The following is a 54,802-nucleotide window of genomic DNA, read 5'->3' on the forward strand; positions in this document are numbered from 1 at the left end:
CAGCGCGACGGCCGCGATGCCCGATCCCCGGCGCACCAACTCGTGCACCACGTGCACGACGAGCCGGTTGCCGGATGCCCCGATCGGGTGCCCGATCGCGATGCCGCCGCCGTGGATGTTGACGATCTCCTCCGAGACGCCGAGACGAGCGGTGGATGCCGCCACCACCGCCCCGAACGCCTCGTTGATCTCGATGAGGTCGAGGTCGCCGACCGTGATGCCGTGCTTCTGCACGGCCACTTCGATGGCGTGGGCGGGCTGCGCGTGGAGCGAGTTGTCGGGGCCGGCCACCTGGCCGGAGGCACCGACCGCGGCGAGCACCGTCCAGCCCTGGTCGTCGGCGTGCGCCCGCGTCGTGAGCACGACCGCGGAGGCACCGTCGGAGATCGGCGACGAGTTGCCGGCGGTGATGGTGCCGCCCTCGGCGAAAGCCGGACGCAGCGCCGCGAGCGTCTCGATGGTGGTCTCCGGGCGCACCCCCTCGTCGGCGGTCAGCCGCAGCGGCTCGCCCTTGCGCTGGGGCACCTCGATCGGGACGATCTCGCCGTCGAAGACCCCCGCCGCCTGCGCGGCAGCCGCTCGCTGATGCGACAGGGCGGCGACGTGGTCCTGCTGCGTGCGGGTGAGCTGATAGGTCGGGTTCAACCGTTCGGTGGAGGCACCCATGCTGTCGTGCTCGTAGGCGTCGGTGAGTCCGTCGAGGGCCATGTGGTCGAGCACCTCGACCGAGCCGTACTTCCAGCCCGACCGGGAGTTCATCATCAGGTGCGGCGCACGGGTCATGGACTCCATGCCCGCGGCCACGACGACACGCGCATCGCCGAGCCGGATCATGCGCGCCGCGTCGATGACGGCCGTGAGGCCCGAGAGGCACACCTTGTTCACGCTGTGGGCCGGGACATCCCACCCGATCCCCGCGCCGATCGCGACCTGTCGCGCCGGGTTCTGACCCGACCCCGCCGGAAGGACCTGCCCGACGATCACCGCATCGACGGCGCCGGCGGGGATGCCCCCCTGGGTGAGCGCGCCGGTGACGGCGAAGGATCCGAGCTGCACCGCGGTGAAGGGCGCGAGCTGGCCGAGCAGCCGCCCCTGCGGGGTGCGCGCGGCGGCAACGATGACGACGTCGTCGGAGATCATGCGTCCACCTTAAGCGTGTCGGCGATGACGAGCGCGGGCTCGGTCGCGGCGACGACCTCGTCGATCGTGACACCCGGCGCGAGCTCGGTCAGCACGAGTCCGTCGGGAGTCACGTCGATCACGGCGAGGTCGGTGATGATCCGGTCGACGACCCCGCGGCCCGTGAGCGGCAGGCTGCACGCGTCGACGATCTTCGGGGTGCCGTCCTTCGCGACGTGCTCCATGAGGACGACGACCTTCGCCGCTCCGTGCACGAGGTCCATCGCGCCTCCCGGGCCCTTGACCATCTTCCCGGGGATCATCCAGTTCGCGAGGTCGCCCGTGGCCGAGACCTGCATGGCCCCGAGGATCGCGGCGTCGATCTTGCCGCCGCGGATCATGCCGAAGCTCGTCGCAGAGTCGAAGAACGCGGCACCCGGAAGCACGGTCACGGTCTCCTTGCCTGCGTTGACGAGATCGGGATCGACGTCCTCCTCGAACGGGTACGGGCCGACGCCGAGAATGCCGTTCTCGGACTGCAGCACCACCGTCACGCCCGCGGGCACGTAGTTCGGCACGAGGGTCGGCAGGCCGATCCCCAGGTTGACGTACGAGCCGTCGGCGAGCTCCTGGGCCGCGCGCGCGGCCATCTCGGTGCGTGTGAGCGCCATGGTCATGCCTCCCCGCGCGCCGTGACGGTGCGCTTCTCGATGCGCTTCTCGATGCCGGTGCCGACCTCGACGATGCGGTGCACGTAGACGCCGGGCAGGTGCACGGCGTCGGGGTCGAGCACTCCGGGCTCGACGAGCTCCTCGACCTGCACGATGCAGGTGCGCCCGGCCATCGCGGCGAGCGGGTTGAAGTTGCGCGCCGCCTTGTGGAACACGAGGTTGCCGTGGCGGTCCCCCCGCCAGGCGTGCACGAGCGCGAAGTCGGTGACGATCGCCTCCTCGAGCACGTAGTCGCGGGCCCGACCCGAGACGTCGAACGAGCGCACGTCCTTGGCGGGCGACGCGACGGCGACGCCGCCGGAGCCGTCGTAGCGGCGGGGAAGCCCGCCCTCTGAGACCTGGGTGCCGACGCCCGACTGCGTGTAGAACGCGGCGATGCCCGATCCGCCGGCGCGCAGCTTCTCGGCGAGGGTTCCCTGCGGGGTGAGCTCGAGCTCGAGCTCGCCCGAGAGGAACTGCCGCTCGAACTCCTTGTTCTCCCCCACGTACGACGAGGTCATCTTGCGGATGCGGCGCGCGTTCAGCAGCACGCCCAGACCCCAGTCGTCGACGCCGCAGTTGTTCGAGACGATCGAGAGGTCGGTCGTGCCCTGCGCGAGCAGGGCGTCGATGAGGGCCATCGGGTTGCCGGAGAGGCCGAAGCCTCCGACCGCCAGGCTGGCGCCGTCGGGGATGTCGGCGACGGCCTCGGCAGGCGTCGCGACTTCTTTGTCGATCACGGGTCACTCCTTCGTCGAGCGGATCGTGGGTGGTCGTCGGTGAGTCCTCCCCGAGTCTCGCCGGGGTGCGGCATCCTGCCCATCACGTGCTTGTGATGTGGGCGAATAGGCGCATAGTGTCCACATCATGGACAGCACGACGACGGTTCCGGGAGCGCAGGCCGTCGCCCGCGCCGCCGCCCTGCTGCGGGTCGTCACCCGCGCCGGCGCCGACGGCGTCAGCGTGACGGATGCCGCGCGGGCCACGGGACTCACCCGGCCCACCGCGCACCGCCTGCTCACGGCGCTGCGGCACGAGGGCCTGGTCGACCTCGACGAGTCCGTCGCCAGCTGGCGCCCAGGCCCCGAGCTGTATCTCATGGGCACGGTAGCCGCCGCTCGCTACGACGTGACCGGCGTCGCCCGCGACATCGTGCGCTCACTCGCGGTGCGCACCGAGGAGAGCGCGTTCCTGTCGGTGCGGCGTGGCGACGAGACGGTGTGCCTGCTCGAAGAGGAGGGGTCGTTCCCGATCCGCTCGCGGGTGCTGTCGGAGGGCGTGCGGTTCCCCCTCGGTGTCGCCTCGGCGGGGCTCGCCATCCTCTCGTTCCTCCCCGACCACGATGTGGACGCCTACTTCGAGCGGCATCCCGACCTCCCCCGCGCCTGGGGAGCGGCTCACCGACAGGACCGCCTGCGCGCCCGCATGGCCGAGACCGTCGAGCGCGGCTACGCCGTCAATCCCGGCCTCATCGTCGAGGGCAGCTACGGCATGGGCGCGGCCGTCTTCACCCGCGACGGTCACCCGCAGTGGGCGCTGAGCCTCACCGGCGTCGACTTCCGCTTCGCCCCCGAGCGCCGCGCCGAGCTCGGACGCATCCTGCTCGCGCACGCCCACCAGCTGACGACCCGCATCGCGGGGCACCGCGCCGGGGGGAACTGAGCCCGGGCGTCAGACCGAGTCGGATGCCGCGGCCACCTGCTCGCGGATCTCCGCGGCGACGATCGCCGCGCCGCCCCCGGACAGCACGATCGTGTAGTGATTGAAACCGGGGATGCGCGAATGCACGACACCGGGAACGGTCGGGAGCAGGCGTTCCAGGTAGTCGGGGGCGTAGAGCCCCGGCTCCTCGTTCTGCAGGCCGCGCGGCACCGTCAGGAACCGCGTCGGATGTGCGAGCGCGGCGAGAGCCGCCGGCAGCACATCACCGGTGTTCATGTCGAGCGTGTCCGCGGCGGTGATCTCGTAGCTCGTGGCGGGACGCAGCATCCCGGCGCCGTCATCGACGAGGTCGTAGGCGAGGTAGTCCTCGAGGGTCGCCGACCAGTCGTCCCGGAACGCGGGATGCACCCGCCAGAAGTCGAGATAGTCGTCGACGCTCGCGAAGCGGCGGGAGAGCCGTTCGGCCGTCGGCCCCAGGATCGCCGCGACGAGCGTGTCGGTGTCGAGCCCCGCGGGCACGTCGAGCGGCAGCCCGCCGTCGATGAGCAGCAGGCGACTCACGCGCTCCGGGTAGAGGTAGGCGAACGCGAGCGACACGAACGCGCCCATCGAGTGGCCGACCACCACGGAACTCGTCACGTTGGCGGCGTCGAGGAGCGCGGCCAGGTCGGCGGCATGGGCCGCCATCCCGGCGGGATGCGTGATGCCGTTGCTCGCCCCGCGTCCGCGCAGGTCGGGGGCGATCAGCCGGTAGCCGGGAAGCAGCGGCACGACATCGTCCCAGGCGTGCAGGGACGACGTGACGCCGTGCACGAGCACGACCTCGCCGAGAACCTCGTCCACCGGCTCCCAGACGATCGCGTGAAGGGTGCCGCCCTCGACGGCCACGTCGAGGGGATGAGCGACATGGGCGCTCATCGTGCGGACCATCCGCCGTCCATGGTGTACGACGCACCGGTGACCATCGCCGCGGCATCCGAGACCAACCAGCCCACGAGCGACGCGACATCATCGGCCTCGACGAGCTGCTTGATCGCGGCCTCGGTCAGCATGACCTTCTCGACCACCTCGTCCTCGGGGATGCCGTGCACCTTCGCCTGGTCGGCGATCTGCTTCTCGACCAGCGGCGTGCGCACGTATCCGGGATTGATGCAGTTGCTGGTGACGCCGTGCTCGGCCCCCTCGAGCGCCGTCACCTTCGAGAGACCCTCGAGGCCGTGCTTGGCGGCGACGTACGCCGACTTGAATGCGCTCGCACGAAGCCCATGCACGCTCGAGATGTTGACGATGCGGCCCCAGCCGCGCTCGTACATGCCGGGGAGCGCCGCGCGGATCAGGAGGAACGGCGCCTCGAGCATGATGCGCTGGATGAGGCGGAAGGCGTCAGGGTCGAAATCGACGATCGAGGCGACGCGCTGGATTCCCGCGTTGTTCACGAGGATGTCGGCGTCGAGGGTGAGCGCGTCGAGCGCCGCGGTGTCACCGAGGTCGACGACCCACGTCTCGCCCCCGATCGTCGCCGCCGCCTTCTCGGCGGCCTCGGCGTTGAGGTCCGCGATGACGACGGTGGCGCCGCGGGCCGCGAACTGCGAGGCGCAGGCGAACCCGATGCCGCTCGCCCCTCCCGTCACGACGGCGCGTCTGCCTGCCAGATCGGTGCTCACGATTCGATTCCTTCCTCGGTGGCGCGCACGACCGGCGCGCCGATGGTCGACGGGCGGGGCGCGAGAGCGTTGTCGATGAACCGCGTCATCGCCGCGAACACGTCCGACGGGATCTGCGCGGGCATCGCGCCCGTGGCATCCCTCTCCCACAGCAGGTACCTCATGCCGATCAGCTCTCCCGCGCCCATGAGCGCCCACGCAGCCACGGCCGGATCGAGCCCGGCATCGACATCTCCGTCCTGCTGGGCGGCGCGAAGCCCCGCCTCGTAGCCGTCGACGATGCGCGTGTAGTGCAGGCGCAGCAGCGCGGGTGAGACGAACTCGGCCTCGCGCACGACCCGGTAGAGCGCCGGGTGGTCGGCCGTGAAGCGGAAGAACCCCGCGAACCCGGCGTGTTCCGCCTCGAGCCGTGACCGCGCCCCGACCATCGCCTCCCCCATCGCGTGGCGCACCCGCTGGTTGAGGTCGAGCACGAGCGCCTCGAAGATCGACTGCTTCGAGTCGAAGTAGAGGTAGAAGGTACCGAGGCCCACTCCGGCGCGCTCGGTGATCTTCACGATGGATGCCTCGTGGTAGCCGAGGTCGGCGAACACCTGCTCGGCGGCCTCGAGGATGCGTCGCCGGGTCGCCTCACCGCGCTTGGTGAGAGGCCGGCCGGTCGCCTGGGAGACCGGGGAGGCCGCGGCATCCGTCACGGCGTCATCGGGAGTGTTCATCGATCCTCCGGGGCTCGAGGACGAGGGCGGCGGCGCGTTCGCGCAGCCGCCGACGGGCGATCTTGTCGACCGCGGACCGGGGCAGCTCGTCGACCACGACGAATCGCACCGGAACCTTGACGGAGGAGAGGATGCCGCGGGCGTGCGCGTCGAGCTCGTCCTCACCGACAACTGCCCGCTGAGCGAGCGTGACGAACGCGACACCGCGCTCTCCCCACACCCGGTCGGGCACGGGGACCACCGCCGCGTCGACGACGAGCGGATGCGTGCGCAGCGCCGCCTCGACCTCCGCGGGGGCGACGTTCTCGCCACCGGAGATGAAGATCTCCTTACGCCGGTCGACGATGCGGTAGACGCCGCGCGCGTCGCGCTCGGCGAGGTCGCCGGTGCGCAGCCAGCCACCCACGAAGGCCCGCGCCGTCGCGTCGGGGTCATCGAGGTAGCCGGGCGTCACGCTCGGCCCCTGCACGACCAGCTCGCCGGTGGCGGCGCCGTCGAGCAGGTCGCCGGTCTCGGGATCGATGAGAGCGACGTCGACGTGGCGATAGGGGCGTCCGACCGTGCCGACGAGGTCGTCTGTCTCCCCCGGCACGGTGAGCACGTTGGGGCCGGCCTCGGTGAGGCCGTAGCCCTGGGCGAGACGCACCCCCCGCGCGCGCCACGTGGCGTGGAGGTCGGCGGGCATCGTCGCGCCGCCGACCTGCGCGACGCGCAGGGACGACAGATCGGATGCCGCGAATCTCGGGTCGTCGGCGAGCAGTCGGTACTGCGTGGGCACGCCCATCATGACGGTCACACCCCGGTCGGCGATGAGCGGCAGCACACGCGAGGGCTGGAAGGACCGCTCGAGCACGACGGTCGCGCCCGCCCACCACGCGAGCAGCGGCTGCACGTTCCATGCCGCGATGTGGAACTGCGGGAGCATCGTGAGCACGACGTCGTGGGCGGCGATCTCGATCGCGCCGGCGAGGGCGAGGTTGTTCCAGAAGCAGTTGGCGTGGGTGAGCACGACCCCCTTCGGGCTCGCCTCGCTTCCGGAGGTGAAGATGACCAGTAGCGGATCGTCGTCGCGCACCCCGCGGGGGCGCGGTGCGGCGCCGTGGTCGGGATGCCGCGGCGGCAACACCCGCTCGGAGGTGTGACCGCCGAGCACGGCGACGGGCGGCACCGTGTCCAGGTGCGTGCGTGCCTCGGCGACGAGCCCCGCGTACTCATCGTCGACGAGGAGCAGCTGCGGCCGCGCGCGTGCGATCAGGGCGGCGAGTTCACCGGCGGCTGCCCGCCACGACAGCGGAACGAATGCCGCGCCGACCGACGCGCAGCCGAAGAAAGCCACGACGTGGTCGATCGAGTTGCCCGACACGGTGGCGACGCGGTCGCCCGCACCGTAGCCCGCCGCACGCAACGCCTCGACGAACCCCGCGACGCGCTCGGCGAGCGTCGCGTAGTCGATGCGAACCCCTCGGTCATCGATCGCGGTGGACGCCGGCGACAGCCGCGCCCGGTCGCGCACCCAGCGCGCGACGGTGTGCGGCTCGTCGACGAGCGGCGTCAGGTCGAGGGCGTTCATACCCGCGCCTCGACGCGGTCCTCCGCGGCATCCAGCTCGGTCAGGGGCGTCGCGCGACGCCCCGAACGTCGCCGCCGCGCGAGCTGGTCGACGGTGCCGGCGATCCCACCGGGCAGGAACATCACCACGATGATGAACAGTACGCCCAGCAGGAACAGCGGTTCGGAGAGCGGCACGCGCAGCACGTCGGGAAGGCCGGCGATCGCGTCGGTGCGGGCGAGCACTGTGAGGCGCTGGTCGAGGAGCGTGTAGACCACCCCGCCGATCACCGCTCCCCAGCGGAACCCGACACCGCCGAGCACGACCATCACGAGGATCGTGATCGTGAGGTCGGCCGACACCGCCCGCGGCTGAGTGCCCGACTGCAGGAGCATGTAGGCGACACCGGCGGCCGCGGCGCATCCGGCGGCGACGACGAACACCAGGAGTTTCGCGGTGTAGGGGCGCAGTCCGAGGATTTGCACCCTCTGATCGTTCTCGCGCGCCGCTCGCGCAAGGTGCCCGAGGCGCGAACTGTCGACCCAGAGCGCGACGAGGTAGACGAGCACGACCACCACGAGGGCGATCCAGTAGAGGTTTCGGGTGTTCGCGACCCCGAGCAGTGCATCCGGAACCGAGCCGGTCGGGAGGGCGAGTCCCTCTTCGCCTCCGGTGATCTCCTGGTTGCGCCGCACGAGCACGGAGCCTGCCTGGGCGAATGCCAGCGTCACCATCGCGAACGGGATGCCCGTCACCCGCATGCTGATCGCGCCGGTGAGCGCCGCGATCGCGAGGCCGCCGATCAGGGCGATCAGCACGCCCGGCCACAGCGGCACACCGGCGTACTGCAGCACGATGCCGAGGCCGTACGCCCCCGCCCCGAAGTAGAGGGCATGCCCGAAGGAGAGCAGTCCCGCGGTGCCGAGCAGCATGTTGTACGACAGCGCGAGAGCGGCGAAGACCATGCACAGGGCCATGAGCTGCAGACTGCCCGCCGTGTAGGTGGGCCCGGGGAGGATGCCGGGGATCGACAGGTCGAGCAGGGGCAGCACGGCGAGCACAGCGACGAGGATGACGCCGACGATCGCCGGCACGAGTGCGCGCCGCACCGGGCGGGGCTGCGAGATGGATGCCGCGGTCATGCCGCCCTCCCGAGGAGTCCGCGCGGGCGCACCAGCAGCACGACCGCGAGCAGCACGACCACGATGAAGTCGCCGGTGCCGCCGAGGAAGAAGTTCGCGAACTGCTGCAGCACAGCGACGATCACCGACGCGATCGCCGCGCCCGCGAGCGAGCCGAGGCCGCCGATGACCGTGACGATGAACGCGAAGATGAGCAGAGTCTGCCCGAGCTGAGCCGAGACATATCCGGTGTACTGCGCCGCGAGCACGCCGCCGATGCCGGCAGCCGCCCCGCCGATGGCGAAGACGAGGGTGAACGAGCGACGGACGTCGATGCCGAGCGCGGTCACCATCTGCCGGTTCTCGACGCCGGCGCGGATGATCATGCCGTACCGCGTGCGCCGCAGGAACACGACGAGTGCGGCGAGCACGAGCGCGGCGGCGAGCATCAGCACCCAGTAGGTGTTCGGGATGCGCGCTCCCAGCACGTCGGTCGTCTGCACGAGCCACTCGGGACCCTTGATGTAGATCGGATCGGTTCCCCAGATGCCCTCGAACAGGGCGACGGCGGCGAACGAGAGCCCGACGGTCACCAGCACCTGTTCGATGTGACGTTCGTAGAGGGGGCGGATCAGCGCCAATTCGGTGACCGCCGCGAACACGGCGCCGACGACAGCGCCCGCCAGGATCGAGAGCAGGAAGCCACCCCAGGACGAGGTGTCCATGCGGCGCGCGACCTCCCAGCCGACCAGCGCGCTGAGCGTCAGGAAGGCTCCGTGGGCGAAGTTCAGCACGTGCATGAGCCCGTAGATGAGGCTGAGGCCCGAGGCGATGAGGAAGTAGAGGGCGCCGAGGCCGACGCCCGTGATCAGGACGAGCACGAGGGAGCTCATGCGGTCACCTCCGCATGCACTCCGAGCAGCCGTCGCGTGAGGTCGGGGTCGTCGAGGATGCCGGCGGCGGTGCCGGTGTGCACCACGCGCCCGCCACTGATGACGATCGCGGGTCCGGCGAGCCGGCGCACCACCTCGAGGTTCTGCTCGACGAGGAGGATGGGCACCGTGCGCGCCGCCTCTGCGAGGGCATCCGCCACTTCTGTCACGATCTTCGGCGCGAGCCCCTTGGTCGGCTCGTCGACCAGCAGGATGCGGTTGTCGTTGAGCAGTGCCCGGGCGACCGAGACCATCTGCTGCTGTCCGCCCGAGAGCGTGCCGGCGGCCTGATTGCGGCGTGCGACGAGGTCGGGGAACAGCTCGGCGACGAACTCGCGGCGCGGGTTGCGCTGCCGCTCTGCAAGGGCGAGGTTCTCGGCCACCGTGAGGCCGGCGAAGACCTCTCGGTCCTCGGGCACGTACCCCACACCCCGCTGCACGATGCGATGGGTGGAGAGCCCGTCGATCCGCTCCCCCGCGAGCGTCACCTGCCCACGGCGGGAGATCAGCCCGAGGATCGCACGCAGCGTCGAGGTCTTGCCGACGCCGTTGCGGCCGAGTACCGCGGTGATGCCGGTCGCGGGCACCGAGAACGAGACATCCTCGACGACCTGCTGGCCGCCGATCGTCGCCCGCAGGTTCGCGACCTCGAGGATCGATTCGGATGCCGCGCTCATGCCGCCGTCCCCAGGTAGGCCTGCTGCACGACCGGGTTCGCCATGATCTCGGCGGGGTCGTCGAAGGCGATGATGCTGCCGAAGTACATGACGGCGACCTTGTCGACGAAGCCGAGGAGCACGTCGATGTGGTGCTCGACCATGAGCACCGTGCAGTTCTTCTCGCTCTGCATGCGGCGGATGGTGTCGACGAGGCCCGGCACGTCACCGGACCCGACGCCGGCCATGGGCTCGTCGAGGAGCACCACGTCGGCGTCGGTCGCGAGCAGCACGGCGATCTCGAGTTTGCGCTTGTCGCCGTGCGAGATGTCGCCGGCGAAGGCGTCGAGCTTGTGGTCGAGACCGACCTCCTCGAGCGCGGCGTGTGCGCGGCGGGTCGCGGCATCCGCTCGCCCGGGGAAGCGCAGCAGCGAGTAGCTGCCGCCGAGCTGAGCCTGGGCGGCCAGGCGCACGTTCTCGAGAACGCTCAGCCGCGGGAACAGACTCGAGGTCTGGAAGGTGCGCCCCAGCCCCGCCCGCGCTCGGCGCGGGACCGACGTGCGCGTGACGTCGGAGCCGTGGAGGCGGATGGAGCCGGACGTGGGCTTGACGAGTCCGGACACGGCGTTGAACAGGGTGGTCTTCCCTGCTCCGTTGGGGCCGATGACCCCGACGGAGGAGCCGGCCGGGACCGTGAGGTCCACGTCCTTCAGGATCGTCGCGCCACCGATCTGCAGGCCGAGGCCGGCGATCTCGAGGGCGGGCGGGGTGGAGCTGGACATGCGGCCTCCGGCTACTTCATCGTCACGGGTGCGGGGGCGACATCCGCGCCCTTGACCGTGTCGACCAGCTGGGGCGTGAACGACGAGCCGTTCGCGACGAGCTTCACCTGGTACATGTCCTGGATCAGGGCGTGGTCGGCGGCGCGCACGGTGTTGCTCCCCTTCGGACCGTCGAAGGTGTAGCCCTCGAGCGACGAGATCATCTGATCGACGTCCCCCTTGCCCTGCTGGATGGCGTGCACGATCATCAGCGCCGCGTTGAAGCCGTCGGGGCTGAACAGATCGGGCGTGCCGCCGGCCTGCGCGATGAGGTCGATCATCTTGGTGTTCACGTCGTTCGACGGGGCGCCCGGGAAGTAGTGGTTCAGGAACTTGATCTTCGTGGACGCATCGCCGTAGGCGTTGAACGTGGACGAATCGCCGAGCCCGGTGACGACCGGGATCTGGTCGAGCACGCCCTGCTGGCTGAGCGACTGCCACATCGCGCCGGTGGTGGCGCCGGCCCACGCGACGAAGACGAGGTCGGGCTTGGCACTGAGCACCTGTTGGGCGAACGGGGTGAACTCGGTCACGTCCTCGGCGACGAGCACGGGCGTCACGGTCGCGCCCTTGGCCCCGAGGATCGCCTTGACGGCGGCGACGTTGCCCTGCCCGAACGCGTTGTTCTGAGCGAAGACGACGACGTTCTTGCCGCTGATATCGGGCAGGAACGTGCCGGCGGTGGCGACGTCCTGCGCGCTCTCACGGCCGGAGCGGAACGTGTACTTGTTGGCGCCGGTGATGGCATCGGTGGCCGCGGGACCCGAGATGAACAGCACCTTGTTCTGTGCGGCTTGGTCGGCGAGCTTGAGCGCCACGCCCGACGAGGCCGAGCCCGCGAGGATGTTGACGCCTTGACCGATCAGATCCTTCGCCGCGGTGACGGCGGTGTCGGGGTTGCCCGCGTCATCCCGGTAGTCGACGGTGATCTTGGTGCCGTCGATCGTGTTCGTGCCGCCGGTCGCGTAGTTCAGGCCGGCCTTGAAGCCGTCCAGGTACTGCTTGCCGTAGCCCGCGAGGGCTCCGGTCTCGCTCGTGATCACGCCGACGGTGACCTCCGACGGACCCGAGGCGGTGCTGCCTGCCCCGGCGCCGGTTCCGGGGGCGCATGCGCTGAGGCCGATGGCGGCGCTCGCGATCACCGCCCCGAGGAGCAACTTCTTCGTAACTCGCATGTGATTGCCTTTCACCCTTGGAAGGACTTCCTGAAAGCTGATTCAGGTATTGCGAGACTAAGAAGTCGGATGCCGCGATGTCAAGGCGGTGCGCGTGAAGCTCCGCCGATCCCCTCGGGGGTCGACCGCATTACATACTCGGGATATATACTTCCGGCATGACTCGCACCAAGGATATCGAGAGGATCGTGACGGCCGCCCACGCGCTCACGCGCATCGCCGCCGTCCGCACCGGCAGCGAGGTGCCGGCCGCGTTGTGGCGCATGCTCAGTGCGCTGAACGGCGAGGGCGCGCTCCGCGTCGGCGCGCTCGCGCAGTTCGCGCGCACGCCGCAGCCCGTCGTCACACGCCTCGTCGGCCAGCTGGTCGACGAGGGCCTCGTGACCCGCGCCGGCGACCCGGAGGACTCGCGCGCGACCGTCGTCGACCTCACCGCCGACGGCCGTGCGGCGCTCGATCGCTGGCGTACCGACCTCGTCGCGGCGATCGAACCGCTGTTCACCGACCTCGCCGACGACGAGTGGGAGACCCTCCGTCGCGCCTCGCAGATCCTCGCCGAACGCACGGCCGTCTCGCTGGCGGTGGCCCGATGAGCGGCGGGCGCACCGGGGCATCCGTTCTGCGTCAGCCGCTGCAGGTGTGGGCGGTCGCCTTCGCCTGCGTGGTCGCATTCATGGGTATCGGCCTGGTCGACCCCATCCTCCCGGCGATCGCCGAGTCGCTGCAGGCGACACCGGTGCAGACCGAGCTGCTGTTCACGAGCTATCTGCTCGTGACCGCTCTCGCGATGCTCGTCACGAGCTGGATCTCGAGCCGCATCGGAGCGAAGGCGACCCTGCTGATCGGTCTCGCGCTCATCGTGGTGTTCGCCCTTTTCGCCGGTCTCAGCGGGTCGGTCGAGGCGGTCATCGGCTTCCGGGCGGGCTGGGGCCTCGGCAACGCGCTCTTCATCTCGACCGCCCTCGCCACGATCGTGGGCGCTGCGGCCGGCGGCTCGGGGGCGGCCATCATGCTCTACGAGGCGGCGCTCGGCATCGGCATCGCTGTCGGCCCGCTGCTCGGCGGCCTGCTCGGCGAGATGAGCTGGAAGTGGCCCTTCTTCGGCGTCTCGGTGCTGATGGCGGTGGCGTTCGTCGCGATCGCGATCCTGCTGCGCACCAAGGGTGAGAAGCGAACGCCAGTGGCGTTCTCGGCGCCATTCCGGGCGCTCGGCAACCCGTCGCTGGCGATCCTCGCGGTCGCGGCGCTCTTCTACAACATCGGGTTCTTCACGCTGCTCGCCTTCTCGCCCTTCCCCTTGGGGTTCGGCGCGATGGGCATCGGGTTCACCTTCTTCGGGTGGGGCATCGCCGTCGCGATCACGAGCGTCTGGGTCGCACCCCTGATGCTCAAGCGGATGACCCGCAGCACCGCCATGCTCATCACACTGCCGCTCCTGGCGATCGGCCTGGTCGTCGCGGGTGTGCTCGTGACCTCCCCCACCGCTCTGGTCGTGTGCATCATCGTGGGCGGTCTGATGCTGGGCATCATGAACACCGTGCTCACCGAGTCGGTGATGGAGGCGACCGACCTGCCGCGCGCGGTGGCGTCGTCGGCGTACTCCGCGGTGCGGTTCCTGGGCGGCGCCGCCGCTCCGCCGCTCGCCGCGTTCCTGTGGCACGCGGCGAACGCGTCGGTGCCCTACTGGGTCGCCGCGCTCGCGGTGCTGATCTCCGCCGGGGCGATCCTCGTCGGACGCCCGAAGCTCGCACGCATCGACGTGCGCGAGGCGGACGAGGCCGAAGAGGGCGCCGCGGTGCTCATCGGCGACGCCGCCTGATCCCCCCGATCACCACGCCAGGTCGGCCGCCAGCCCCGCACGGGCGGCGGCCGACCGCACGCGGTCGTGCAGTTCGAGCGACGCGGTCGCCGCGAGCGGGTGGGTGCTCACTCCGTCACGGGCGACGAGCCGCCCACCGACGTATACGTGGGTGAGGTTTCGCAGTCCGCACGCGAACGCGTAGTGGGCGAAGGGGTCCCAGACGGGTCCGGTGTCGGGATGCCGGGGGTCGACGATCACGAGGTCGGCGAACTTCCCCACCGCGAGCGATCCGATGCGGTCCCCCACACCCAGCGCCTCGGCACCGCCGAGCGTGTGCATGCGGATCATCTCGCGCGGCATGATGATGGCGGCATCCCGGTGCAGGGCACGCTGCGCATACATGCCGATGCGCATGTTCTGGAACGGGTCGGAGATGTCGGTGCACGACTGGTCGTCGAGGCCCACCCCGATCGGCATGCCCAGTTCGCGGTAGCGCGGGATGTCGGCGAAGCCCGAGGCGAGCCGGCCGTTGGAGGCGGGCTGCCACACCATGCCGGCGCCGCGCTCCGCGGCGGTGCGGGACATGTGCTCGTCGGGGTGCACGAAGTGGCCGAACAGGAAGCCGGGACGCAGCGCTCCCGAGCGCTCGTACCAGTCGAACTTCTCGCGCTGCTGGTCGAGCGCCTCGCTCGTCTCGAGGAAGTGCGCCTGGTTGCTCACCCCGTGGGCGTCCATCATCGCCGCCTCGTGCGCGGCCGTCTCGGGACTGTCACTCCATTGCTGCGCGCCGAACACCGAGCCGCCGAGGTCGAGCTCGCGCGGGATGGCGGTGCGCACGTAGTCCATCGCATCGGCGAACACCCCGTGCGCACGATCGGCGCTCTGCAGCTCGGAGTCGATGCGCACCGCGTTGACCATGCGCAGGTTCGCGTCGGCGCCGGCATCCACCTGCCGGTAGACGTACTCGGGGCCGAGCTCGGCGAGGATGACGCGGCTGTCGCTCGCCGCGTCGTAGCGGCTGTGAAATCGCGACGAGAGGAAGTTGTAGGCCGAGGTGACGCCGTTGACGAGGAAGTCGAGGCTACCGTGGAGCGTCATCCAGTACACGTCGTCGGCGTCGGTTCCCGACATGAACTGCGCCTGCACGCCGACCCAGCCGTAGAGCGGATCACCGGGGGTCATTCCCCGCATGCCGGACGTGAAGATGTGGCTGTGTGCCGACACGAAACCGGGAGCGACGAAGGCGCCGGCGGCATCCACCACCTCGGCGGCGGTGAGGGCGTCTGCCGGGGCGTCACCCACCCCGAGGCCGGAGATGCGCCCGTCGGCACCCACCGAGATCCAGCCGCGGAACCAGTCCTCGCCGTCGACCATCGAGAGGATGACGGCATCGGTGATCGTGAGCAGCGGGCGGGGAGCGGATGCAGCAGAGTCGGGCATGCCGCCAGCATTCCGCGCCCGGGAGACACGGCCGTTTCCCTCGTGTTTCCGGCAGATGTGCGCAGTGCCGACTCACTCCACAGGGGCAATGACGAAGGGCCTCGGCGACGCTGTCGCGTGCCGAGGCCCTTCTGCGGTGCACCCCCTGGGACTCGAACCCAGAACCCACTGATTAAGAGTCAGTTGCTCTGCCGATTGAGCTAGAGGTGCATGGTTCGCGCTGCGAAAGCTCGCGGTCGAACCGAGGGTCAACGTTATCATCCCGCGTGCCGCGCCGCGAATCGGGCCGAGAACCGCCGGATAGGCTGGAGCCATGACCGCCGCGCCCGTGACTCCCGACGCCGCCGACGCCCGGGATGCCGCGGCATCCGGTCTCTTCGCCGCCGATCTGGCGCTCGCGCTGCGCCTCGCGGACGCGGCCGACGCCGTCACGATGGCGCGCTTCGACGCCGCCGACCTCGAGATCGACGTGAAGCCCGATGCGACGCACGTGACGGAGGCCGACCTCGCGACCGAGCGGGCGATCCGGGCGATCCTCGGCAGTGAGCGCCCCGACGACGGCATCTTCGGCGAAGAGTACGGCGCCGAAGGATCGACCCACCGCCAATGGATCATCGACCCGATCGACGGCACCGCGAACTACCTCAAGGGCATCCCGATGTGGGCGACGCTCATCGCTCTGGCCGTCGACGGCGTGCCGCAGGTCGGCGTCGTCAGCCAACCCGCGCTCGGACGCCGCTGGTGGGGCGCGACCGGATCGGGTGCGTGGACGGCGACCGACGCCGGACCGCGTCGCCTCGGCGTCTCGTCGGTCGACACGCTCGCCGAGGCGAGCATCAGCTTCCAGAGCATTCAGCAGTGGGACGAGGTCGGGCGCCTCGACCAGCTCGTCGCCCTCACCCGCACCGTGTGGCGTGACCGAGGCTACGGCGACGCGTGGCCGTACATGCTGCTCGCCGAGGGCCGGCTCGAGTTCGTCGCCGAGTTCGGCGTGAAGGAGTACGACATCGCCCCGATGTTCCCGATCATCGCCGAGGCCGGCGGACGCGTCACCGCGATCGACGGCAGCGCGTCGCTCTCGGACCGATCGGTGCTGGCCACCAACGGTTCGCTGCACGACGCGTTCCTCGGCGCCGTCGCCCGAGCCGAAGGGACCGCCCCGTGACCCGACGCGCCACGATGCTGACCGCGCCGGCGCTCGCGCTCGTCGCCCTTACGGGATGCACCGCGACCGCGAGCCCCGCGCCGTCGAATCCTGTCGCCTCGACCCCTGCCGCGACCGGCACGGCCAGCGCAACCCCCGTGCCGACGGGTACCGCCACCGCCGCTGCGGCAACATGTGACGGCATCCTCGACCCGAGCGTCGTGAAGAGCCTGTCCGATCAGGGCTGGACCTTCCGCCAGGAGTCGTTCCGCGCAGGGTCCACAGTGCTCACCGGTGGCCTGCAGTGCGTCTGGGGCGACTACTCGATCGCCAGCGATCACGTGCAGATCTACGGTTGGGCGCCGATCTCCGCCGAGCAAGCGGCGAGCGTGCGCACCGACCTGCTCGCCCAGGGCTTCCGCGCCGTCGAGGACAGCCGCGGCTCGTACCTCACCGAGAACGCGAACACCGCCATCGCGACGGATGCGGACGGGTACGGCACCACCTACCAGTTCGGCGACGGCTGGATCACCCTCTCGGACACCAAACAGGGACTGCTCCTCATCGAGCGCCCCACCGCCTGACCGCGGGCCCGCACCGGCGCCCTCAGAGGCCGAGCACGATGCGCGGGCACGCGGCCCGCGACACGCACACGTACATCACGTCGCTTCGCTCGCGCTCGGACGGCGACAGGATCGAGTCGCGATGATCGATCTCGCCGGAGATCACCGGCGTCTCGCAGGTGCCGCACGTGCCCTCGCGGCAGCTCGAGAGCACGAACACGCCCGACTCCTCGAGAACGTCGAGGACGCTCCGATCGGGCGCGACCTCGACGGTCATCCCGCTGTACTCCAGCTCGACCTCGAACGGCCCGTCCCAGACCGGCGCCGTCAACGGCTCGGGTTCGAAGCGCTCGGCTGCGAACGCCACCCCGTGGGCGCCCGCGATCTGCTCTGCCGCATCCACGAGGCGCAGCGGTCCGCAGCACCACACCCCGGCGTCTGCCGGGAGAGCTCCGAAGAGCACCTCGAGATCCAGACGTCCGCCCCGCTCCGACACGTGCAGCACGAGCCGGTCGCCGTGCCGTTCCCGCAGCTCGTCGACGAGGATCATGCGGCCCTCGTGACCCGCGTAGTGCAGTTCGTAGTCGATGCCGGCGGATGCCGCGGCATCCGCCATCGCCGCGATCGGCGTGATGCCGATGCCGCCCGCCAAGAACACCGCACGCGGATGAGCGGCGGCATCGAAGCGGAAGTGGTTGCGAGGCCCCGCGAGGCGCAGCACCGTTCCCTCGGCGACCTGGTCGAGCATCCAGGTCGACCCGCCACGACTGTCGGGCTCACGCAGCACTCCCAGCCGCCACCGCTGCGCACCGGCCGGACCCACGAGGGAGTACTGCCGCACCAGGCCGCCCGGCTGCAGCACGTCGACGTGCGCTCCCGGCTCCCAGGCCGGAAGCGGCTCGTCACCCTGGGGGGCGAGTTCGAGCACGACGAGATCGTCGCTCACCGCGGTGCGGGAGACGACACGGACATCCACATCGGAAGCGATCGGGTTCATAGGCGTGCGGGATGCTCCTTGACGATGATGAGCCGGTAGGCACGGCCATCGGCCGACCGCCACCGGTGCCGGGTTCCGCCGGCGTAGAAGACCGAATCCCCCGGGGCGAGCACATCGGGCCGCCCCTCCCGGTCGAGGTCGATCTCGACCGTGCCGTCGAGAACGAACATCCATTCGTCCTCGTCGTGGTCGAAGAAGTCGCCGAACTCGACGTTCTCGGCACGGAACTCCATCGGGTGGAACGATCGCGGGTCCGAGACGAGCATGCGCGCGATGCCCTCGGCGTACGCGCCCGATGACCCCTCATCGGCCCGCACGACATCGACCTCGTCGCCCGTCGTCGCCGGCCGGTCGACCGACAGCAGCTCGACCTGGCTGGTGCCGAGCGCCCGCGCGATGCGCTCGAGCGAGCCCATGCTGGGCCTGGTGAGTCCGCGCTCGAGCTGCGAGAGGAACGGGTGAGAGAGCTCCGACGCCGAGGCGAGCTCGACGAGAGTGAGCCTCCGGGCATGCCGCATCGCGCGGATCCGCTCCCCCAAGGCCACGGTCACCTCGTCGACCGGCGACGAGGTGGGGGCCGCGACGTCCTTCGCCATGACTGACACCTCCGAACAGCAAGCGGCACCCGCGCGGGTGCCGCTCCGCCAGAAAGTACACCACACCCGGCGAGCGGGCCCGCGCCGGTTTCGCGAGCAGAAACGGACGCGTCACATGCGCGAAACGCGCCCTCCCTACAGTGCCGATTGTAAGTGGGACCAACATCCCGCCCTGCCCGATCGGCCTCTCCCGAGGGGAATCATGTCGTCACTCCCGCGTCCGCTGCGCGTGCTGCGCTCGGCCCGTCTCGCCGACGGATCGCTCGTCGACATCACCCTCGACGGCGAGCTCGTCGCCGCCGTCACCCCCGCCGATGCGACCGCCGAGATCGACGAGGCATCCGACCTCGACCTGCGGGGGTATCTCGTCGTCACGGCGCCCGCCGAACCGCACGCGCACCTCGACAAGGCCCGCAGCTGGGATGCCGCGCGGCCACCCGCCGGCGATCTCGTCCGCGCGATCGAGTCATGGCGCGCGTTCGCCGCCGGCCAGACCGAGGACGACATCGCCGCCCGCGCCCGCGCCCAGGCGCTCGAGAACCTCGCCGCGGGGACGACGGCCATCCGCACTCACGTCGACCTGTTCGCCGACCACGACCCGCTGCGCGGCGTGCGCGCACTCGTGCGCGTGCGCGAAGAGCTCGCCGAGCTCATCGACATCCAGCTCGTCGCCCTCGGCGGCGAGTGGGTGCCCGACGACGTGTACGAAGGCGCCCTCGACCTCGGCGTCGACATCGTCGGCGGAGCCCCCCACCTCGCCGCCGACCCGCATGCGGAGCTGCACCGCGCCCTCGACATCGCCGAGCGGCGCGGCGCCCCCGTCGATCTGCACACCGACGAGTCCCTCGACGGCCCGCTCACGATCGTCTCGTACGCCAACCGGGTGGCCGCATGGTCGCAGCCGCGATCCGCCGGGCACTGCGTACGACTGGGCACGCTCCCCGCGGACGAGCTCGCCGAGGTGATCGCCGCGGTCGCCGCCGCGGACCTGCGCATCATCACGCTGCCGATCACGAACCTCTACCTGCAGGGCTGGGAGCACCCGGTATCGACCCCGCGCGGGCTCACCGCCGCACGGGCCCTCCTCGACGCCGGAGTCGTGCTCGGAGCGGGTGCCGACAACGTGCGGGATCCCTTCAACCCGGTCGGCCGCGGCGACGCGCTCGAGACCGCCTCGTTGCTCGTCACCGCCGGGCACCTGAGCCTCGACGAAGCCCTCACCGCCATCACCTCCGGGGCCCGCGCTGCGATGTGGCTTCCCGAGGCCGGCCCCGTCGTCGGCGCGCGCGCCGAACTGCTCGCCGTGCGCGCCGACAGCCTCGGCGAGGCGATCGCCTCCGGCTCCCCCGACCGTCTCGTCATCCACGCCGGGCGACTCGTCGCCCGGACCACGATCCACCGCGACATCGCCTCCGCCGGCGTCGCCGCGGCATCCCCCTCTCTCACCCGCTGATCAGAAGAGAAAGCTGACCGCATGTCTGCCACCACCCTCGCCGCTGTCGACGCGGCCCGCATCGACGCCCTCGCGGCCGAGCTCGCCGAGATCCTCGGCGAGGCCGGCGTCACCCGCGAAGAGCAGGTGCTCGAGCGCTCATCGCTCGACGGTTCGTACCTCTCGCCGCTGATCAGCGAGCAGCTCCCCCTCGGCCGCGCGCAGCTCGTGGCGTTCCCGGCATCGGCCCAGCAGATCGCCGAGACCGTCGCCGCCGCTGTGCGCCACGGGGTGCCGATCACGCCTCGCGGCAAGGGCACCGGCAACTACGGCCAGGGCATCCCGATGGCCGGTGGTCTCGTGCTCGACACCACCAAGGCCCGCGCGGTCGTCGAGGTCGGCGATGGCTTCATCGTCGCCGAAGCGGGCGCGCCGATGATCCAGATCGAGCAGGCCGCCAACCGCGCCGGCCAGCAGCTGCTCATGTACCCCTCCACGGTGCAGTCGACCCTCGGCGGCTTCCTCTCGGGCGGCTCGGGCGGCACCGGCTCGATCGCCCACGGGGTGCTCATGCACGGCTTCGTGCGCGCCATCGACGTCGTGTTCGCGAGCCCCGAGCCGGAGCTCGTGCACTTCGAGGGCGTCGAGGCCGAGAAGTACCTGCACAACTACGGCGTCGTCGCGATCATCGCCCGCGCCGAAGTGGTGCTCGAGCCTCTGCAGGAGTGGCGCGCGTTCTACGCGAGCTTCGACGACTACCACACTGCCTTCCAGCTGGTGCGTGAGTTCCGCGACCTCGAGCCCACTCCCCGACTCGTCTCCGGCGACGTGCCGCTGCTCGCCGACGCGCTGCCGGCCGACGAGGCGCTGCCCGCCGGGAAGGCGAGCCTGCGAGGCATCCTCGATGTGCGCTCGATCGAGGAGGCGACCCGTCTCGTCGAGGCGGCCGGCGGCACCGTCGAAGCGGTGCGAGAGGGCATCAACCACACCATGAAGGTGTCGATGACCAGCTACAACCACGCGATCGAGTGGCTGCAGAAGAGCTACCCGAACACGTGGTTCCACGTCGAGGTCAACGGTGACGCGCTCGTCGACCGGATCGATGAGGTGCATGAGGTGTACCCCGGCGAGAGCTGGCTGCACATCGAGGCGCAGGCGACGAAGCCCATCGGCATGCTCGCCGCGAAGTACACGACGGCCGAGGACCTGCTGGCCGGCTTCGACCGGCTCGCCGCGCTCGGCGTCGGCTACCACAACCCCCACCAGTGGTTCGTGGACTACTTCCCCGACCGTGCCCGCGAGATGGCAGCGACGACAGACCCGCAGGGTCTCCTCAACCCCGGAAAGCTCGTCAAGCCCGACGTCGACACGGGCACGAAGCCCTCCGTCGCCCTCACCGACGACACCACGGACGACGAGGCGGGCGCCTGGTGACCGGCTGGTTCGACCTCGCCGAGCGAGACGACTGGCCCGCCGACCCGTTCGAGCTGCTCACGGCCTGGCTGCCGGCGAACGACGACCCGGCGCGTCCGATCATGACGGTGATCACCGTCGACGAGACCGGAGCCCCCGACGGACGCACCCAGCTGCTCACCGAGTTCGATGCGGGCGGTCTGTACTTCCACGCCGACGCGAACTCGCGCAAGTTCGCCCAGCTGGAGAACGATCCGCGGGTCGCCCTCGTCATCGCGCTGCTCGACGACAAGCATCAGATCACGGTGCAGGGCGTCGCCGAGACGCCGCCGCCGGGCGAAGAGGATGCCGCCTACCGCCGCCGCAACGTCTACCTGCAGCAGCTCGCGTGGCAGAACACCCACGAGTTCGCGCGACGTCCGCTTCCCGAGCGTGTGGCCGCCTGGGCGGCGTTCCAGGAGGAGCACGCCGACGGCTTCGAGCCGCCCGTGTCGTGGGCCGGCAAGCGCGTGCGCCCCACGCGCCTGACGTTCTGGGCCGGCCGCGACGACACGGCGTCTCGCCGCGTCGAGTACCGTCGTCAGCCCGACGAGTCCTGGACCGTCGAGGTGCGCGCCGGATGAACGCCCCCGCGGCCGTCGCCGACTGCCCCAAGTCGATGACCTACGGCCCGTGCGGCGGGGTGGGTCTCGACGGGCGCTGCGAGGTCGCACCGCATCCCTGCGTGTTCCTGCACACGGGCGTGATCCCGTGGTCCGGGGTGCGGCCGGATGTCGCGGCCCCGCCGACGGTCGCCGCAGCCCCCCTCCCCGACCCCGTGCCGTCTGCGGGCGCGGCGCGCATGCGCGCACTGCTCGCCACACGCCCGATCGTCGTGGCGGACTTCCCGGCGCGCCCGGTGGATGCGGCATCCATCGTCGACTGTGCACGCGAGCTCGTCGGCGGCGTCGACGCGGTGCTGCACGGTGACGCCGGGCAGATGCGCGTGCAGTTCCCGCCGGCCTACCGCGCCCGGCTCGTGCAGGAGGGGGGCCTCGTCTCGTGGGCGGGCGTGAACACCCGGGATCGCAACCGGGTGGCGCTCGAAGGCGAGCTCGCTGCCCTCGCCCACGCGGGCGTCGGCGGTGTGCACTGCGTGACCGGTGACCACACCCTCACCGGCTCCCGGCCGGAAGCTCGACCCGTCTTCGACCTCGACTCGACCGAGCTCGCCTCGCTCGCGCATCGAGCGGGCCACCTCGTGTCGGTCGCCGAGTCGCCGATGGCGCCGCCGATCGCCGAGCGCGCCGGACGTCTGCTCGAGAAGCAGCACGCCGGCGCGGAGATCTGTTTCGTCAACCATTCGGGCGGCGCCGAGCCTGTCGCGGCCTTCATCGGCCGCGCGCGCGACCTGGGAGTGACGACGGGCTTCATCCCGTGCCTCCCCATCATCCTCAGTCACGCGAGCGCGGCCCTCATCCGCTCGTTCACCGAGCTCGCCCTGCCACCGGGCTACATCGAACGCATCCTCGCCGCACCGGACCCTGTCGCCGAGGGTGTGGCAGCGGCGATCGAGCTCGGGAGGGAGTTCCTCGAGATCGACGGCGTCGTCGGCGTGGACCTCTCGGGCGGCGTCGACGACGGCACCGAGATCGAGTACGCCCGGGCGGTGGCCGCGATCGGCCGCGCGCTCGGCGGCGGAACGGAGACGAACTGATGGGCACCCTCGACGGCAAGCGTGTGATCGTGACGGGCGCGGCCCGCGGCATCGGGCGTGCGATCGCGGCGCGCATCGCGGCCGAGGGCGCGCAGGTCGTGCTGCTCGACCGCGACGCCGACGCGATCGCCCAGACCGCGGCAGACCTCGGGGTCGCCTCTCTCGCCGTCGACCTCGTGGATGTCGCCTCCACCCGCACCACGATGCGCGCGGCGATCGATCTGCTCGGCGGTCTCGACGTGCTCGTGAACAACGCGGGCGTGTTCCTCAGCGGCGGACTGCTCGAGACCGACCCGGCCGACTGGGACCGCGTCCAGGTCATCAACACCCGCTCCATGCTCGTCACGACGCAGGAGGCGGTGCCCGCGATGCGCGCGGGAGGCGGCGGCCGCATCATCAACCTTGCGAGCATGGCTGCGAAGTCGGGCGGCGGCTTCGAGGGCGCCTACGCCGCCTCCAAGGCCGCCGTCGTGGCGCTCACCCGCGCGACGGCCCAGGAGTTCGGCTCCGACGGCATCACCGCGAACGCCCTGTGCCCCGGATACGTGCTCACCGAGATGGGCGCCGACACCCGCACCCCCGAGATGGTGGCGGCGTGGTCGTCGCGCTCGCCCCTCGGCCGCTGCGCCGCGCCCGACGACGTCGCCGACGTCGCGGCGTTCCTCGCGGGCGATGCCTCGCGCTACATGACGGGCCAGTCGGTGAACGTCACCGGCGGCATGATCATGCACTGAGTCGGATGCCCCACGGGCACCGTCGTCCCACCCGTCACCCGTCCTCCGGAGTCCGCCGATGACCACCCTCCCGCCCGCTCCGTCCCTGCGCGTGCACGGCGCACGCGCCATCGTCGTCGACGCGGACACGGTGCGCACCGGCGACCTCGTCATCGAGGGAGCGCGGGTGGCGGAGGCATCCGATCTGCGCACCGTCGACACGCTCGACGCCGATGGCGGGATCATCACGGCCGGGCTCGTCAACGCCCACCATCACCTGCTGCAGAGCGGATTCCGCACGCTGCCGGGCACCCGCGGGGTGCCGATGGCCGCCTGGCTGCCCGCGATGGCTGCGGCGTATTCCGCCGCAGGCATGGATGCGGAGCTCTTCGGCGTCTGCGCCGAGGTGGCCGTCGCGGAGGGCTTGCTGAGCGGCGTCACCACCGTCGCCGACCATCACCTGAACTGGCCGCACGGCGCGCCGATCGAGGAGACCGTCGACATCGCGCGAGCCATCGCGACGTCCGCTGCCCGCCTCGGCGGACGCCTCGTCTATGTGCGCGGGTCGGCCCGTGACGACGCCGAATGGGCGGGCGCTTCCGCCGAGGCGATCGCGGTCTCACTGCTCGCCGACGGTCACGACGGCGGCGTGACGGCCGACGGCATGCTGCAGTACGCGGTCGGACCTGCCGGCGTGCACAGCGACGGCGAGGCGACCTTCGCCGCCCTCGGCGCGGTCGCCGCGCGGTGGGGACTGCGGCGCCGCACGCAGGCGAACGAGCAGGTGGATGTCGCGATCGCCCTCGAGCGCTACGGACGCCGCCCGATCGACCTGCTCGAGGAGTGGGGCTGGCTCGCCGACGACGTCACGATCGCCCACCTCGTCGACATCACCGACGACGAGCGCCGCCGGATCGCGGCCGCCGGTGTCACCGCGACCCACGCCCCCGGATGCGACGTGCCGATGGGCTGGGGAGTCGCGCGGGTCGCCGATCTCCTCGACGCCGGCATCGCCACGGGACTCGGCACGAGCGGCGGCGGCTCCAACGACGCCGGACACCTGCTCGCCGACGCCCGCCTGGCCCTGCAGGTGTCGGGCCTTACGGGCAGGCCGCTCGCCGCGGCATCCGTCATCGACATGGCCACGCGCGGGTCGGCCCGCGGGCTGGGCCGGCCCGAGCTCGGACACCTCGCCCCCGGGGCCGCCGCCGACTTCTGCGTGTGGGACGTCAGCGGCGTCGCCGACGCGGGCGTCGCCGACCCGATCGCCGGGCTGCTCTGGGCCTCGCCCGGACGCCGCCCCCGCCACGTGGTGGTCGCGGGCCGCGTCGTCGTCCGCGACTACCGGCTCGTCACCGCCGATGAGCACGACATCACGGCACGGATGTCGCACCTGCTCGCCGAGCGCGCCGCGCGCTGAGCGGAGCGGCCCGGCGGGCGACGGCCGCTCAGATGAGGGTCGTGCGCTCGGGCAGCGTGAAGCGGTCGATCTCGCCGAGCGCGACGAGACCTCGTTCGATCGCCTCGTCGAACAGCGCCTTTCCGGCCGCCGCCGTCGCCGCTGTGGGGTCGCCGATGATGCCCGCCGGGCCGAAGTCGTCGGAGAGCCAGCCGAAGGAGACCGGCTTGCCGTTGAACCCGAGCATCTCGTAGTCGTCGAACCACTCCGGCACGTTGCGGGCGAACAGCTCGGGGTGCACGAGGTCGGGACGCAGGTGCATGACGATGGATGTCTCCGCCCACCCGCCGTGGATGCCGAGGCCGTGCTCGTCGGGGAGCGTCGGATCGTCGGAGGTTCGACCGGCGGTGCCGAGGGCCGGCATCGAGAACGTCTGGAGGCCGAACCGTCGGCGCAGCTCGCGGTTCGCCACCTGCAGGAGGGCGACGTTGCCTCCGTGGCCGTTGACGAAGACGACCTTGCGCGCGGGCGTCGTCGTGATCGAGCGACCGATCTCGACGAGCACGTCCATGAGTGTCTCTCCGCTCAGCCATAGCGTGCCCGGCGCCCAGCAGTGCTCGTCGGACTTCGCGATCTGCAGGGTCGGCAGCTGCCAGGCATCGATGCCGGCCTCGCGTGCACGGGGCACGAGGGCTTCGACGGCGGCCTCCGCCATCAGCGCATCGGTCACCAGTGGGAGGTGGGGCCCGTGGTGCTCGATCGCGCCGATCGGCACCAGCAGCACCGAGGCCGGAGTGAGCACGGTCGCCGTCTGGGGGCCGGTGAGTTCATGGAAGCGCGTGGTCACGGGGCATCCTTCTGTGTGCGGGTCGTGCGTGTCGTCGGCGGGGGGACCGGGTGGGGCACGCCGATGCCCCCGGCGCGGGGCCGGGGGCATCGGGTGGTGTTACTTGAGTCCGATCGAGGTGTCGATGAACTCGTTGGTGTACAGATCGGTCGCCTTCAGGCCGGGCGCGATGTTCGTGCCCAGATCGGTGTAGATCTTGGAGGCCTTGGTGAAGAAGTCCGCCATGCGGGCGTCGTTGAAGTCACCGATGGTGGAGTTGTCTCCGTTGGAGACGATCTTGTCGGCGAGCATCGTCTTGACCGCGTAGTCGGCGACACCGGGGCTGTAGCTCCAGCTCGCGTTGTAGCCGGCGATCGCCTTCTGGATGAGGGCGTTGGCCTTCGACGGGTCGGCGAAGTAGTCGACCTCGGCCTGCTGCAGCACCGGCGTGAACGCCTTGAGGCACGGGGTCAGCTTGTCGAAGTCACCGGTCTTGGCGACCATCTCCGACTGGTAGGGGTCCCAACCGGTCGACGAGATGAGCGAGTACTTGACCGGCTTGTCCCAGGCCGAGACCTCGTTCTGGTAGATGTACGGCTCAGCGGAGGCGAAGCCCTGCTGGACGCTCTTGCCCTCGGCAGCCACGAACTGGTCGGGCGCACCCGAGTAGCTCGAGTCGGTGTTGGCCTTGTCGACGTAGCCCTGCGAGATCAGGTAGTCCATGTAGGCCGATCCGCTGAAGTACAGCCACGAGCCGCCGGTCGACTTGAGCGCCGCGCCGATGTCCTTGACACCGGTCACGTTCGGGTAGGTCGCCGGGTCCCACATGACCATGATCGGGCTCTGGTCGAGGGGCGCGAAGAAGGCCTTCGTGGGCACCTTGCCCGAGTTGGCGATCTGGTCGTCGGTGGTGACGTAGCCGAAGGTGATCGAGTCGTCGGTGTACATCTGGGTGGCGACGTTGTTGAAGTTGATCGCCGCGCCACCGGCGCGGATCTCGAGCTTCACACCGGTCGACTTGCCGCCGGCGTAGAGCGTTCCGACGACGGCCTTCTTGTCGGCCTCGACGGTCGCGTCGTCGCCGAGCATCTGGTACAGGTGACCGTGCTCCGACTCGGGCCACCAGTCGGTCTGGACGACGATGGTCGACGGGCAGCCGGCCGCGGCGAGGTCGACCGTGCCGGCCTCCGCGGAGGCCGCGGCGCTGGAACCGGTGGTGGTGCTCGACGAACACGCCGCGAGAACCGCGGCCATGGCCACGGCGCTCAGGATCGCGCCCGCACGAACAACGGTGCGTGTGTGCATGTGATCTCTCTTTCGGGTGAGACGGATGGTGCGATGCGGGAGTGGTGCAGGTTGAGGGGGCTCAGGTGGTCGGCTCGTACCAACGGCCGACGACGAGCTTGGAGAGGGCGCCGAAGATGATGAACATGGCGACGCCGAGGAGCGCGGAGACGATCAGCGCGTCGAACAGCTGGGGCATGTTCAGCAGGCGCACGTAACGCTGCATGAGGGCGCCGAGGCCCGGTTCGCCGCGCTGGAAGAACATGTCGCCGACGATGGCGCCGACGACCGACAGGCCGGCGGAGGTGCGAAGGCCCACGAAGATCGACGGCAGCGCGCCGGGGAACATGAGCTTGGAGAGCACGGTCCACTTGGAGGCCTTCTGCAGCTTGAACAGCTCGTGGTAGGACTTGTCGAGCGACTGCAGACCGAAGAGGGTGTTCGACACCATCGGGAAGAGCGCGATCATCACGCACACCACGACACGGGCGCCGAACTCCTGGCCGAACCAGATGCCGATCAGCGAGACGAGCGCGAGGATCGGGATCGTCTGCAGCACCACGGCGTAGGGGTAGGTCGAGTTGTAGACCCACTTCCACAGGGCCATGCAGGTAGCCCATGCGATGCCGAGCGCCGAGGCGATGAGCAGTCCCACGATCGCCACGCCGGTGGTGCGGGCGAGCCCGGTGATGATATCCGCCGACACCGACGGGTCGAAGGCCATCACGAACACCTCCCCCGGCGTCGGCAGCAGGAATCGCCGCTGGGGCGTCTGCATGGCGTTGAGGAGGTACCACCCGGCGATCACGAGCACGAACACGCCGAGCGGCGGGAGCAGGGTCAGGATCGTGCGCCTGACCTTCTGACCGAACGTGCGCTTCGCCTTGCGGCTGGGGCCGACGGTGGCGGGTTCGACGGCGGAATCGAGGTGCGCGGCGGCGACCGCGGGCTCGACTGCTGCCTCGGGGGTCACGGCGGAGGTCTCGGTGGACGGCGTGGACATCAGCGGTGCCCTTCTCGGAGCGCGTGCGACACCTCGCCGACGAGCTCGGCGAAGTCGGGGGTGTATCGGATGTCGGGGTTGCGGTCGGCCATGGCGAACGGCACATCGAAGCTCTTCACGATGGTGCCGGGCCGGCCCGACATGACGATCACCTTCGTGGAGAGGTACACGGCCTCGGACACCGAGTGGGTGATGAACATCCCCGCGAAGCCCTTGGCGATGAACAGCTGGATGAGCTCGTCGTTCAGGCGCTCGCGGGTGATCTCGTCGAGTGCACCGAACGGCTCGTCGAAGAGGAAGAGCTCGGGGTCGAGGGTGAGCGAGCGTGCGAGCGAAGCGCGCATCCGCATGCCGCCGGAGAGCTGCTTGGGCAGGTGCTTCTCGAACCCCTTGAGACCGACGAGGTCGATCGCGGCATCAGCCTTGGGGCGGCGGACGCGGATGGGCTGGTTGTTCAGCTCGGCGAGCAGCTCCACGTTCTGCTGCACGTTGCGCCACGCGAGGAGGGTGGCGTCCTGGAAGACGTAGCCGATGCGGTCGGTGCTGACGTCGACGGTGCCGCGGCTGGCGGTCTCGAGTCCGGAGGCGATGCGCAGCAGCGTCGATTTGCCGCAGCCGGAGGGTCCGACGACGGTGAGGAACTCGCCGGTGCGCACGGAGAGGTCGACACCGTGGAGGGCGACGGTGCCGTTGGGGAACTTCATCTCGACGTCGGTGAACGACACGAGATCCCGGGTCTGCGGGAGGGGGGTGGAGCCGGTGGGAGGTGCGACCGTGGTCACGACGGACTCGCTTTCGCTCGAGGGGTGGCGACGCCGCGTCTTCGGGGCGAATGTTGATGCGCTCAACAACGCTCAAGTTAGGGATCGGGTGTTTCGCTCATGTGTCGCCGCTGTAACCCTGATCGAAAACCCGGATGCCGCCGCCTCCCCGCCCGCTCGACGGCCTCGCGCGCGTGCCTAGACTGACGACGCCGGCGATTGTCCCGAGGGAGTCTCCCGAGTTCGACCGGCCAGAACAGGCCGGGTCGTCATGACCGCAATCGACCTCGATCGCTATCGCCGTGCGCTCATCGCCCCCGGCGCTCCGTGGTTCTCCCTCGCGGGGCTGCTCGCCCGCTTTCCCCGAGGAGCGCTCTCGCTCGGCGCGATCCTGCTCGTGTCGGGCGCGAGCGGAAGCTACGCGCTCGGCGGTGCGATCGCCGCGACGTTCGTCGTGGGACTGTCGCTCGCGGGACCCGTGTGGGCGCGCGCGATGGATCGCGTGGGACAGCGCCTGCCACTGCTGGCGTCCGCGGCGGCTCTGATCGTGTCCACCGCCCTCCTCACCGGCGCGGTGCTGTGGCGGTGGCCGGTGTGGACGTGGTTCGGGCTCGCGGCGATCGCCGGGGTGTGCTGCCTCGATGTCGGTCCCGCAGTGCGTGCGCGGTGGACCGCGCTCCTGGCCGGCGACGATCGACAGAGCGGATTCGCCATCGAGACGATCGTCGACGAGATCCTCTACGTGCTCGCGCCGCCGCTCGTGACGGTGATCGCGGTCGCCGCGGCTCCCGCGTCGGGCCTGGCGGTGATCGTCGTCATCGGTGCCGTCGGACTCGCCTGGCTCGGCGTTCTCACCCGCTCACAGCCCATCCCGCGCGGTCGGGAGCGCCGCGCGCGTCTCGTGCCGCCCCTCGGCATCCTGCCGCTCGTCGTCGCCTGGATCGGCGTCGGCGCGATGTTCGGCGCGTTCGACATCACTGCCGTCGCATGGGCCGCCGAGCTCGGCGGCGCATGGCTCACGGGCGTACTGATGGCGGCGTTCGCCCTCGGCAACACCGTCGGTGCGATCGTCTACGGCGCGTTGACGCTGCGCCCGTCGGCACAGGCCCGGTGGCTCGCGCTCACCGCGCTGGTGGCGGCCGCGGCCGTCATGCTGCCGCTGGCCGCCCGGGGGCTCGTGCTGATCGGGGTCGTGCTGCTGTTCGGGCTGGTTGTCGGTCCGCTCCTGGTCGCCGGCTTTGCCCTGCTGGAGTCGCGTGTCGATCGCGACCGGGTCACGGAGCTGCTCGCCTATCCCTCGATCGGCTCGGGCATCGGCATCCCGCTCGGGTCGATGATCGCGGGGGCATGGATCGACGCGCAGGGCGCGGCATCCGGATTCCTCATCGTCACCGCGGCCGCGGCCGCCGCACTCGTGCTCTCCGCCGCAGGCGAGGGTGTCGTCGCGGTGGTCGCGCGGGTGCGGCGGCCGGTGGTGTCGCAGGTCAGCTGAACGAGAGCACCTCGTCGCCCCAGGCGCTGCGCAGGGCCGCGTCTAGGTCGGGAACGACCGAGTCGGTGTGCTCGATCACGAGGGTGTCGCGCGCGGCGGCGTCGTAGCGCGGCCAGTCGACCGCGCCGTCGGCCGTGGGCTCCTGGCCGTAGGCGAACCGGGTCCACCGCTCCTGCATGCGCTGGGAGATCTCGATCGCGGCGCGCTTGCCGCCGAGCTTGAACGTCGGGTCCTTCGGGCCGCTCGTGAGGTTGCCCCACAGGTAGGGCAGCTCGGTCGCGTGTGTCGCGCCGAGACCGATCAGGCGCAGGAAGGGCGCACTGTGGTCGAAGCGGTAGAGGTAGGTCGGTGCCACGCGGCTGTGACCTTCGGCCACCCACAGCGTCGGCATGCGGAAGCCGATGTCGCGGGCGATGCCGAGACCGATCGCGCCCTGGCGGGCGTGCTCGTAGGCTCCGCGCACCTGCTCGATCGGCGGCATGTCGATGGACGGGTCGTCGGCGGCCATGTCCGTGAACATCTGCTGGATGCGGTCGTCCGTGATCGGGATCAGCGGCGACTTCATGAACTTGAACAGCGACGCCTCGTCCTTGTTCGTCCCGATGATGAGCGGAACCGGGATGCCGCGGCCCTCGCTGAGCACGTCGACGGGAGCCTCGGGCAGCAGGTCGCCGTCGACGATCGGGGCGAAGGCGAGTGTGCCCGGGTCGGTCGAGGGGACGGCGGCGTAGACGGCCTGGCCGACCCGCACGACATCCTCGACGGGCAGCTCGCGCAGTGCCGTCACTGCGGCACCGTCGAGGCCCGCCTCGGTGACGAAGCGCTCCGCGACGGCACGGGCGCGTCCCGGACCGTACATGCTCGATGCCGGCGACGACTGGGCGATCGCGCGGTGGAAGAGACCCTCGGCGGACGGCACGGCAAGGAGCGTGGTGACGAGGCCGCCCCCCGCGGACTCGCCGAACACGGTCACGCGGGACGCGTCACCGCCGAAGGCGGAGATGTTCGTCTGCACCCAGCGGAGGGCCGTCAGCACGTCCTTGAGGGCGAGATTGCGGTCGAAGCCGCCCTCGGGCAGCAGTTCGCTGAGGTCGAGGAAGCCGAGCGCGCCGATGCGGTAGTTCACCGTCACGATCACGACCTGGCCGCTCGTCACGATCGACGTCGCGTCGAACAGCGGCTGGCTCGACGAACCGAACGTGTACGCACCGCCGTGCAGCCAGACCATCACCGGCAGCGGGCCGGCGGCGTCGGCGGGCGCCCACACGTTGAGCGAGAGGCAGTCCTCGTTCTGCACGATGTCGGTGCCGAGGGGGATCGACGGGTTCACCGGCTGCGGGCAGACCGGGCCGTAGGCGAGCGCGTCCACGACGCCCTCGACCGGGGCGGCCGGCACCGGGTCGCGCCAGCGCAGCGGGCCGATCGGCGCCTCCGCGTAGCGGATGCCCCGCCACGACGTGACCTTCGCGGCGGTGGCGCCGCGGAAGGTTCCGGCGGGGGCGGTGATGGTGGTGGCGTCCAACATGACGGGGTCTCCTTGAGCGTTGGTCTGGGGTGCGATAGCCCGAAGCTATCCGCCCTCTCCGGGCGCTCAGGCGGGATGTACGGCTGACACGACAGGATGCCGCGATCCGCCCGGATCGACCACGAGAAGCGCCCGCAGTACCACGCTGTCTGCCACCTGTACGAGCTCGGCGCCGAGGGAGCGCACGTGGGACGCCGGGCGCAGCGCGGCCCCCCGCGGCAGGATGCCCTCGCAGCGCACGGCGAGGCGCAGCATCCGCCCGGCACCCGTGGATGTGAGGTCGACGCTCACCCCCACCCGACGCGCGTCGGCGTGCTTGACCGCGTTGAGAAGCCCTTCGGCGACGATGTCGTAGGCGTCCCGCGCGAGCGTGCCATCGCCGTCGAGCGCGGCGCGGGCGTCGTCGTCGATGCGCACGTCGACGGCGATCACGTGCGCCCAGGTGGCGATGACCTGGTCGACGGCCTCCGCCCCGACCGGCGGCGCCGGCCGCGCGAACACGTCGCCGGCCTGCGCGAGCAGCTCGTCGATGTCGGCCGCGATGCCTGCGCTCGGCGTCTGCAGCTGCAGCACGCAGCGGGCCTGCACGTCGCGATGGAGGATCTGGGCGGCATCCGTCAACGCCGCCCGAGCGGGGGCGGTGCCGCGGCGCAGCGCCCGCTGCTGGGAGGCCACGGCGTGGGAGAGGCGGCGCTGCTCGACCTGCAGCGCGTGCACGACGGCGGCGAGCATCGCGAACGCGAACGCGATCAACGGGAACGCGAGGGCGGGGATCAGCACCCGTATGCCGGTCAGTCCACCGAGCACCGAGGCGAGCGACAGCGCGAAGCCGGTGAGGACGGACACTCCGAGGAAGACTCCGGCGCGCGCTCTGCCGCCACTGAGCACCGACAGGCGGCGGGGCAGGTAGTCGGTGGCGAGCGATCCGATCACGAGGAACAGCGCGCCGATCACGAGTACCGCGGGGGTCGCCGCCCGGACCGCATAGGGAAGCATGAAGACCAGGTAGACGAGGCCGACGAGGCCGACCGGCGGCAGGCGCAGGCCGAACAGTCGCGCGCGACGCACGTCGAGCTCACCGGGCATCCGGGGCGGCTCCGCCGCCGCGAGATCGGCCAGTTCATGACTTTCCGCGCGGGCTGCGTCGGCCACGAAGGCGCGCACCTGGTCGACAGTGGGCGGGTCGTTCCATTGGGCGAGGCGCGTGCGGGCGTCGTCGACGACGCGCACGACGAGCGCCCGGGCCGCACGATCGTAGGCCTCCGTGCTCTGCTGCGCTGCGGCAAGCTCGGCCCGCACCGAGCGAAGCAGCGCGTTGACGCGCCGGCGGGAACGGATCGCATCGACGACGAGCGCCGCGACGGACAGCGTCACGAGCCACACGATGAGGTTCGTGGCGACGCGGAACGCGAGAACCTCGACCGAGTCGCCCGGGAATCCCGCGGCACGCAGCGCCGCGTCCTGCACGAGCGGTCGCGCGGCGGCAGCGACGGCCACGCCGGCGAGCACGGCGGTGGCACGACCCCGTGGCGTCGGGATGTTCCGTTCGAGGACGGCGACGAGCCCGAGGAGGAGGCCGAAGACCAGCGCGCCGATGAGCGACACGACGAACCCGTCGAACGCCTCATCCGGCGGCAGGTCGCCGGCGGGGCTCACGACGGTGAGCGAGAGCGCGACGGCGACCGCGAGCGTCCAGATCGAGACGTAGGCGCCGCCGCCGACCACGTGGACGACGGCCGACGCCAGTCGTCTCATCGCACGGGTCCGAAGGCGGAGATGTAGGCGGCAGCCGCGGCGACGCGGGGATTGACAGCAGGCTCGCCGGTGAGGCGCATCCGCTCGAAGATGCGGCTGATCGACCGTTCGACGGCGCGGACCGTTGCTCCGGATGCCTCGGCGATCTGCTCGTTCGACCAGCCGCGCGCGATCATCGCGAGCACGTCGATCTGGTGCCGCGTGAGGGTACCGAGCTTGTCGGCGACGGGCGCTGCGACGGTCGGCGCCGGTGTCGGGTGGGTCGACAGCGCCGTCTCGAGCGCCTCGAAGAGCACCGCGGGCGAGGTGAGCGCGTCTTTGCTGACGAACACGGCACCCGCCACTCCGAGCGGCTCGGCGCCCGCGGCGGCGCGCGGGTAGCTCGAGAGGAAGACGATGCCGAGGTGCGGAGCGAGTCGGTGGAGCGTCTGGGCGAGGTCGATGCCGTTGGGACGACTGCCCAGGTCGATGTCGGTCACGAGGGCGTCGGGATCGACCTCGGCGAACAGTCGCATGGCCTCATCGGCGGATGCCGCGCCGGTCGCATCCCAGCCGTTGCGGGTGAGCAGCTCGCACGCGAGCGTGCGCAGCGCCGCCTGGTCCTCCACGACCAGCACGCGACGCACCCACCCCGCTCCCACGGTGTCCACGCTAGTCGAGGAAATCATGCCGAACGGCACGATGACAGCCCGCAGCGACGCCGAAGGTCGGGTTACGCAAGCTCGCGGCATTCGACCTCTGAGTGGCGGCCACTCCCAGTGCGACAGCGGCGATGGTGGAGATGGGGGGAATCGAACCCCCGTCCATCGCTGGGTCTCTGCGCCTTCTCCGGGCGCAGTCTGTGCAGACGTGTTCTCAGTCCCGACGCTTGTCACAGACACCTGCGTCGACGGACTCATCCTGAAAGAGTCCCTCGCAACCCTCAGGCGAGGTTACGAAGCAAGATTCCTAGATGACGCCAGGACCCGTATCGGAATCACATACGGACTGACGGACTCGGGCTCGCTGCTCAGGCAGCGAGGGCGAAGTCGGACTGCGACTTGTTGGCAGTTATTGGTTCGCAGGGGGCGTTCACGAGATAACCCTGCATCCTCGGCCCGCTTCTCGCAGATTCGCAGGCGATGTCGAAACCGATCATCCCCATGTTCCCTCGGTGAGGGGCCGCTGTCGCACTGTGGAGTTGCCATGCCCTTGCGGGCGATCGGATGCGCGAGGCATCCGAGCGTTTCAGAATACAACGGATGCCGCGCCCCTGCCATTCCCCGCCGTCACCGCGGCGCGCGTGTGACGCCCACGGCGCGGCGCACCCGCCGATACAGTGAACCCACCCGGACCTGTGAAAGGAGCGCGATGTCTGCGCGCGTGAGCTTGGGCGCCCTGGCGGGCGTCGTCGGATTCCTGGCCTTCGTCGAGTTCACGAGCGGCGTGCTGCAGGGCTACTACACCCCGATGCTCACCGACATCGCCCGGCACCTGTCGATCCCCGATGCCGACGTGAACTGGCTCGAGGGAACCCAGCTGATGCTCTCGGCGCTGGTCGTGCCCGCCTTCGCCAAGCTCGGCGACATGGTCGGACACAAGCGGATGCTGCTCATCTCGACCGCGCTGACCGCAGCCGCGTCGGCGGCGCTTCCGTTCACCGACTCGTTCCCGGTCTTCCTTGCGGCGTGGGCGCTGCAGGGCTTCTACGTGGTCTGGCTGCCGCTGGAGATCGCCCTCATCTGGTCGCGCACGCGCGGCCGCGAGGGGCGCGCTGTGCTCACCGCACGTGCGGCCGGCCTGCTCGTCGCGGCGCTCGAGATCGGCGCGATCTCCGGCGCACTCATCGGCGGTGCGCTCGTGGACGCGCTGCCCCTGCAGCTGGTGCTCGCGATCCCCGCCGTCGCGGTGCTCGCCTGCTTCTTCGTCGTCCTGTTCGGTGTGCGCGAATCGCCCGAGACCACCGGCGGCCGCCTCGACACCGTCGGACTCGTGCTGATCTCTCTGGCGTTGCTCTCGTTCACGGGCGGGCTGAGCCTGCTGCGCATCAACGGCCCGACAGATCTGTTCTCGTGGGGGGTCACGCTCATCGGCGTCGCGCTGGTCGTGCCGTTCGCCCTGTGGGAACTGCGCCATCACGACCCGCTCATCGACGTGCGCATGTTCCGCTCCCCCGCGCTGGGTCCCGTGTTCCTGACAGCGGGCCTGTTCGGCGTGAGCGTGCTCGGGTCACAGGCACCGCTGTCGACCTTCGCGCGCACCGATCCGGCCGCCGCAGGGTTCGGCCTCGGCACGACCGGCTTCCAGACGAGCCTCATCATCGGCATCTACCTGATCGCCATGATCATCGGCGCGCTCCTCTTCCCTGTGATCTCACGCCTCGTCACCCCGCGGGTGACGCTGATCGGCGCCGCAGTGCTGGTGGGTGTCGGCTTCCTGCTGTTCGTGCCCTTCCACTCGGCCTACGCGAGCGTCGTCATGAACATGGTCGTCGTGGGACTCGGATCGGGCGCGCTCGTCGCCGCCCTCCCCGCCGCCGCGGCATCCGCTGCGCCGGCCACCCAGACCGGCGTCGCGACGGGTCTCACCAACTCCGTGAAGACCGTCGGTGGCGCCATCGCGTCATGCGCGTTCGGCATCGCACTGTTCCAGGGCAGCCTCGGCGCCGAGGGCGGCGGGCAGACCGCGGCATCCTTCTCGGGATACCTCACCGTGTGGATCGTCTGCGGCGTCACCGCGCTCGTCGCCGCCGTGCTGCTGGTGTTCGTGCCGAAGCAGGCGTTCACGGATGCCGCGGCCGAAGTGGCCGAGGTATCCGCCCAGGTCTGAGGATCAGTCGCCGAGGCGGTTGCGGGTGCGCATCGCGCGCTCGGCCTCACGGCGGTCCTGGCGCTCGCGCAGCGTCTGGCGCTTGTCGTACTCGGCCTTGCCCTTCGCGACCGCGATCTCGACCTTGGCGCGGCCGTCAGAGAAGTAGAGCTTGAGCGGCACGAGCGTGTAGCCGCCGGCGGAGATCGCATGGCTGAGCTTCACGATCTCGTCCTTGTGCAGCAGCAGCTTGCGCAGGCGCTTCGCGGAGTGGTTGTTCCAGGTGCCCTGCGAGTACTCGGGAATCGTCACCGCGTCGAGGAACGCCTCGCCGCGCTCGATGAACGCGTACCCGTCGGAGAGGTTCGCGCGCCCCTGGCGCAGCGACTTCACCTCGGTGCCGGTGAGCACCAGGCCCGCCTCGTACGTCTTCTCGATCGAGTACTCGTGGCGCGCGCGACGATTGGTCGCGACGACCTTCTCCCCGCGTTCCTTGACCATGACCTGCTCCTCCGGGATACCCGCGCCGATCGACGCGAGCCCTCCAGTCTATCGGAGCCGGGATCAGGCGCGAAGCCACCGCCGGATCGCGAATCCCGCCGACAGCGCGGCGAGCACCACGCCGATCACGATCATCGCCGGGATGACGTACCAGAGGTCGTCCGTCGTGACCCAGGAGGTGATGAACGTCACCCTCGGCTGCAGGTAGCTGCCGACGCCGAACTGCACGCCCGCCCACACCGTGACGCTCGCGAGCGCCGACCCGATGACCGCCGAGATCACGCCCTCGAGCACGAAGGGGGTCTGGATGAACCGGTTCGACGCGCCCACGAGACGCATGATGCCGATCTCCCGGCGTCTGGCGAACGCCGACAGCCGAATGGTCGTGGAGATCAGCAGCACCGCGGCGATGAGCATGAGCACGGCGATGCCGACGGCGATGTAGGTCGCGACCGTCAGCGCCGAGAACAGCGGCTGAAGGTACTGCATCTGATCGGCGACCTCTTCGACGCCCGCGGTCGAGGAGAACTGCTCGGCGAGCACGTCGGACTGCGACTGGTCCTTGAGGTTGATCCAGAACGTCGCATTGATCTGGTCGGGGCTGATCACCGAGGCGTACTGCGATCCGAGCTGCTGGATGGCGCTCTGGTAGGCCTCCTGACTCGTCTGGAACGTGTAGTTCTTGATGAGCGGCGCGAGCGTCGATCCGTCGAGCGTCGCCTTCACGGCGGCGATCTGGTCATCGGTGGCCGCGGTGCCGGGGGCGCAGTTCTTCGCCTGGGACACTGTCGAGCACATGTAGACGGCGACCTGTGCGCGGTCGACCCAGAACGAGCGCAGCTTGCCGATCTGCGACTGCATGAGCATGGCGGCGCCGACAAAGGTCAGCGACACGAAGGTCACGAGGATGACCGAGATCACCATCGAGGCGTTGCGGCGCAGCCCGCCGAACGCCTCGCCGAGAACGAGTCCGAGCCTCATCGCGTGGGTCCCACTTCCTCGCCCGGGCCCTCGAGCCCGAGACGGTCGGCGACGCCCAGCGCGTCGAGCGAAAGATCATCCGCCTCCGTGGGGCGGGGGGCCGCCGGTGCCGGCGCGGCGGTCGGCGCGGCCTGCGGAGCGGGCGCCTGCGGCGGGGTGACCGGCGCCGCGGCGGGCGCCGCCGGCTGCGGCGCCACCGCGGGCTGCGCGGCGACCGGCGGAACCGGCGCCTGGGAGTCCGCGGCGATCTCCTTCTGCAGCTCGATGACCTCGGTCAACGCAGCGACGGCGGCCGCGCCGCGCTCCTGCTGCGGCTGCAGTCGCGGGATCGACGAGGTGTCGCCATAGCCGCCGTGACGCTCGTCGCGCACCATCTCGCCGCCGCGCAGTTCGATCACGCGGCGCTGCATCTGGTCGACGAACGCGGCCTCGTGGGTCGCCATGAGCACAGTGGTTCCGCTCGCGTTGATGCGGGCGAGCAGCTGCATGATGTCGACGGATGTCGCGGGGTCGAGGTTTCCGGTCGGCTCGTCGGCCAGCAGCACCTGGGGACGGTTCACGAGGGCGCGGGCGATCGCGACGCGCTGCTGCTCACCACCGGACAGCTCGTGCGGAAGGCGCTTCTCCTTGCCGGCGAGGCCCACGAGCGCGAGCGCCTCGGGCACCGCCTGGTGGATGAATCCGCGTGAGGATCCGATCACCTGCAGGCTGAACGCGACGTTCTGGAAGACGGTCTTGGTCGGCAGCAGCCGGAAGTCCTGGAACACCGAGCCGATGTTGCGGCGGAAGTAGGGGACCTTGCGGCTCGCCACCCGTCGCAGATCCCTGCCGAGCACGACCACACGGCCCTGACTGGGGATGTCCTCGCGGAGGATCAGACGCAGGCACGAGGACTTCCCCGATCCCGACGCTCCCACGAGGAAGACGAACTCGCCGCGTTGCACCTCGAAGTCGACGCCGTTGAGGGCGGGCTTGGAGGTGCCGCGATACCGCTTGGTGACGTTCTCGAACCGGATCATGGCTGTGTCAGCCTAAGCGCGGCTCTCGCGGCATGCGGGTGCGACACCCGGGGGCGCGACATCCGTTCACCGGATGTCAGTCGTCGTCGTCCTTGCGCTTGCGCCAACGGATTCCGGCGGCGATGAAGCCGTCGAGGTCGCCGTCGAAGACCACGGCGGGGTTGCCGACCTCGTGGCCGGTGCGGAGGTCCTTCACGAGCTGCTGACCGTAGAGGAAGTAGGAGCGCATCTGGTCGCCCCAGCTCGCCGTGATGGTGCCGGCGAGCTCCTTCTTCTTCGCCGCCTCCTCCTCGCGCTTGAGCAGCAGCAGTCGGGTCTGCAGCACGCGCATGGCCGCGGCGCGGTTCTGGATCTGCGACTTCTCGTTCTGCATCGAGACGACGATGCCGGTCGGGAGGTGGGTGATGCGCACGGCGGAGTCGGTGGTGTTGACCGACTGCCCGCCGGGGCCCGAGGAGCGGAACACGTCGACGCGGATGTCGCCCTCGGGGACGTCGACCTCGACGGCCTCCTCCATGACCGGGATGACCTCGACCGCGGCGAAGCTCGTCTGGCGCTTGTCGGCGCCGCCGAACGGGCTGATGCGCGCGAGACGGTGGGTGCCGGCCTCGACCGAGAGGGTGCCGTAGGCGTAGGGGGCGTCGACCTCAAAGGTGGCCGACTTGATTCCGGCTCCCTCGGCGTAGGAGGTGTCCATCACCTTGACGGGGTACTTGTGACGCTCGGCCCAGCGCAGGTACATGCGCATGAGCATCTCGGCGAAGTCGGTGGCGTCGTCGCCGCCGGCGCCGGAGCGGATGGTGACGACCGCCGACCGTGAGTCGTACTCACCGTCGAGGAGCGTCTGCACCTCCAACTGGCTGATGACCTCCCCGAGGTCCTTCAGCTCGCGGCGGGCCTCGTCGGCCGAGTCCTGGTCCTCGAGCTCGTTGGCGAGCTCGACGAGCACCTCGAGGTCGTCGAGGCGGCGGGCGACCGCGTCGATGCGGGCGAGGTCGGCCTGACGGTGGCTGAGCGCGCTCGTCACCTTCTGCGCCTTCTCGGGGTCGTCCCAGAGGTCGGGTGCACCGGCCTCCTCGCTCAGGCGAGAGATGTCGGCGCGCAGCGCATCGACGTCGACGACGGCGGTGATGTCGGCGAACGTGGAGCGGATGGCCTGGATATCGGCGGACAGATCGAGCTCGAGCATGACAGTCCAGACTAACGTGGAAGCGATGGATGATCGTGCGAGCCTGGTGCTGGGCCGACTCGCACCCATGATCTACGGGCCGACCATCCTCTTCTCCCTCGGCGAGGGCGCGGTCATCCCCCTCGTGCCGGTCATCGCGACGAAGCTCGGGGCGGATGTCGCGGGTGCCGGTTTCATCGCGAGCGCGCTGGTGGTGGGGCAGCTCGTCGGCAATCTCCCCGCCGGCTGGCTCGTCGCCCGCGCCGGTGAGCGCGTGACGATGGCGATCGCCGGCGGCGTCGCGATGCTGGGCGTGCTGGGCACCGTGTTCGCGCCGAGCCTGCCGGTGTTCGCGGCGGCGGTGTTCGTGATCGGCTTCTGCGCGGCCGCGTTCGGGCTCGCCCGCCATTCGTTCATGACGACGCGGGTGCCGCTGCGCTTCCGTGCGCGGGCGCTGTCGCTGCTCGGCGGCTCCTTCCGGCTCGGCATCTTCGTCGGTCCGTTCATCGCCGCCGGGCTCCTCGCGGTCTTCGGCACCGAGCATGCGGCGCTCTGGTTCTTCGCCGGATGCCTCGCGGTGCTCGTCGTGCTCGTGCTGTTCGGTCCCGACCCCGAGCGCGTCGCCCCGCCGGGAGGGGAGCCGGTCGTCGCGCTCGAGCGGGAGGGCGTGTTCCGCACGATGTGGCGCCACCGCGGCGTGCTGTCGCGACTCGGGGTGGCCGCGGCATCCCTGTCGGCGGTGCGCGCCGCCCGCCAGGTGGTGCTGCCGCTGTGGGGCGTGTCGATCGGGCTGGACGCCAGCACCATCGCGCTCGTCGTGGGCGTGTCGGGCGCAATCGACTTCGCCCTGTTCTACGCGAGCGGGCAGGTGATGGACCGCTTCGGGCGGTTGTGGTCAGCCTTGCCGGCCATGCTGCTCATGGCGGGCGGATTCCTGGTGCTCGCCTTCACCCACGACGTGTCGGGACGCCTCGGCTGGTACCTCGCCGTCGGCATCGTGCTGGGGCTCGGCAACGGGCTCTCGAGCGGCATCCTGCTGACCCTCGGGGCCGATGTCGCGCCGCGCGCGGATCCCGCGCCGTTCCTCGGGTCGTGGCGCACGCTGAGCGATGCGGGCGGGGCGACCGCTCCCGTGCTCGTGAACATCATCGCCGCGGCCGGCAGCCTCGCGATCGCGACCGGCGCCGTCGGCCTCATCGGTCTCGCCGGCGCACTCGCGTTCATCCGATACGTGCCCCGGTTCGTGCCGCACGCGCGGACGAGCCGACGCGGCTAGCGACTCGGAGTCACCGGGTCTCGGCGAACGACTGCGTGCCGATGACGGTGAGCAGCGCCAGCTTCTCGGCGTCGGGGGTGCCCGGGGTCGCCGTGAACACGAGCAGTCGCTGTCCGGTGTCGGTGTCGAGCAGCGTCTGGCAGTCGAGCGTGAAGGCGCCGATCTCGGGGTGCACGAAACGCTTCGTGGCGGGGTGCTTCTCGCGCACCTCGTGCTCGGCCCACAGCGTGCGGAACTCGGGGCTCTCGTCGTCGAGCGCACGCACGACCCGACCAGCGAGCGAGTCGTCGCCGTAGCGCACGTAGGCACTGCGCAGCTCGGCCACGAAGGCGCGGGCGCGCTCGTCGTGGTCGTCGCGGGCGTAGACGTCGCGCGAGGCGGGCTGCGCGAACCACCGGTAGACGGTGACCCGCGCGAGGCCGGTGAGGGCCGTAGCGTCGCCGAGCAGCGCCTTGGCGGGCGCGGTCTGCACGAGGGTCTCACCGAACTCGTTCACGACCTGCGCGGGGGTGTCGCGCAGCCGGTCGAGGATGCGCAGCATCGCCGGCGCGACGTGCGAGCTGCCGCCGGTGCGCTCGGGCGCGGGGTGCCCGGCGAGGCGGAACAGGTGGCCGCGCTCGTCGTCGCTCAGCCGCAGGGCGCGCGCGAGGGCGGTGAGCATCTGCTCCGACGGCTGGGGGCTGCGGCCCTGCTCGAGCCGGTTCAGATAGTCGGTCGACATCGTCGCGAGCTGGGCTACCTCTTCACGACGCAGCCCCGGTGTGCGGCGGCGCGGGCTGCGTGCGAGCCCGACGTCCTCGGGTTGCAGTGCCTCGCGTCGGCGGCGCAGGAAGTCGCCCAGCTGTTCACGGTCCACTCCCCCATGGTCGCCGCGACCCGGCGCGCGAGCAAGGGATCGCCGATCCCCCGATCGACGAGTCCTTCCCGGATGCCGCGCCCCGCCCGACGATCGAGACATGACCGATTCACGCATCATCCTCATCACCGGCGGTTCCCGTGGCCTGGGCCGCGCCACCGCCCTCGCCGTCGCGGCCGCCGGCGACGACGTCGTCGTCACCTATCGATCGGGCGCCGGCGACGCGGCATCCGTCGTGTCCGACATCGCGGCGCTCGGGCGGCGCGCGGTGGCGCTGGAACTCGACACGACCGCACCCGAGACGTTCGCCGCGTTCGCCGACACCCTGCGCGCCACGCTCTCGGAGACGTGGGGACGCGAGACGTTCGACGGGCTGGTGAACAACGCCGGGTTCGCCGGCAGCACACCGTTCGGCGGCATCGAGCGCGAGACGATCGACGCACTGATCGCCGTGCATTTCACCGGGGTCGTGCTGCTCACGCAGCAGCTCGAGCCTCTGCTCACCGACGGCGGCCGCATCGTCAACATCTCCAGCGGCCTCACCCGCAATCCCGCCAACTCGGCCTACTCGGTGTACGCCGCGATGAAGACCGCGATCGAGACGTGGACGCTGTATCTCGCGAAGGACCTCGGCCGGCGCGGCATCACCGTCAATGCGGTGGCGCCGGGGGCGACCGCGACCGACTTCGCGGGCGGCGGCATCCGTGACGACGAGGGCTACCGCGGCATGATCCTGCCGACGGTGGCGCTCGGCCGCATCGGCGAGCCCGACGACGTCGGCCGGGCGATCGCCGCCGTGCTCGACCCGCGCCTGGCGTGGGTCACGGGGCAGCGCATCGAGGCGTCGGGCGGCCAGCGCCTGTGACCTGCGGGGGGGCGGATGCCGTGGCATCCGCCCCCTCGGCCTCGATGTCGCGCCGGGCTCCTAGGCTGGAGGGATGACCGTTCCCTCTGTGACCCTCAACTCCGGTTATGACATCCCCCAGCTCGGCTTCGGCGTGTTCCTCGTGCCGCCGGCCGAGGCCGAGAAGGCGGTGAGCGAGGCCCTCGAGGTGGGCTACCGCCACATCGACACCGCCGCGATCTACAAGAACGAGGAGGGCGTCGGCGCCGCGATCGCGGCGAGCGGCATCCCCCGTGACGAGCTCTTCATCACCACGAAGCTCTGGAACGACCGGCAGGCCGGTGACGAGCCGCTCGCCGCGATCCGCGAGAGCCTCGACAAGCTGCAGCTCGACCACGTCGACCTGTATCTCACGCACTGGCCGACGCCCGAGAAGAACACCTACGTGAACGCGTGGGAGAAGCTCATCGCGATCCGCGATGCGGGCCTGTCTCGCTCGATCGGCGTCTCGAACCACCTGCCCGAGCACCTCGATCGCCTCGTCGCCGCGACCGGCGTGGTGCCGGCGGTCGACCAGATCGAGCTTCACCCGGCCTACCAGCAGCGCGACGTGCTCGCGTGGGCGGCCGACCACGGCACGATCATCGAGTCGTGGGGTCCGCTCGGCCAGGGCAAGTACCCGCTGTTCGAGAACCCGGCCGTCGTCGCGGCGGCCGAGGCGCACGGTGTGAGCCCGGCCCAGGCGGTCATCCGCTGGCACCTGCAGCGCGGCTTCGTGGTCTTCCCGAAGTCGACCCGCAAGGAGCGCATGGTCGAGAACTTCGAGGTGTTCGGTTTCGAGCTGACCGCCGACGAGGTCGCCGCGATCGACGCCCTCGACACGGGTGACGGCTCGGGCCGCGTCGGCACGCATCCGCTCGAGTTCAACTGACCTCGTCTCGATAGGTCACGGCCGGTCGCCTTCGGGCGGCCGGCCGTTGCCGTGTGCACTCGGGGCGTACGTGACCACCCCGCGGCACACGTGATCGCGGCATCCCGGGTCACCGCAGCGCGACGCGGCTCGTGGCGGTCGAGGTGAGATCGACCCCCGCCGGCACGAACGGCGAGAGCAGCACCGACCGCCAGGTCGACGTCACTCTCACCCGCGCTGAGCGACCGTCGTCGGTCACCGCGTCGACGAGCACGGCGTCGGCCCCCGTCGCGGCCAGCGCACGCTCGGCACCTGAGGTGATGTCTTCCCCACGCAGCACGATCACCGCCCCCTCGCCCTCCAACCGGATGTCATACGAGGATGCCGCGGCCACCGCCGCCGCGTCGGCGACACCGTCCAAGCGCTTCTGCGCGAGGAACAGACCCGTCGCCTCCGCGCATACCAGCACCAGGGCGATCGCGAGCATCCCGTAGCCGAGCACGAGCGGGAGGATCGACCCCTCGTCATCGTGTGCGCACCGCGCGGTCATCGTCCCGGCCCCGCCGACACGAGCTGCACCGCCGACGCCTCGATCGGCACCGCCGCGAGATCCTCCCACCCGAACACGGGTGGCACGAGCGGCAACACCACGCGCGTCTGCACGGTCGCGGTGAGCACGGCACCGGGGGCGGGGCATCCGTCGTCCGCCGGGGCGCAACGGACCCGCACCGAGATATCGGCGGGGTCGATGCCGTAGTCGGCGGCGGTGGTCTGCACCACCCGCGCGATGTGGCCGTCGATATCGCCGTCGGCCACGGCGATCGATCGAGCGAGGTGGCGGGCCGCGGCATCCGCGCCGAACGCATGCGACTGCACGAGCCCGAGGGTCACGACCAGGTAGACCACGGGAACGAGCAGCAGCAGCCCGGCGACGAGGAACTCGATCGATGCCGAGCCGTCGTCGGCCTCAGTCGAAGGATTCGAGCGGCGCATCGCCGGTCACCTCCATCGCCCCGGGGATGCCGACGAGGCCGATCACGGGAAAGGTCGCGCTCACGGTGACCCGCACCGTCGGAAACCCCGCCTCCGCCGACGTCGCCACGCGGATCTCGTCGATCAGCCCGCCACCCACGGCCCGCGTGATGGCATCGCGGGTGCGCGCCTCGCCGTCCCCCGGCGTGGCATCGGCGAGGGCGGCGACGTGTGCTCCTTCGGATGCCGCGTCCTGCACGACGTTGCGGACGTACACCGCCAGCGCGAACTGCAACACCGCCAGCGTCAGTACCGTGAGGAGGGCCCCGACCATGACGAACTCGGCCGCCGCGGATCCCTCGTCGTCACGCCACCGCCTCAGAATCCGGAGACGCGGGCGATCGCGTTCTGGAACAGCTCGGCGAGCGCGGGGCCGGCGAGCGCCCAGATCACCACGACGAGTCCCGCCGTCATGAGGGTGATCAGCACCCATCCGGGCACGTCGCCCGTGTCGTCGTGAACGGCACCCGCCCAGGCCGCCCGCAGGCGGCGCCACATGCGCGTCATCTCTCTCACTCCTTCCGCGCGGATCCCACATCCGCGCGTCATCGACCGTGGAGGGCACGGTCACCCCATTCCGAACCGGAGCATGACGATGCCCGGAAAGATCGCGAACAGCACCGACAGCGGCAGGATCACGAAGACGAGTGGCAGCAGCATCGCGATCTCCTTGCGGCCGGCGGCCTCGAGCAGCGACCGCTTGGCATCCTCGCGGGCGTCGCCGGCTTGAGCCTCCAGCACTCCCGCGAGCGGCGTGCCGCGGTCGAGCGCCGACGTCAGCTGATCGACCGCGCGCGACAGAGCGGGCACCGCCACGTCGCGTGACAGCTCGCGCAGAGCGGCGGCCAGGGGCATCCCGGATGCCACGGCCACCACCACGCGCCCGAACTCGGCCGTCAGCTCGCCCGAGCCGACCGCACTCACCCGGCGAAGCGCATCGAGCAGGCTCTCTCCTGCGGAAAGGCAGAGTGCGAGGAACTCCAGCACCGTCGGAAGCTCCTCCCGGATGCGGTACTGGCGGCGCCGTGCCGCCGTCGTCAAAGTGACATCGCACAGCACCGCGCCGGCGGCAGCCGCCAGTACCGGGAGCACCACCAGCAGAGCCGTGCCGGAGCGGGCGATGACGATCCCCGCCGCGACAGCAGCGCCGACGCCGGCCCCCGCGAGCGCCCAGCCGAGTTGGCGGGCACGGAAACGCGCGACATCGATCTCCCATCGCGCGGCGGCCAGGCGCGCGGCGACGGCCTCACCGCCGCCCAGTGCCCCGACGACCCGTGCCCGCCACACCGTCCACGAGTTCCCGAGCGTCGCCACCGGGTCGAGCGGTGTGAGCCCGCGAGGATCTGCGACGTGGCGCACGTACGGCTGGATGCGATCGGCGAGACGCGGTGCGCCCCATTGCGGCACCGCCGCGAACATCAGCAGAACGCCGGCGGAGAATGCCCCGCCGAGCAGCACGGACACGGCCATGGTCGGGAGCAACGCGGCGGTCATCCGAACCACCGCCGCGGCTCCGGGAAACGCCCGAGCCGAGACATCAGCCAGAACGCGAGCACCGAAGCCGCCGCGCCGAATACGACGAGGGCCACCCCGCCGGGCGACGCGTACGCCGCCGCCCCTTCGGCGCGGAGCGACAGCAGCACGAGGATCACCCACGGCGCCGAGACGCCCAGCACCGCTGCCGCCCGCACCCAGGACTGCCTCGCCTCGGCTTCGGCTCGCGCCGCAGCGTCGGCGCGGATCGACTGCGAGAGCGCCTGCAGCACCGGCACAAGCTCGGTGCCACCGACCTGTCGGGCCATGCGCAAGGCCTCGACCAGGCGATCGGCGACAGGGTCGGAGAGAACGGCCTTGAGACGGGCCATCGCACTGTCGAAGTGACCGGATGCCGCGACATCCCGTGCATACGACGCGAAAGCCCCGCGCAGCGCGGCCGGCGCGGATGCGGCGAGCGCGGCGACGGCGTCAGGGAGCGCGACTCCTGCGCGCACGGAGGCGACGAGCAGATCGCAGACGTCGGGCCACAGCGCTCGGCGGGCGCGCACCAGGCCCCGGGCGCGCGACCGGAGCCACGCGAACGGCGCACCCGCCGCGGCGAGCGCCGCCACCGCCGCCACCACCGGCACTCCCGTCAGGAGCAGCGCCGCCGACGCGGCGACGGCGGCGAGCGCGAGCGCCGACAGCACGACAGCACGGCGCCGACGCGCGGCGAACCCCGCCTCGGCGAGAAGACGGTCGAGCGCCGGAGCCGACAGCGGTCGCGTCGGTCGCGCCGACGACGTGCGGGGCCAGAACCACGGCGATGCGACGAGCAGCGCGCCCGCGCCGAGCAGGAGGCCGAGAAGAATGCTCATGCCGTCCTCCCCGTCGGCATGAACCCTGCCGCCACGGGGCGCACCTCGATCACGCCGTCGACCACGCGGCCCGTCGGCGCGACGATCTCCGCGACGCGGCGCGTGCCCGCGGCATCCTGCCGGCAGTTCACGACGAGGTCGACGGAGCTCGCGATCGCGGGCAGCAGGAAGTCCCGGTCGATGTTGCGGCCGGCCAGCAGCGGGAGCGCGGCGAGCTTCACGAGCGCGTCGCGCGCCGAGTTCGCGTGGATCGTCGCCGCCGCCGGCACGCCCGTGTTCAGGGCGAGCACGAGGTCGAGGGCCTCGGCGTCGCGCACCTCGCCGATGACGAGCCGGTCGGGGCGCATGCGCAGCGCCTCTTTCACGAGCCGCCGCAGCGTGACCTCTCCCCCGCCTTCGAGACTCGGCTGGCGGCTCTGCATCGCCACGAGGTCGGGCATCTCGGCGGCGAGCTCGAACGTCTCCTCCACCGTGACGATGCGCTGATGCGGCGCGCACGCGGCGATCAGCGCCCCGAGGAGCGTCGTCTTCCCGGCATGTGTGGCACCGGAGACAAGGATGCTGCGTCCCGCCCGCATGGCCGTGTGCAGCAGGTCGGCACGCTCCGCGTCGAGGGAGCCCGCCGCCACGAGGTCGCCGAGCCCGCCGAAGGAAGGAAGGAACTTGCGGATGTTCACCGACCAGTGACGCCGCGTGATGTCGGGGATCACGACGTGCAGACGGCTGCCGTCGGGCAACGACGCGTCGACGAACGGCTGACTGAGGTCGACGCGGCGGCCGGTGGTGTGCAGCATCCGCTCGACGAGGTCACGCACCCCCTCATCGGTGAGCGTCAGCGCGACACGCTCGCTGCGACCTCCGCGCGCGATGAAGACGCGGTCGGGCGCGTTGATCCAGATCTCCTCGACCGTCGGGTCATCGACATAGGTCTGCAGCACCCCGAATCCGCTCACCGCGGCGAGCACGGCACGCACCGCGGCGTGCTCGTCGTCGAGCGGAGCCGCGCCGCGCGCGAGCGCCTGATCGTTGAAGCGCCGCACTTCGGCGCGCACGACGTCGGCGACGATCTCCGGATGCCGCGACGCGTCGGTGCGCTCGGAGCGCAGCCGCTCACGCACCCGCTCGACCACGACGGCGCGGCCGGTGGGCGGCGTCGCGATCGGAGGCGGGTTCATGCGACGCATCCTGGCAACGAGCGCCGCCTGCGCGCGGAGCGCTCTCCACAGTCGCCCTCGTGGGGAGGAGACCAGGCAGGCACGCGTGCCGCATCGCGGACCCAGCCCGCACCCGATCGCGCCAGCCACGAACGACACCCGTGACGGCTAGCCGCGAGACCGCCGGGAACCGTCGGCCATCGCCGCTTCCGCGACGATGCCTCTCACTAGACTGATCGCACTCGCGGGAGTGGTGAAATTGGCAGACACGCAGGATTTAGGTTCCTGTGCCTGAGGGCGTGTGGGTTCAAGTCCCACCTTCCGCACGACCGGCGGCCGTTGTCGTCGGCAGGTCCCCTGTCTAGATCGGGTTTCCCGTGCACCACGCAGCGCTCATCCCCTGGCTCGACCCTGTCCACATCATCAACCAGGCAGGTCCGTGGGCTCTCGCCGTCGTCTGCTTCATCGTGTTCGCCGAGACGGGCCTGCTCGTCGGGTTCCTGCTGCCCGGCGACACCCTGCTGATCATCGCGGGTGTGCTCACCAACACCCACGACATCTTCGGGCTCAACATCTGGGTGGTGTCCCTGCTCATCGCCCTCTCGGCGTTCATCGGCGGTGAAGTCGGCTACCTCATCGGACACAAAGCCGGGCCGGCGATCTTCGAACGCAAGGAATCCGGGCTCTTCAGCAAACACAACGTCGATCGCACGAACGCGTTCTTCGAGCGCTTCGGCGGACTCACCGTCATCCTCGCCCGTTTCGTGCCGATCGTGCGCACCTTCGCGCCGGTCGCCGCCGGCGTCGGCCACATGCCGTGGAAGCGCTACTCGCTCTACAACCTGATCGGCGCGTTGCTCTGGGGCTTCGGCATGACGATGCTCGGCTACGTGATCGCGTACGTGCCGTGGATCCGTCATTTCGTCGTCAACTACATCGACCTGATCCTCGTGGGTGTCGTGGTGCTGACGGTGCTCGTCACCGGCTACCACTACCTGCGCGAGCGTCAGAAGGCGAAGAAGGCGCGCATCGCCCGGGATGCCGCGGCATCCGCCGGCGAGGCCTGATCAGCGCAGCGTCAGACGTGGGCGTCGTGCTCGACGTGCCCGGCGGGCTCCAGCTGGAACGTCGAGTGCTCGACGTCGAAGTGGTCGGCGAGGCACGTCTGCAGACGGCTCAGGATGCCGCCGGCCTCCCCGCTCGCGAAGCACTCGTCGGTCACGACGACATGGGCTGAGAAGACCGGGGCTCCCCGCGTCAGCTGCCACACGTGCACGTCGTGCACCGCGACGACGCCGGGCGTCTGCAGGATGTGATCGCGGATCTTCTCGACCTGCATGCCGGCCGGTGCCGACTCGGCGAGTACGGAGAACACCTCGCGCAGCAGCCCGATCGCGCGCGGGATCATCAGGGCGGCGATCGCGAGCGACGCGATCGCGTCGGCCTGTCCGAACCCCGTCACGAGGATCACGACCGCCGCGATGATCACCGCCGCGGAGCCCAGCAGGTCACCCATCACCTCGATGTAGGCGCCGCGCACATTCAGGCTGTGACGCTGGGCGGCACTGAGAAGCCACATCGCGGTCGCGTTCGCGAGAAGGCCCACGATCGCGACGACGAGCATGGGGCCGGCGAGCACGTGGGCGTCCTCGTTGGAGGCGAGCCGGGTGATCGCCTCGACGACGATCCAGACACTCAGGCCGATCAGGATGACGCCGTTGATGAGGGCGCCGAACACCTCGGCGCGCTGGTAGCCGAACGTGCGCCGCTCGTTTGCCGGCCGGGCCGCCACGGCGCTCGCGATGAGCGCGACGACGAGGGCCGCGGCATCCGTCAGCATGTGGGCCGAGTCGGCCAGCAGGGCGAGCGACCCGGTGAGGACCGCCCCCACGACCTGGACGACGAAGACCACCGAGGTGATCGACAACGAGATCGCCAGCAGTCGGCGATTGCTTCCCCCGCGGAGACCCCCGGCGCCGTGCGCGTGATCGTGCATGCCTCCACGGTAGAACCGCGAGGTGCCGGATGTCGCGTCCTCGCGCTAGTCGGGAACGAGACCGATTCTCAGGGTCGCCCGGCGGCGTGCGCCAACTCCGGAGAACCGGCTCCTCTGGCGTCGGCGACGCGCGGTCAGGCGCGGATCTCCGGAGATGCGGTCGCCCACGCGCGGCCGCAGGCCGCCCGTGGGCCGCGTTCGCGCGTCAGAGCGCGCTGAGCAGCGGCGCGAGCGCGACGAAGGCGCGCGCGCGATGGGATGCCGCGTTCTTCTCCGCCGCACTCCACTCGCCGACGGTGCGCTCGGCCGCGGGATCCTGACCCTCGGGGATGAAGATCGGGTCGTAGCCGAAGCCCCCGTCGCCCGAGGCCGCCGGCGCGAGGCGCCCGGGCCACACGCCCTCGACGACGTGCTCGTCGCCGCCGGGCACGACGAGCGCGATCGTCGAGACGAACTGGGCGCCGCGGTACGGGTCGGCGACGTCGGAGAGCTGGTCGAGCAGCAGTTCGAGGTTCGCGCGGCCGTCTTTGCGGTGGCCGGCCCAGTAGGCCGAGAACACGCCCGGCGAGCCACCGAGCACGTCGACGCAGATGCCCGAGTCGTCGGCGAGGGCGGCGAGGCCGGTGTGGGCGGCGGCGGCCCGCGCCTTGATCAGCGCATTCTGCGCGAATGTGACGCCGTCCTCGACCGGTTCGGGCCCGTCGTAGCCGACGACCTCGAGGTCGGGCCGGGTCGCGGCGACGATGGCCGCGAACTCCTCGACCTTGTGGGCGTTGTGCGTGGCCAACACGATGCGCTGCGGCATCCGCTCAGCCCTCGAGCGCGGCGGTCTGGGCGTCCCGCAGCGACGCGGCACCGGCGACTCCCAGTTCGAGCAGGCGGTCGAGTTCGCGCTTGTCGAACGGCGCGCCCTCGGCGGTGCCCTGCACCTCGACGAAGAGCCCACGGCCGGTGACGACGACGTTCATGTCGGTCTCGGCGCGCACGTCCTCGACGTACGCGAGGTCGAGCATCGGCTCGCCGTCGATGATGCCGACGGACACGGCCGAGACCGAGTCGATGAGCACCTGCGACTTCTGGCCGATGAACTTCTTCTCGCGCCCCCACGCGATCGCGTCGGCGAGGGCGACGTAGGCGCCGGTGATCGCCGCCGTACGGGTTCCGCCGTCGGCCTGCAGCACGTCGCAGTCGATGACGATCGTGTTCTCCCCGAGCGCCTTCGTGTCGACGACGGCACGCAGCGCGCGACCGATGAGCCGGGAGATCTCGTGCGTGCGACCGCCGATCTTGCCCTTCACACTCTCGCGGTCGTTGCGCTGGTTGGTGGCGCGGGGAAGCATCGCGTACTCGGCGGTCACCCATCCCTTGCCCTTGCCGGTCAGCCAGCGCGGCACGCCGTTCGTGAACGACGCCGTGCACAGCACCTTGGTGTTGCCGAACGAGATGAGCGCGGAGCCCTCGGCCTGGGCGCTCCATCCGCGTTCGATGGTCACGGGACGCAGCTGGTCGACGGCGCGGCCGTCGGCGCGGACGATGTCGGTCATGAGATGGCCTCCTCGGATGCCGCGGCCCTCCGCGGCAGGTCGATGACTCCGGTCTGCACGAGCTGCACGCTGCGCACCTCGCGGCCCATCAGCCGATGGGCGAGCCGGATGAAGTCGTCGGCGGACGTTCCCGTCGCCTCGTAGACGTGGTGGGGTGCGGCATCCGCAGGCGCGAGCAGGTCGCGGGAGACCAGTTCGCGGTAGACGTCCTTCGCGGTCTCGGTGTCGCTCGAGACGAGGCTCACGTCCGGCCCCATCACATAGCTGATCGCGCCCTCGAGGAACGGGTAGTGGGTGCAGCCGAGCACGAGGGTGTCGACCCCCGCCTCCCGCAGCGGCGCGAGGTACTCCTCGGCGGCGCGCAGCACCTCGGGCGAGCCGGTGACGCCCCGCTCGACGAACTCGACGAACAGCGGGCACGCCTGCGTGAAGACCTCGACGCCGGGCGCGATCTGCAGCATGTCCTGGTAGGCGCCCGACGAGATGGTGCCGAGCGTGCCGATGACACCGATGCGGCCCGACCGGCTCGTCGCGACGGCGGTGCGCACGGCGGGGCCGATGACCTCGACGACCGGCACGTCGTAGCGTTCGCGCGCGTCGCGCAGCATCGCCGACGACGCCGTGTTGCAGGCGATCACGAGCATCTTCACGCCCTGCTCGACGAGGGTGTCGAGCACCTCGAGCGAGTAGCGCCGCACGTCGGCGATCGGCTTCGGGCCGTACGGAGAGTGGGCGGTGTCGCCGACGTAGAGCAGCGATTCGGCCGGCAGCAGCTGCGAGATCGCCCGGGCGACGGTGAGACCGCCGACCCCGGAGTCGAAGATCCCGATCGGCGCGCTGTTCACGATCACCGAGCCTACCCGCGTGCGGCGCGCCCCTACGCTGGAGCCATGCCCGAGAGCACGGCTCTGCTGACCGACCGGTACGAACTCACCATGCTCGACGCCGCAGTGCGCGACGGCACGGCGAACCGCCGCTGCGTGTTCGAGCTGTTCGGCCGGCGCCTGCCAGGCGGTCGGCGCTTCGGTGTCGTCGCCGGCACGGGCCGCCTTCTCAGCCTGCTGCGCGACTTCCGCTTCGGCGAGGACGAGCTGCGGTTGCTGCGCGACGAGAGAGTGGTGGATGCCGCCACCCTCCGTCTCCTCGAGCAGTACCGGTTCACCGGCACCATCACCGGCTACCGCGAGGGCGAGCTCTACTTCCCGGGCTCGCCCGTGCTCACCGTCGAGGGAACGTTCGCCGAGGCGGTCATCCTCGAGACGCTCGCCCTCAGCGTGCTCAACTACGACTCGGCGGTGGCGACGGCCGCCGCGCGCATGTCGATCGCCGCCGGATCGCGACCCCTCGCCGAGATGGGTTCGCGTCGAACGAGCGAGCAGGCGGCGGTCGCGGCCGCGCGCGCCGCGTTCATCGCGGGATTCGGGGCGACCAGCAACCTCGAGGCGGGGCGCCGGTTCGGCATCCCCACAATGGGAACGGCGGCGCACGCCTGGACGCTGCTGCACGACACCGAGGAAGACGCCTTCCGCGCGCAGATCACGGCGCTCGGCGTCGACACGACCCTGCTCATCGACACCTACGACATCGACCGCGGGGTCGAGACCGCGGTGCGGGTCGCCGGCCCCGGGCTCGGCGGGGTGCGCATCGACTCGGGCGATCTGCCGGTCGTCGCCGCGCACGTGCGCGGCCGACTCGACGCCCTCGGTGCGCCGCGCACCCGCATCACCGTGACGAGCGATCTCGACGAGTACGCCCTCGCCGCTCTCGCCGCCTCCCCCGTCGACGCGTACGGGGTCGGCACGTCGCTCGTGACCGGCTCCGGGAGCCCCACGGCGCAGATGGTCTACAAGCTCGTCGCGCGGCAGGATTCCGCCGGCACCTGGATCCCCGTGGCGAAGGCGTCGGCCGAGAAGGCGACGACGGGTGGCCGCAAGAGCGCCTTCCGGACGCTCTCGGGCGGGGTGGCGACATCCGAGCTCATCCGGGTGGCGGACGGCTTCGACACCCCTCACGGCAGCGACCACCCCGACGCCCGGGCGCTCCAGACGGTGCTCGTAGATCACGGCGACATCGACACCGCGTTCGAGGGGTCAGAGGGCGTGTCCGCCGCACGCGCCCACCACATCGCGGCTCGCGCCGAGCTGCCGTCGCGGGCCCTCGGACTCAGCCGATCGGACCCCGCGATCCCGACGGTCTACGCCGCAGGGTGATGAGCGGGGCGGATGCCGCGCTCACGCCTTGAGCGACTCGTAGATCTCCTTGCAGGTGGGGCACACGGGAAACTTCTCGGGGTCGCGCCCCGGCGTCCACTTCTTGCCGCACAGCGCACGCACCGGCTTCCCGGTGAGCGCGGACTCGAGGATCTTCTCCTTCTTCACGTAATGGGAGAAGCGCTCATGGTCACCGGGCTCGATG

At 70.8% G+C, this 54,802-nt stretch carries 57 protein-coding genes, 2 tRNA genes and 1 other RNA gene (2 of these 60 running past the window's edge); 19 read left to right on the forward strand and 41 right to left on the reverse strand.

What is annotated here, in order from left to right; genetic code table 11:
• The 3 genes in view from FFS51_RS02410 to FFS51_RS02420 are tightly spaced (at most 2 nt apart) and all read right to left on the reverse strand, a layout consistent with a single transcriptional unit that may run on beyond the window.
• On the reverse strand, positions 1-1,140 hold the 5' portion of the coding sequence (locus tag FFS51_RS02410) for an acetyl-CoA C-acetyltransferase (protein WP_137877387.1). Its footprint begins 45 nt before the window's first position; 1,140 of the gene's 1,185 nt are visible here — the first part of the coding sequence; its start codon is at positions 1,138-1,140; its stop codon lies off the left edge, out of view.
• Positions 1,137-1,790, reverse strand: coding sequence for a CoA transferase subunit B (locus FFS51_RS02415; protein WP_048808879.1), 654 nt, complete (start codon positions 1,788-1,790; stop codon positions 1,137-1,139). The genes FFS51_RS02410 and FFS51_RS02415 overlap by 4 nt, the downstream gene beginning before the upstream one ends.
• 2 nt (positions 1,791-1,792) lie before the next feature.
• Positions 1,793-2,569 carry a CoA transferase subunit A gene (locus tag FFS51_RS02420; RefSeq protein ID WP_137877388.1) on the reverse strand — a complete coding sequence of 259 codons (777 nt, stop codon included), beginning with the start codon at positions 2,567-2,569 and terminating at the stop codon, positions 1,793-1,795.
• 127 nt (positions 2,570-2,696) lie between these two features.
• Here FFS51_RS02420 and FFS51_RS02425 point away from each other — a divergent pair, with 127 nt between their 5' ends.
• Positions 2,697-3,491 (forward strand): IclR family transcriptional regulator, encoded by a 795-nt coding sequence (locus FFS51_RS02425; RefSeq protein WP_137877389.1) that lies wholly within the window; start codon positions 2,697-2,699, stop codon positions 3,489-3,491.
• A 9-nt stretch (positions 3,492-3,500) separates the two neighbouring features.
• Here FFS51_RS02425 and FFS51_RS02430 read toward each other — a convergent pair whose 3' ends face one another.
• Genes FFS51_RS02430 through FFS51_RS02470 form a run of 9 tightly spaced genes read right to left on the reverse strand, consistent with a single transcriptional unit; the run spans position 3,501 to position 12,125 of the window.
• Complete coding sequence (locus FFS51_RS02430; protein ID WP_137877390.1) at positions 3,501-4,409, reverse strand: alpha/beta fold hydrolase; 909 nt, start codon at positions 4,407-4,409, stop codon at positions 3,501-3,503.
• Positions 4,406-5,158, reverse strand: coding sequence for a 3-hydroxybutyrate dehydrogenase (locus FFS51_RS02435; protein ID WP_137877441.1), 753 nt, complete (start codon positions 5,156-5,158; stop codon positions 4,406-4,408). Before FFS51_RS02435 ends, FFS51_RS02430 begins: the two co-directional genes overlap by 4 nt.
• On the reverse strand, positions 5,152-5,871 hold the full coding sequence (locus FFS51_RS02440; protein ID WP_137877391.1) for a TetR/AcrR family transcriptional regulator: 720 nt from the start codon (positions 5,869-5,871) through the stop codon (positions 5,152-5,154). The genes FFS51_RS02435 and FFS51_RS02440 overlap by 7 nt, the downstream gene beginning before the upstream one ends.
• On the reverse strand, positions 5,855-7,441 hold the full coding sequence (locus FFS51_RS02445) for a class I adenylate-forming enzyme family protein (protein WP_045248501.1): 1,587 nt from the start codon (positions 7,439-7,441) through the stop codon (positions 5,855-5,857). The genes FFS51_RS02440 and FFS51_RS02445 overlap by 17 nt, the downstream gene beginning before the upstream one ends.
• Complete coding sequence (locus FFS51_RS02450; RefSeq protein WP_137877392.1) at positions 7,438-8,562, reverse strand: branched-chain amino acid ABC transporter permease; 1,125 nt, start codon at positions 8,560-8,562, stop codon at positions 7,438-7,440. Before FFS51_RS02450 ends, FFS51_RS02445 begins: the two co-directional genes overlap by 4 nt.
• Positions 8,559-9,434 carry a branched-chain amino acid ABC transporter permease gene (locus FFS51_RS02455; RefSeq protein ID WP_137877393.1) on the reverse strand — a complete coding sequence of 292 codons (876 nt, stop codon included), beginning with the start codon at positions 9,432-9,434 and terminating at the stop codon, positions 8,559-8,561. Before FFS51_RS02455 ends, FFS51_RS02450 begins: the two co-directional genes overlap by 4 nt.
• Positions 9,431-10,150, reverse strand: a complete 720-nt coding sequence (locus FFS51_RS02460; protein WP_045248504.1) for an ABC transporter ATP-binding protein — start codon at positions 10,148-10,150, stop codon at positions 9,431-9,433. The genes FFS51_RS02455 and FFS51_RS02460 overlap by 4 nt, the downstream gene beginning before the upstream one ends.
• A complete protein-coding gene (locus FFS51_RS02465; protein ID WP_045248505.1) occupies positions 10,147-10,911 on the reverse strand; it encodes an ABC transporter ATP-binding protein in 765 nt (254 codons plus the stop codon). The genes FFS51_RS02460 and FFS51_RS02465 overlap by 4 nt, the downstream gene beginning before the upstream one ends.
• Positions 10,912-10,922: 11 nt before the next feature.
• Complete coding sequence (locus FFS51_RS02470; protein ID WP_137877394.1) at positions 10,923-12,125, reverse strand: substrate-binding domain-containing protein; 1,203 nt, start codon at positions 12,123-12,125, stop codon at positions 10,923-10,925.
• Between the two features lie 158 nt (positions 12,126-12,283).
• Here FFS51_RS02470 and FFS51_RS02475 point away from each other — a divergent pair, with 158 nt between their 5' ends.
• Positions 12,284-12,718 carry a MarR family winged helix-turn-helix transcriptional regulator gene (locus FFS51_RS02475; protein ID WP_137877395.1) on the forward strand — a complete coding sequence of 145 codons (435 nt, stop codon included), beginning with the start codon at positions 12,284-12,286 and terminating at the stop codon, positions 12,716-12,718.
• Complete coding sequence (locus tag FFS51_RS02480) at positions 12,715-13,944, forward strand: MFS transporter (protein WP_137877396.1); 1,230 nt, start codon at positions 12,715-12,717, stop codon at positions 13,942-13,944. The genes FFS51_RS02475 and FFS51_RS02480 overlap by 4 nt, the downstream gene beginning before the upstream one ends.
• Positions 13,945-13,953: 9 nt before the next feature.
• Here FFS51_RS02480 and FFS51_RS02485 read toward each other — a convergent pair whose 3' ends face one another.
• Together FFS51_RS02485 and FFS51_RS02490 are read right to left on the reverse strand one after the other, a co-directional pair.
• Positions 13,954-15,366 (reverse strand): amidohydrolase family protein, encoded by a 1,413-nt coding sequence (locus FFS51_RS02485; RefSeq protein WP_137877397.1) that lies wholly within the window; start codon positions 15,364-15,366, stop codon positions 13,954-13,956.
• A gap of 137 nt (positions 15,367-15,503) precedes the next feature.
• Positions 15,504-15,576, reverse strand: a tRNA-Lys gene (locus FFS51_RS02490).
• Positions 15,577-15,679: 103 nt separating this feature from the next.
• Between FFS51_RS02490 and FFS51_RS02495 the strand changes: the two genes are divergently transcribed.
• Both FFS51_RS02495 and FFS51_RS02500 read left to right on the forward strand, forming a co-directional pair.
• Positions 15,680-16,531 (forward strand): inositol monophosphatase family protein, encoded by an 852-nt coding sequence (locus FFS51_RS02495; protein WP_137877398.1) that lies wholly within the window; start codon positions 15,680-15,682, stop codon positions 16,529-16,531.
• The gene (locus tag FFS51_RS02500; protein WP_137877399.1) at positions 16,528-17,094 is read left to right on the forward strand and encodes a DUF3558 domain-containing protein; all 567 of its coding nucleotides are present in this window, start codon (positions 16,528-16,530) and stop codon (positions 17,092-17,094) included. Before FFS51_RS02495 ends, FFS51_RS02500 begins: the two co-directional genes overlap by 4 nt.
• A gap of 22 nt (positions 17,095-17,116) precedes the next feature.
• On the opposite strand, the gene FFS51_RS02505 is transcribed toward FFS51_RS02500, so the two are convergent.
• Together FFS51_RS02505 and FFS51_RS02510 are read right to left on the reverse strand one after the other, a co-directional pair.
• On the reverse strand, positions 17,117-18,070 hold the full coding sequence (locus tag FFS51_RS02505; protein ID WP_137877400.1) for a PDR/VanB family oxidoreductase: 954 nt from the start codon (positions 18,068-18,070) through the stop codon (positions 17,117-17,119).
• Positions 18,067-18,666: a helix-turn-helix domain-containing protein gene (locus FFS51_RS02510; RefSeq protein ID WP_056207021.1), complete on the reverse strand. Its 600-nt coding sequence runs from the start codon at positions 18,664-18,666 to the stop codon at positions 18,067-18,069. Before FFS51_RS02510 ends, FFS51_RS02505 begins: the two co-directional genes overlap by 4 nt.
• Before the next feature lie 202 nt (positions 18,667-18,868).
• Here FFS51_RS02510 and FFS51_RS02515 point away from each other — a divergent pair, with 202 nt between their 5' ends.
• Genes FFS51_RS02515 through FFS51_RS02540 form a run of 6 tightly spaced genes read left to right on the forward strand, consistent with a single transcriptional unit; the run spans position 18,869 to position 25,340 of the window.
• Entirely contained in the window at positions 18,869-20,119 is a 1,251-nt protein-coding gene (locus FFS51_RS02515) for an amidohydrolase family protein (protein ID WP_212742766.1), read from the forward strand.
• Positions 20,120-20,140: 21 nt separating this feature from the next.
• Positions 20,141-21,532, forward strand: a complete 1,392-nt coding sequence (locus tag FFS51_RS02520; protein ID WP_137877401.1) for an FAD-binding oxidoreductase — start codon at positions 20,141-20,143, stop codon at positions 21,530-21,532.
• Positions 21,529-22,134: a pyridoxamine 5'-phosphate oxidase family protein gene (locus FFS51_RS02525; protein WP_137877402.1), complete on the forward strand. Its 606-nt coding sequence runs from the start codon at positions 21,529-21,531 to the stop codon at positions 22,132-22,134. The genes FFS51_RS02520 and FFS51_RS02525 overlap by 4 nt, the downstream gene beginning before the upstream one ends.
• On the forward strand, positions 22,131-23,207 hold the full coding sequence (locus FFS51_RS02530; RefSeq protein ID WP_137877403.1) for a methylenetetrahydrofolate reductase C-terminal domain-containing protein: 1,077 nt from the start codon (positions 22,131-22,133) through the stop codon (positions 23,205-23,207). The genes FFS51_RS02525 and FFS51_RS02530 overlap by 4 nt, the downstream gene beginning before the upstream one ends.
• Positions 23,207-23,941: an SDR family NAD(P)-dependent oxidoreductase gene (locus tag FFS51_RS02535; protein WP_137877404.1), complete on the forward strand. Its 735-nt coding sequence runs from the start codon at positions 23,207-23,209 to the stop codon at positions 23,939-23,941. Before FFS51_RS02530 ends, FFS51_RS02535 begins: the two co-directional genes overlap by 1 nt.
• Before the next feature lie 58 nt (positions 23,942-23,999).
• On the forward strand, positions 24,000-25,340 hold the full coding sequence (locus FFS51_RS02540; RefSeq protein ID WP_137877405.1) for an amidohydrolase family protein: 1,341 nt from the start codon (positions 24,000-24,002) through the stop codon (positions 25,338-25,340).
• Positions 25,341-25,368: 28 nt separating this feature from the next.
• Here the strand turns inward: FFS51_RS02540 and FFS51_RS02545 are convergent, their stop codons facing one another.
• The 4 genes from FFS51_RS02545 to FFS51_RS02560 form a co-directional block, all read right to left on the reverse strand.
• The gene (locus tag FFS51_RS02545; protein ID WP_045248516.1) at positions 25,369-26,166 is read right to left on the reverse strand and encodes a creatininase family protein; all 798 of its coding nucleotides are present in this window, start codon (positions 26,164-26,166) and stop codon (positions 25,369-25,371) included.
• 99 nt (positions 26,167-26,265) lie between these two features.
• Positions 26,266-27,450 (reverse strand): nitrate ABC transporter substrate-binding protein, encoded by a 1,185-nt coding sequence (locus FFS51_RS02550; protein ID WP_045248517.1) that lies wholly within the window; start codon positions 27,448-27,450, stop codon positions 26,266-26,268.
• A 61-nt stretch (positions 27,451-27,511) separates the two neighbouring features.
• On the reverse strand, positions 27,512-28,432 hold the full coding sequence (locus FFS51_RS02555; RefSeq protein ID WP_056207028.1) for an ABC transporter permease: 921 nt from the start codon (positions 28,430-28,432) through the stop codon (positions 27,512-27,514).
• Complete coding sequence (locus tag FFS51_RS02560; protein WP_045248519.1) at positions 28,432-29,214, reverse strand: ABC transporter ATP-binding protein; 783 nt, start codon at positions 29,212-29,214, stop codon at positions 28,432-28,434. Before FFS51_RS02560 ends, FFS51_RS02555 begins: the two co-directional genes overlap by 1 nt.
• A 250-nt stretch (positions 29,215-29,464) precedes the next feature.
• On the opposite strand from FFS51_RS02560, the gene FFS51_RS02565 reads away from it, so the two are divergent.
• Positions 29,465-30,685: an MFS transporter gene (locus FFS51_RS02565; RefSeq protein WP_137877407.1), complete on the forward strand. Its 1,221-nt coding sequence runs from the start codon at positions 29,465-29,467 to the stop codon at positions 30,683-30,685.
• Here the strand turns inward: FFS51_RS02565 and FFS51_RS02570 are convergent.
• From FFS51_RS02570 to ssrA, 4 genes are all read right to left on the reverse strand, one after another.
• Complete coding sequence (locus FFS51_RS02570; RefSeq protein ID WP_137877408.1) at positions 30,678-32,210, reverse strand: carboxylesterase/lipase family protein; 1,533 nt, start codon at positions 32,208-32,210, stop codon at positions 30,678-30,680. The two genes, FFS51_RS02565 and FFS51_RS02570, sit on opposite strands and share 8 nt — an antisense overlap.
• Before the next feature lie 66 nt (positions 32,211-32,276).
• Positions 32,277-33,965, reverse strand: coding sequence for an ATP-binding protein (locus FFS51_RS02575; protein WP_137877409.1), 1,689 nt, complete (start codon positions 33,963-33,965; stop codon positions 32,277-32,279).
• A complete protein-coding gene (locus FFS51_RS02580) occupies positions 33,962-34,615 on the reverse strand; it encodes a response regulator transcription factor (protein WP_249352627.1) in 654 nt (217 codons plus the stop codon). Before FFS51_RS02580 ends, FFS51_RS02575 begins: the two co-directional genes overlap by 4 nt.
• 123 nt (positions 34,616-34,738) lie before the next feature.
• Positions 34,739-35,107: a transfer-messenger RNA gene (gene ssrA, locus FFS51_RS02585) on the reverse strand.
• Positions 35,108-35,315: 208 nt separating this feature from the next.
• On the opposite strand from ssrA, the gene FFS51_RS02590 reads away from it, so the two are divergent.
• A complete protein-coding gene (locus tag FFS51_RS02590; RefSeq protein ID WP_137877410.1) occupies positions 35,316-36,773 on the forward strand; it encodes an MFS transporter in 1,458 nt (485 codons plus the stop codon).
• Between the two features lie 3 nt (positions 36,774-36,776).
• Here FFS51_RS02590 and smpB read toward each other — a convergent pair whose 3' ends face one another.
• The 4 genes from smpB to prfB all read right to left on the reverse strand — a co-directional run bounded on the left by smpB (position 36,777) and on the right by prfB (position 40,442).
• Positions 36,777-37,253, reverse strand: a complete 477-nt coding sequence (gene smpB, locus FFS51_RS02595; protein WP_045248522.1) for an SsrA-binding protein SmpB — start codon at positions 37,251-37,253, stop codon at positions 36,777-36,779.
• 63 nt (positions 37,254-37,316) lie between these two features.
• Entirely contained in the window at positions 37,317-38,234 is a 918-nt protein-coding gene (gene ftsX / locus FFS51_RS02600) for a permease-like cell division protein FtsX (protein WP_045248523.1), read from the reverse strand.
• The gene (gene ftsE / locus FFS51_RS02605) at positions 38,231-39,253 is read right to left on the reverse strand and encodes a cell division ATP-binding protein FtsE (protein WP_137877411.1); all 1,023 of its coding nucleotides are present in this window, start codon (positions 39,251-39,253) and stop codon (positions 38,231-38,233) included. The genes ftsX and ftsE overlap by 4 nt, the downstream gene beginning before the upstream one ends.
• Positions 39,254-39,329: 76 nt before the next feature.
• Positions 39,330-40,442 (reverse strand): peptide chain release factor 2, encoded by a 1,113-nt coding sequence (gene prfB, locus FFS51_RS02610; RefSeq protein ID WP_045248525.1) that lies wholly within the window; start codon positions 40,440-40,442, stop codon positions 39,330-39,332.
• A 25-nt stretch (positions 40,443-40,467) separates the two neighbouring features.
• Between prfB and FFS51_RS02615 the strand changes: the two genes are divergently transcribed.
• Positions 40,468-41,697, forward strand: a complete 1,230-nt coding sequence (locus tag FFS51_RS02615; RefSeq protein WP_249352628.1) for an MFS transporter — start codon at positions 40,468-40,470, stop codon at positions 41,695-41,697.
• 10 nt (positions 41,698-41,707) lie between these two features.
• Here the strand turns inward: FFS51_RS02615 and FFS51_RS02620 are convergent, their stop codons facing one another.
• Positions 41,708-42,553 (reverse strand): helix-turn-helix transcriptional regulator, encoded by an 846-nt coding sequence (locus FFS51_RS02620; RefSeq protein WP_137877412.1) that lies wholly within the window; start codon positions 42,551-42,553, stop codon positions 41,708-41,710.
• 100 nt (positions 42,554-42,653) lie between these two features.
• Between FFS51_RS02620 and FFS51_RS02625 the strand changes: the two genes are divergently transcribed.
• A complete protein-coding gene (locus FFS51_RS02625; protein WP_137877413.1) occupies positions 42,654-43,418 on the forward strand; it encodes an SDR family NAD(P)-dependent oxidoreductase in 765 nt (254 codons plus the stop codon).
• Positions 43,419-43,491: 73 nt separating this feature from the next.
• Positions 43,492-44,328 (forward strand): aldo/keto reductase, encoded by an 837-nt coding sequence (locus tag FFS51_RS02630; protein ID WP_137877414.1) that lies wholly within the window; start codon positions 43,492-43,494, stop codon positions 44,326-44,328.
• A gap of 109 nt (positions 44,329-44,437) precedes the next feature.
• Here the strand turns inward: FFS51_RS02630 and FFS51_RS02635 are convergent, their stop codons facing one another.
• The 7 genes from FFS51_RS02635 to FFS51_RS02665 form a co-directional block, all read right to left on the reverse strand.
• Entirely contained in the window at positions 44,438-44,857 is a 420-nt protein-coding gene (locus tag FFS51_RS02635; protein ID WP_137877415.1) for a pilus assembly protein TadG-related protein, read from the reverse strand.
• Complete coding sequence (locus FFS51_RS02640) at positions 44,854-45,300, reverse strand: TadE family protein (RefSeq protein ID WP_137877416.1); 447 nt, start codon at positions 45,298-45,300, stop codon at positions 44,854-44,856. Before FFS51_RS02640 ends, FFS51_RS02635 begins: the two co-directional genes overlap by 4 nt.
• The gene (locus tag FFS51_RS02645; RefSeq protein ID WP_349303915.1) at positions 45,275-45,664 is read right to left on the reverse strand and encodes a TadE/TadG family type IV pilus assembly protein; all 390 of its coding nucleotides are present in this window, start codon (positions 45,662-45,664) and stop codon (positions 45,275-45,277) included. The genes FFS51_RS02640 and FFS51_RS02645 overlap by 26 nt, the downstream gene beginning before the upstream one ends.
• Entirely contained in the window at positions 45,658-45,837 is a 180-nt protein-coding gene (locus tag FFS51_RS02650; protein WP_137877446.1) for a hypothetical protein, read from the reverse strand. Before FFS51_RS02650 ends, FFS51_RS02645 begins: the two co-directional genes overlap by 7 nt.
• 69 nt (positions 45,838-45,906) lie before the next feature.
• Positions 45,907-46,833 carry a type II secretion system F family protein gene (locus FFS51_RS02655; protein WP_137877418.1) on the reverse strand — a complete coding sequence of 309 codons (927 nt, stop codon included), beginning with the start codon at positions 46,831-46,833 and terminating at the stop codon, positions 45,907-45,909.
• Positions 46,830-47,693 carry a type II secretion system F family protein gene (locus FFS51_RS02660; protein WP_137877419.1) on the reverse strand — a complete coding sequence of 288 codons (864 nt, stop codon included), beginning with the start codon at positions 47,691-47,693 and terminating at the stop codon, positions 46,830-46,832. The genes FFS51_RS02655 and FFS51_RS02660 overlap by 4 nt, the downstream gene beginning before the upstream one ends.
• On the reverse strand, positions 47,690-48,868 hold the full coding sequence (locus FFS51_RS02665; protein WP_171006076.1) for a TadA family conjugal transfer-associated ATPase: 1,179 nt from the start codon (positions 48,866-48,868) through the stop codon (positions 47,690-47,692). The genes FFS51_RS02660 and FFS51_RS02665 overlap by 4 nt, the downstream gene beginning before the upstream one ends.
• A gap of 223 nt (positions 48,869-49,091) precedes the next feature.
• On the opposite strand from FFS51_RS02665, the gene FFS51_RS02670 reads away from it, so the two are divergent.
• Together FFS51_RS02670 and FFS51_RS02675 are read left to right on the forward strand one after the other, a co-directional pair.
• A tRNA-Leu gene (locus FFS51_RS02670) sits at positions 49,092-49,173 on the forward strand.
• 51 nt (positions 49,174-49,224) lie between these two features.
• Positions 49,225-49,914: a DedA family protein gene (locus FFS51_RS02675; RefSeq protein WP_056207202.1), complete on the forward strand. Its 690-nt coding sequence runs from the start codon at positions 49,225-49,227 to the stop codon at positions 49,912-49,914.
• A gap of 11 nt (positions 49,915-49,925) precedes the next feature.
• Here the strand turns inward: FFS51_RS02675 and FFS51_RS02680 are convergent, their stop codons facing one another.
• From FFS51_RS02680 to murI, 4 genes are all read right to left on the reverse strand, one after another.
• On the reverse strand, positions 49,926-50,843 hold the full coding sequence (locus tag FFS51_RS02680) for a cation diffusion facilitator family transporter (RefSeq protein ID WP_137877421.1): 918 nt from the start codon (positions 50,841-50,843) through the stop codon (positions 49,926-49,928).
• A gap of 205 nt (positions 50,844-51,048) precedes the next feature.
• On the reverse strand, positions 51,049-51,648 hold the full coding sequence (rdgB, locus tag FFS51_RS02685) for an RdgB/HAM1 family non-canonical purine NTP pyrophosphatase (protein ID WP_137877422.1): 600 nt from the start codon (positions 51,646-51,648) through the stop codon (positions 51,049-51,051).
• A 4-nt stretch (positions 51,649-51,652) separates the two neighbouring features.
• A complete protein-coding gene (rph, locus tag FFS51_RS02690) occupies positions 51,653-52,387 on the reverse strand; it encodes a ribonuclease PH (protein ID WP_045248539.1) in 735 nt (244 codons plus the stop codon).
• A complete protein-coding gene (murI, locus tag FFS51_RS02695; RefSeq protein WP_137877423.1) occupies positions 52,384-53,232 on the reverse strand; it encodes a glutamate racemase in 849 nt (282 codons plus the stop codon). Before murI ends, rph begins: the two co-directional genes overlap by 4 nt.
• A gap of 45 nt (positions 53,233-53,277) precedes the next feature.
• On the opposite strand from murI, the gene FFS51_RS02700 reads away from it, so the two are divergent.
• Positions 53,278-54,597 carry a nicotinate phosphoribosyltransferase gene (locus FFS51_RS02700; protein ID WP_137877424.1) on the forward strand — a complete coding sequence of 440 codons (1,320 nt, stop codon included), beginning with the start codon at positions 53,278-53,280 and terminating at the stop codon, positions 54,595-54,597.
• A 21-nt stretch (positions 54,598-54,618) separates the two neighbouring features.
• Here FFS51_RS02700 and FFS51_RS02705 read toward each other — a convergent pair whose 3' ends face one another.
• Positions 54,619-54,802 carry the 3' portion of a DUF3039 domain-containing protein gene (locus FFS51_RS02705; protein ID WP_045248541.1) on the reverse strand. It continues 83 nt past the right edge of the window, so 184 of the gene's 267 nt are visible here — the last part of the coding sequence; the start codon falls outside the window, past its right edge; the stop codon is at positions 54,619-54,621.

The sequence above is a fragment of the Microbacterium sp. 4NA327F11 genome, from assembly GCF_005503465.1.
Classification (GTDB): Bacteria; Actinomycetota; Actinomycetes; order Actinomycetales; family Microbacteriaceae; genus Microbacterium; species Microbacterium ginsengisoli.

Coding starts and splice junctions, on each gene's coding strand:
- FFS51_RS02415 (WP_048808879.1), bottom strand. CDS start 1,790: ATGGCGCTCACACGCACCGAGATGGCCGCGCGCGCGGCCCAGGAGCTC.
- FFS51_RS02425 (WP_137877389.1), top strand. CDS start 2,697: ATGGACAGCACGACGACGGTTCCGGGAGCGCAGGCCGTCGCCCGCGCC.
- FFS51_RS02430 (WP_137877390.1), bottom strand. CDS start 4,409: ATGAGCGCCCATGTCGCTCATCCCCTCGACGTGGCCGTCGAGGGCGGC.
- FFS51_RS02440 (WP_137877391.1), bottom strand. CDS start 5,871: ATGAACACTCCCGATGACGCCGTGACGGATGCCGCGGCCTCCCCGGTC.
- FFS51_RS02445 (WP_045248501.1), bottom strand. CDS start 7,441: ATGAACGCCCTCGACCTGACGCCGCTCGTCGACGAGCCGCACACCGTC.
- FFS51_RS02450 (WP_137877392.1), bottom strand. CDS start 8,562: ATGACCGCGGCATCCATCTCGCAGCCCCGCCCGGTGCGGCGCGCACTC.
- FFS51_RS02455 (WP_137877393.1), bottom strand. CDS start 9,434: ATGAGCTCCCTCGTGCTCGTCCTGATCACGGGCGTCGGCCTCGGCGCC.
- FFS51_RS02460 (WP_045248504.1), bottom strand. CDS start 10,150: ATGAGCGCGGCATCCGAATCGATCCTCGAGGTCGCGAACCTGCGGGCG.
- FFS51_RS02465 (WP_045248505.1), bottom strand. CDS start 10,911: ATGTCCAGCTCCACCCCGCCCGCCCTCGAGATCGCCGGCCTCGGCCTG.
- FFS51_RS02470 (WP_137877394.1), bottom strand. CDS start 12,125: ATGCGAGTTACGAAGAAGTTGCTCCTCGGGGCGGTGATCGCGAGCGCC.
- FFS51_RS02475 (WP_137877395.1), top strand. CDS start 12,284: ATGACTCGCACCAAGGATATCGAGAGGATCGTGACGGCCGCCCACGCG.
- FFS51_RS02480 (WP_137877396.1), top strand. CDS start 12,715: ATGAGCGGCGGGCGCACCGGGGCATCCGTTCTGCGTCAGCCGCTGCAG.
- FFS51_RS02485 (WP_137877397.1), bottom strand. CDS start 15,366: ATGCCCGACTCTGCTGCATCCGCTCCCCGCCCGCTGCTCACGATCACC.
- FFS51_RS02495 (WP_137877398.1), top strand. CDS start 15,680: ATGACCGCCGCGCCCGTGACTCCCGACGCCGCCGACGCCCGGGATGCC.
- FFS51_RS02505 (WP_137877400.1), bottom strand. CDS start 18,070: ATGAACCCGATCGCTTCCGATGTGGATGTCCGTGTCGTCTCCCGCACC.
- FFS51_RS02510 (WP_056207021.1), bottom strand. CDS start 18,666: ATGGCGAAGGACGTCGCGGCCCCCACCTCGTCGCCGGTCGACGAGGTG.
- FFS51_RS02515 (WP_212742766.1), top strand. CDS start 18,869: ATGTCGTCACTCCCGCGTCCGCTGCGCGTGCTGCGCTCGGCCCGTCTC.
- FFS51_RS02520 (WP_137877401.1), top strand. CDS start 20,141: ATGTCTGCCACCACCCTCGCCGCTGTCGACGCGGCCCGCATCGACGCC.
- FFS51_RS02530 (WP_137877403.1), top strand. CDS start 22,131: ATGAACGCCCCCGCGGCCGTCGCCGACTGCCCCAAGTCGATGACCTAC.
- FFS51_RS02535 (WP_137877404.1), top strand. CDS start 23,207: ATGGGCACCCTCGACGGCAAGCGTGTGATCGTGACGGGCGCGGCCCGC.
- FFS51_RS02540 (WP_137877405.1), top strand. CDS start 24,000: ATGACCACCCTCCCGCCCGCTCCGTCCCTGCGCGTGCACGGCGCACGC.
- FFS51_RS02550 (WP_045248517.1), bottom strand. CDS start 27,450: ATGCACACACGCACCGTTGTTCGTGCGGGCGCGATCCTGAGCGCCGTG.
- FFS51_RS02555 (WP_056207028.1), bottom strand. CDS start 28,432: ATGTCCACGCCGTCCACCGAGACCTCCGCCGTGACCCCCGAGGCAGCA.
- FFS51_RS02565 (WP_137877407.1), top strand. CDS start 29,465: ATGACCGCAATCGACCTCGATCGCTATCGCCGTGCGCTCATCGCCCCC.
- FFS51_RS02570 (WP_137877408.1), bottom strand. CDS start 32,210: ATGTTGGACGCCACCACCATCACCGCCCCCGCCGGAACCTTCCGCGGC.
- FFS51_RS02575 (WP_137877409.1), bottom strand. CDS start 33,965: ATGAGACGACTGGCGTCGGCCGTCGTCCACGTGGTCGGCGGCGGCGCC.
- FFS51_RS02590 (WP_137877410.1), top strand. CDS start 35,316: ATGTCTGCGCGCGTGAGCTTGGGCGCCCTGGCGGGCGTCGTCGGATTC.
- smpB (WP_045248522.1), bottom strand. CDS start 37,253: ATGGTCAAGGAACGCGGGGAGAAGGTCGTCGCGACCAATCGTCGCGCG.
- ftsX (WP_045248523.1), bottom strand. CDS start 38,234: ATGAGGCTCGGACTCGTTCTCGGCGAGGCGTTCGGCGGGCTGCGCCGC.
- ftsE (WP_137877411.1), bottom strand. CDS start 39,253: ATGATCCGGTTCGAGAACGTCACCAAGCGGTATCGCGGCACCTCCAAG.
- prfB (WP_045248525.1), bottom strand. CDS start 40,442: ATGCTCGAGCTCGATCTGTCCGCCGATATCCAGGCCATCCGCTCCACG.
- FFS51_RS02615 (WP_249352628.1), top strand. CDS start 40,468: ATGGATGATCGTGCGAGCCTGGTGCTGGGCCGACTCGCACCCATGATC.
- FFS51_RS02625 (WP_137877413.1), top strand. CDS start 42,654: ATGACCGATTCACGCATCATCCTCATCACCGGCGGTTCCCGTGGCCTG.
- FFS51_RS02630 (WP_137877414.1), top strand. CDS start 43,492: ATGACCGTTCCCTCTGTGACCCTCAACTCCGGTTATGACATCCCCCAG.
- FFS51_RS02635 (WP_137877415.1), bottom strand. CDS start 44,857: ATGACCGCGCGGTGCGCACACGATGACGAGGGGTCGATCCTCCCGCTC.
- FFS51_RS02640 (WP_137877416.1), bottom strand. CDS start 45,300: ATGCGCCGCTCGAATCCTTCGACTGAGGCCGACGACGGCTCGGCATCG.
- FFS51_RS02650 (WP_137877446.1), bottom strand. CDS start 45,837: ATGTGGCGCCGCCTGCGGGCGGCCTGGGCGGGTGCCGTTCACGACGAC.
- FFS51_RS02655 (WP_137877418.1), bottom strand. CDS start 46,833: ATGACCGCCGCGTTGCTCCCGACCATGGCCGTGTCCGTGCTGCTCGGC.
- FFS51_RS02660 (WP_137877419.1), bottom strand. CDS start 47,693: ATGAGCATTCTTCTCGGCCTCCTGCTCGGCGCGGGCGCGCTGCTCGTC.
- FFS51_RS02665 (WP_171006076.1), bottom strand. CDS start 48,868: ATGAACCCGCCTCCGATCGCGACGCCGCCCACCGGCCGCGCCGTCGTG.
- FFS51_RS02680 (WP_137877421.1), bottom strand. CDS start 50,843: ATGCACGATCACGCGCACGGCGCCGGGGGTCTCCGCGGGGGAAGCAAT.
- rdgB (WP_137877422.1), bottom strand. CDS start 51,648: ATGCCGCAGCGCATCGTGTTGGCCACGCACAACGCCCACAAGGTCGAG.
- rph (WP_045248539.1), bottom strand. CDS start 52,387: ATGACCGACATCGTCCGCGCCGACGGCCGCGCCGTCGACCAGCTGCGT.
- FFS51_RS02700 (WP_137877424.1), top strand. CDS start 53,278: ATGCCCGAGAGCACGGCTCTGCTGACCGACCGGTACGAACTCACCATG.